52 protein-coding genes and 2 tRNA genes (2 of these 54 only partly in view) are annotated in these 55,622 nt (G+C 69.1%); 19 read left to right on the plus strand and 35 right to left on the minus strand.

Features of this window, described 5'->3' with window-relative positions:
* The 4 genes in view from PK98_RS09885 to PK98_RS09900 are tightly spaced (at most 41 nt apart) and all read right to left on the minus strand, a layout consistent with a single transcriptional unit that may run on beyond the window.
* Positions 1–85: the beginning of an ATP-binding cassette domain-containing protein gene (locus tag PK98_RS09885; protein ID WP_052208485.1), read on the minus strand. 584 nt of this gene lie to the left of the window's left edge; the window shows 85 of its 669 coding nt (coding positions 1–85); the start codon lies at positions 83–85; its stop codon lies beyond the left edge, outside the window.
* Positions 75–770 (minus strand): molybdate ABC transporter permease subunit, encoded by a 696-nt coding sequence (gene modB / locus PK98_RS09890; RefSeq protein WP_039096733.1) that lies wholly within the window; start codon positions 768–770, stop codon positions 75–77. Before modB ends, PK98_RS09885 begins: the two co-directional genes overlap by 11 nt.
* A 1-nt stretch (position 771) precedes the next feature.
* Positions 772–1,563: a molybdate ABC transporter substrate-binding protein gene (gene modA, locus PK98_RS09895; RefSeq protein ID WP_235425480.1), complete on the minus strand. Its 792-nt coding sequence runs from the start codon at positions 1,561–1,563 to the stop codon at positions 772–774.
* 41 nt (positions 1,564–1,604) lie between these two features.
* Positions 1,605–3,371, minus strand: coding sequence for a CHASE domain-containing protein (locus PK98_RS09900; RefSeq protein WP_081996182.1), 1,767 nt, complete (start codon positions 3,369–3,371; stop codon positions 1,605–1,607).
* 324 nt (positions 3,372–3,695) lie between these two features.
* On the opposite strand from PK98_RS09900, the gene PK98_RS17055 reads away from it, so the two are divergent.
* From PK98_RS17055 to PK98_RS09915, 3 genes are read left to right on the plus strand one after another with little or no spacing between them, the layout of a single operon-like run.
* A complete protein-coding gene (locus PK98_RS17055; protein WP_161792429.1) occupies positions 3,696–3,830 on the plus strand; it encodes a NepR family anti-sigma factor in 135 nt (44 codons plus the stop codon).
* Positions 3,827–4,456, plus strand: coding sequence for a sigma-70 family RNA polymerase sigma factor (locus PK98_RS09910; protein ID WP_039096737.1), 630 nt, complete (start codon positions 3,827–3,829; stop codon positions 4,454–4,456). The genes PK98_RS17055 and PK98_RS09910 overlap by 4 nt, the downstream gene beginning before the upstream one ends.
* Positions 4,457–4,476: 20 nt before the next feature.
* Positions 4,477–5,655, plus strand: coding sequence for an AI-2E family transporter (locus PK98_RS09915; RefSeq protein WP_039096739.1), 1,179 nt, complete (start codon positions 4,477–4,479; stop codon positions 5,653–5,655).
* On the opposite strand, the gene PK98_RS09920 is transcribed toward PK98_RS09915, so the two are convergent.
* Positions 5,652–6,947 (minus strand): dicarboxylate/amino acid:cation symporter, encoded by a 1,296-nt coding sequence (locus tag PK98_RS09920; RefSeq protein ID WP_039096740.1) that lies wholly within the window; start codon positions 6,945–6,947, stop codon positions 5,652–5,654. The genes PK98_RS09915 and PK98_RS09920 overlap by 4 nt on opposite strands.
* 84 nt (positions 6,948–7,031) lie before the next feature.
* Here PK98_RS09920 and glmM point away from each other — a divergent pair, with 84 nt between their 5' ends.
* From glmM to thiD, 3 genes are read left to right on the plus strand one after another with little or no spacing between them, the layout of a single operon-like run.
* The gene (gene glmM, locus PK98_RS09925; RefSeq protein ID WP_039096741.1) at positions 7,032–8,372 is read left to right on the plus strand and encodes a phosphoglucosamine mutase; all 1,341 of its coding nucleotides are present in this window, start codon (positions 7,032–7,034) and stop codon (positions 8,370–8,372) included.
* Positions 8,369–8,599 carry a DUF1272 domain-containing protein gene (locus tag PK98_RS09930; RefSeq protein WP_039096742.1) on the plus strand — a complete coding sequence of 77 codons (231 nt, stop codon included), beginning with the start codon at positions 8,369–8,371 and terminating at the stop codon, positions 8,597–8,599. The genes glmM and PK98_RS09930 overlap by 4 nt, the downstream gene beginning before the upstream one ends.
* A complete protein-coding gene (gene thiD, locus PK98_RS09935; protein WP_052208487.1) occupies positions 8,596–9,369 on the plus strand; it encodes a bifunctional hydroxymethylpyrimidine kinase/phosphomethylpyrimidine kinase in 774 nt (257 codons plus the stop codon). The genes PK98_RS09930 and thiD overlap by 4 nt, the downstream gene beginning before the upstream one ends.
* Here thiD and PK98_RS09940 read toward each other — a convergent pair.
* The 4 genes from PK98_RS09940 to dapB form a co-directional block, all read right to left on the minus strand.
* A complete protein-coding gene (locus tag PK98_RS09940; protein ID WP_152608630.1) occupies positions 9,338–10,348 on the minus strand; it encodes a cation diffusion facilitator family transporter in 1,011 nt (336 codons plus the stop codon). The genes thiD and PK98_RS09940 overlap by 32 nt on opposite strands.
* A gap of 101 nt (positions 10,349–10,449) precedes the next feature.
* Positions 10,450–10,869, minus strand: a complete 420-nt coding sequence (locus PK98_RS09945; protein ID WP_039096744.1) for a hypothetical protein — start codon at positions 10,867–10,869, stop codon at positions 10,450–10,452.
* Between the two features lie 29 nt (positions 10,870–10,898).
* Positions 10,899–11,579: an endonuclease III gene (nth, locus tag PK98_RS09950; protein ID WP_039096745.1), complete on the minus strand. Its 681-nt coding sequence runs from the start codon at positions 11,577–11,579 to the stop codon at positions 10,899–10,901.
* A complete protein-coding gene (dapB, locus tag PK98_RS09955; RefSeq protein WP_039096747.1) occupies positions 11,576–12,304 on the minus strand; it encodes a 4-hydroxy-tetrahydrodipicolinate reductase in 729 nt (242 codons plus the stop codon). Before dapB ends, nth begins: the two co-directional genes overlap by 4 nt.
* A gap of 35 nt (positions 12,305–12,339) precedes the next feature.
* Between dapB and PK98_RS09960 the strand changes: the two genes are divergently transcribed.
* The gene (locus PK98_RS09960; RefSeq protein ID WP_039097512.1) at positions 12,340–13,041 is read left to right on the plus strand and encodes an NAD-dependent deacylase; all 702 of its coding nucleotides are present in this window, start codon (positions 12,340–12,342) and stop codon (positions 13,039–13,041) included.
* On the opposite strand, the gene PK98_RS09965 is transcribed toward PK98_RS09960, so the two are convergent.
* The 6 genes from PK98_RS09965 to PK98_RS09990 all read right to left on the minus strand — a co-directional run bounded on the left by PK98_RS09965 (position 13,030) and on the right by PK98_RS09990 (position 18,593).
* Positions 13,030–13,779: a HesA/MoeB/ThiF family protein gene (locus tag PK98_RS09965; RefSeq protein WP_039096748.1), complete on the minus strand. Its 750-nt coding sequence runs from the start codon at positions 13,777–13,779 to the stop codon at positions 13,030–13,032. The two genes, PK98_RS09960 and PK98_RS09965, sit on opposite strands and share 12 nt — an antisense overlap.
* A gap of 23 nt (positions 13,780–13,802) precedes the next feature.
* Entirely contained in the window at positions 13,803–15,281 is a 1,479-nt protein-coding gene (gene dnaA, locus PK98_RS09970) for a chromosomal replication initiator protein DnaA (protein ID WP_052208489.1), read from the minus strand.
* A gap of 443 nt (positions 15,282–15,724) precedes the next feature.
* Complete coding sequence (gene rpsT / locus PK98_RS09975; RefSeq protein ID WP_039096749.1) at positions 15,725–15,985, minus strand: 30S ribosomal protein S20; 261 nt, start codon at positions 15,983–15,985, stop codon at positions 15,725–15,727.
* A 143-nt stretch (positions 15,986–16,128) separates the two neighbouring features.
* Positions 16,129–17,073 carry an LOG family protein gene (locus PK98_RS09980; RefSeq protein WP_081996183.1) on the minus strand — a complete coding sequence of 315 codons (945 nt, stop codon included), beginning with the start codon at positions 17,071–17,073 and terminating at the stop codon, positions 16,129–16,131.
* An 81-nt stretch (positions 17,074–17,154) separates the two neighbouring features.
* A tRNA-Gln gene (locus PK98_RS09985) sits at positions 17,155–17,228 on the minus strand.
* A 54-nt stretch (positions 17,229–17,282) separates the two neighbouring features.
* The gene (locus PK98_RS09990) at positions 17,283–18,593 is read right to left on the minus strand and encodes a glycoside hydrolase family 28 protein (RefSeq protein ID WP_052208492.1); all 1,311 of its coding nucleotides are present in this window, start codon (positions 18,591–18,593) and stop codon (positions 17,283–17,285) included.
* A gap of 167 nt (positions 18,594–18,760) precedes the next feature.
* Here PK98_RS09990 and PK98_RS09995 point away from each other — a divergent pair, with 167 nt between their 5' ends.
* Positions 18,761–19,474, plus strand: coding sequence for a FadR/GntR family transcriptional regulator (locus tag PK98_RS09995; RefSeq protein ID WP_039096754.1), 714 nt, complete (start codon positions 18,761–18,763; stop codon positions 19,472–19,474).
* A gap of 151 nt (positions 19,475–19,625) precedes the next feature.
* Positions 19,626–20,462 (plus strand): 5-dehydro-4-deoxy-D-glucuronate isomerase, encoded by an 837-nt coding sequence (gene kduI, locus PK98_RS10000; RefSeq protein WP_039096756.1) that lies wholly within the window; start codon positions 19,626–19,628, stop codon positions 20,460–20,462.
* A 41-nt stretch (positions 20,463–20,503) separates the two neighbouring features.
* On the opposite strand, the gene PK98_RS10005 is transcribed toward kduI, so the two are convergent.
* The 4 genes from PK98_RS10005 to PK98_RS10020 form a co-directional block, all read right to left on the minus strand.
* Entirely contained in the window at positions 20,504–22,699 is a 2,196-nt protein-coding gene (locus PK98_RS10005; RefSeq protein ID WP_039096757.1) for a glycoside hydrolase family 88 protein, read from the minus strand.
* 53 nt (positions 22,700–22,752) lie between these two features.
* A complete protein-coding gene (locus PK98_RS10010; protein ID WP_081996184.1) occupies positions 22,753–25,560 on the minus strand; it encodes a TonB-dependent receptor in 2,808 nt (935 codons plus the stop codon).
* 180 nt (positions 25,561–25,740) lie between these two features.
* Positions 25,741–27,108 (minus strand): oligogalacturonate lyase family protein, encoded by a 1,368-nt coding sequence (locus PK98_RS10015; RefSeq protein ID WP_052208494.1) that lies wholly within the window; start codon positions 27,106–27,108, stop codon positions 25,741–25,743.
* Positions 27,109–27,120: 12 nt separating this feature from the next.
* Positions 27,121–29,400, minus strand: coding sequence for a hypothetical protein (locus PK98_RS10020; RefSeq protein WP_235425481.1), 2,280 nt, complete (start codon positions 29,398–29,400; stop codon positions 27,121–27,123).
* Positions 29,401–29,593: 193 nt separating this feature from the next.
* Between PK98_RS10020 and pelA the strand changes: the two genes are divergently transcribed.
* Positions 29,594–30,883 carry a pectate lyase gene (pelA, locus tag PK98_RS10025; protein WP_200885026.1) on the plus strand — a complete coding sequence of 430 codons (1,290 nt, stop codon included), beginning with the start codon at positions 29,594–29,596 and terminating at the stop codon, positions 30,881–30,883.
* A gap of 3 nt (positions 30,884–30,886) precedes the next feature.
* Here pelA and PK98_RS10030 read toward each other — a convergent pair whose 3' ends face one another.
* From PK98_RS10030 to PK98_RS10055, 6 genes are all read right to left on the minus strand, one after another.
* Positions 30,887–32,332 (minus strand): UvrD-helicase domain-containing protein, encoded by a 1,446-nt coding sequence (locus PK98_RS10030; protein ID WP_039096768.1) that lies wholly within the window; start codon positions 32,330–32,332, stop codon positions 30,887–30,889.
* Between the two features lie 6 nt (positions 32,333–32,338).
* A tRNA-Lys gene (locus PK98_RS10035) sits at positions 32,339–32,414 on the minus strand.
* 21 nt (positions 32,415–32,435) lie between these two features.
* On the minus strand, positions 32,436–32,927 hold the full coding sequence (gene folK / locus PK98_RS10040) for a 2-amino-4-hydroxy-6-hydroxymethyldihydropteridine diphosphokinase (RefSeq protein ID WP_039097520.1): 492 nt from the start codon (positions 32,925–32,927) through the stop codon (positions 32,436–32,438).
* Positions 32,924–33,775 carry an N-carbamoylputrescine amidase gene (aguB, locus tag PK98_RS10045; RefSeq protein ID WP_039096770.1) on the minus strand — a complete coding sequence of 284 codons (852 nt, stop codon included), beginning with the start codon at positions 33,773–33,775 and terminating at the stop codon, positions 32,924–32,926. Before aguB ends, folK begins: the two co-directional genes overlap by 4 nt.
* Positions 33,776–33,812: 37 nt before the next feature.
* Positions 33,813–34,289, minus strand: coding sequence for a DUF4440 domain-containing protein (locus tag PK98_RS10050; protein WP_235425482.1), 477 nt, complete (start codon positions 34,287–34,289; stop codon positions 33,813–33,815).
* Positions 34,289–35,116, minus strand: coding sequence for a class I SAM-dependent methyltransferase (locus PK98_RS10055; RefSeq protein WP_039096771.1), 828 nt, complete (start codon positions 35,114–35,116; stop codon positions 34,289–34,291). Before PK98_RS10055 ends, PK98_RS10050 begins: the two co-directional genes overlap by 1 nt.
* A 105-nt stretch (positions 35,117–35,221) precedes the next feature.
* Between PK98_RS10055 and msrA the strand changes: the two genes are divergently transcribed.
* The 4 genes from msrA to PK98_RS10075 all read left to right on the plus strand — a co-directional run bounded on the left by msrA (position 35,222) and on the right by PK98_RS10075 (position 38,738).
* Entirely contained in the window at positions 35,222–35,758 is a 537-nt protein-coding gene (gene msrA / locus PK98_RS10060; RefSeq protein ID WP_039096773.1) for a peptide-methionine (S)-S-oxide reductase MsrA, read from the plus strand.
* 410 nt (positions 35,759–36,168) lie between these two features.
* Positions 36,169–36,528 carry an arsenate reductase gene (locus PK98_RS10065; protein WP_039096775.1) on the plus strand — a complete coding sequence of 120 codons (360 nt, stop codon included), beginning with the start codon at positions 36,169–36,171 and terminating at the stop codon, positions 36,526–36,528.
* 62 nt (positions 36,529–36,590) lie between these two features.
* A complete protein-coding gene (locus tag PK98_RS10070; RefSeq protein ID WP_235425483.1) occupies positions 36,591–37,571 on the plus strand; it encodes a glycerophosphodiester phosphodiesterase family protein in 981 nt (326 codons plus the stop codon).
* 84 nt (positions 37,572–37,655) lie between these two features.
* Complete coding sequence (locus PK98_RS10075; protein WP_039096783.1) at positions 37,656–38,738, plus strand: NAD(P)H-dependent flavin oxidoreductase; 1,083 nt, start codon at positions 37,656–37,658, stop codon at positions 38,736–38,738.
* 63 nt (positions 38,739–38,801) lie between these two features.
* Here PK98_RS10075 and nadA read toward each other — a convergent pair whose 3' ends face one another.
* The 5 genes from nadA to PK98_RS10100 form a co-directional block, all read right to left on the minus strand.
* Positions 38,802–39,803, minus strand: coding sequence for a quinolinate synthase NadA (gene nadA, locus PK98_RS10080; RefSeq protein WP_200885027.1), 1,002 nt, complete (start codon positions 39,801–39,803; stop codon positions 38,802–38,804).
* Positions 39,804–39,854: 51 nt separating this feature from the next.
* Complete coding sequence (locus PK98_RS10085) at positions 39,855–40,646, minus strand: hypothetical protein (RefSeq protein ID WP_052208495.1); 792 nt, start codon at positions 40,644–40,646, stop codon at positions 39,855–39,857.
* Positions 40,647–40,759: 113 nt separating this feature from the next.
* Positions 40,760–41,485 (minus strand): DUF4230 domain-containing protein, encoded by a 726-nt coding sequence (locus PK98_RS10090; protein WP_052208496.1) that lies wholly within the window; start codon positions 41,483–41,485, stop codon positions 40,760–40,762.
* The gene (locus PK98_RS10095) at positions 41,467–42,339 is read right to left on the minus strand and encodes an MBL fold metallo-hydrolase (RefSeq protein ID WP_039096785.1); all 873 of its coding nucleotides are present in this window, start codon (positions 42,337–42,339) and stop codon (positions 41,467–41,469) included. Before PK98_RS10095 ends, PK98_RS10090 begins: the two co-directional genes overlap by 19 nt.
* Positions 42,339–42,533, minus strand: coding sequence for a YdcH family protein (locus PK98_RS10100; protein ID WP_039097525.1), 195 nt, complete (start codon positions 42,531–42,533; stop codon positions 42,339–42,341). Before PK98_RS10100 ends, PK98_RS10095 begins: the two co-directional genes overlap by 1 nt.
* 191 nt (positions 42,534–42,724) lie before the next feature.
* On the opposite strand from PK98_RS10100, the gene PK98_RS16390 reads away from it, so the two are divergent.
* The 5 genes from PK98_RS16390 (at position 42,725) to tilS (ending at position 48,362) form a co-directional block, all read left to right on the plus strand.
* Positions 42,725–42,880, plus strand: a complete 156-nt coding sequence (locus tag PK98_RS16390) for a YdcH family protein (protein ID WP_081996186.1) — start codon at positions 42,725–42,727, stop codon at positions 42,878–42,880.
* Between the two features lie 212 nt (positions 42,881–43,092).
* Complete coding sequence (ptsP, locus tag PK98_RS10105) at positions 43,093–45,366, plus strand: phosphoenolpyruvate--protein phosphotransferase (protein WP_039096787.1); 2,274 nt, start codon at positions 43,093–43,095, stop codon at positions 45,364–45,366.
* A gap of 130 nt (positions 45,367–45,496) precedes the next feature.
* Positions 45,497–46,396: a helix-turn-helix domain-containing protein gene (locus PK98_RS10110; RefSeq protein WP_235425484.1), complete on the plus strand. Its 900-nt coding sequence runs from the start codon at positions 45,497–45,499 to the stop codon at positions 46,394–46,396.
* A gap of 81 nt (positions 46,397–46,477) precedes the next feature.
* Complete coding sequence (locus PK98_RS10115; RefSeq protein ID WP_039096788.1) at positions 46,478–47,425, plus strand: tetratricopeptide repeat protein; 948 nt, start codon at positions 46,478–46,480, stop codon at positions 47,423–47,425.
* The gene (gene tilS / locus PK98_RS10120; protein WP_039096790.1) at positions 47,388–48,362 is read left to right on the plus strand and encodes a tRNA lysidine(34) synthetase TilS; all 975 of its coding nucleotides are present in this window, start codon (positions 47,388–47,390) and stop codon (positions 48,360–48,362) included. Before PK98_RS10115 ends, tilS begins: the two co-directional genes overlap by 38 nt.
* An 11-nt stretch (positions 48,363–48,373) precedes the next feature.
* Here tilS and PK98_RS10125 read toward each other — a convergent pair whose 3' ends face one another.
* The 5 genes in view from PK98_RS10125 to zwf are tightly spaced (at most 25 nt apart) and all read right to left on the minus strand, a layout consistent with a single transcriptional unit that may run on beyond the window.
* On the minus strand, positions 48,374–51,166 hold the full coding sequence (locus PK98_RS10125) for a phosphoenolpyruvate carboxylase (RefSeq protein ID WP_039096792.1): 2,793 nt from the start codon (positions 51,164–51,166) through the stop codon (positions 48,374–48,376).
* Between the two features lie 25 nt (positions 51,167–51,191).
* Entirely contained in the window at positions 51,192–51,803 is a 612-nt protein-coding gene (gene eda / locus PK98_RS10130) for a bifunctional 4-hydroxy-2-oxoglutarate aldolase/2-dehydro-3-deoxy-phosphogluconate aldolase (RefSeq protein ID WP_039096794.1), read from the minus strand.
* Positions 51,800–52,792, minus strand: a complete 993-nt coding sequence (gene glk, locus PK98_RS10135; protein ID WP_039096796.1) for a glucokinase — start codon at positions 52,790–52,792, stop codon at positions 51,800–51,802. Before glk ends, eda begins: the two co-directional genes overlap by 4 nt.
* A 4-nt stretch (positions 52,793–52,796) precedes the next feature.
* Complete coding sequence (edd, locus tag PK98_RS10140; protein ID WP_039096798.1) at positions 52,797–54,611, minus strand: phosphogluconate dehydratase; 1,815 nt, start codon at positions 54,609–54,611, stop codon at positions 52,797–52,799.
* Positions 54,604–55,622, minus strand: the 3' portion of a protein-coding gene (gene zwf / locus PK98_RS10145) for a glucose-6-phosphate dehydrogenase (protein WP_039097527.1). The gene runs 415 nt beyond the window's last position; only the last 1,019 of its 1,434 coding nucleotides appear in the window; the start codon falls outside the window, past its right edge; its stop codon occupies positions 54,604–54,606. Before zwf ends, edd begins: the two co-directional genes overlap by 8 nt.

A 55,622-nucleotide genomic window follows, 5' to 3' on the forward strand; every position in this document is an offset into this window, starting at 1 on the left:
TGGCGCAGAGGGCAGCATCGGACTGCAGCCGGATGCCGGCCCCGAGCGCACCCAACGGGTGGCGGAGCGTGACTTCAAAATGCATGGGCCTGCCCGTTGCCGCCGCGTCGTACCAGCCATTCGGACGCGACCAGCGCCCCCACCGACAGGATGATGGAGATGGTCGCCAGCCGCGCCACGGCGCCATCGCCGCCGGGCAGTTGCAGCCCGGAATAGATCGCCAGCGGCAGGGTGCGAGTCTCGCCCGCGATGTTGCTGGCAAAGGTGATGGTGGCGCCAAACTCCCCCAGGCTGCGCGCGAACCCCAGCATCGTGCCTGCCGCAATCCCCGGCGCGCTGAGCGGCAGGGTAATCGTGAGCAGCGCCCGCAACCGGGAGGCGCCTAGCGTGCGCGCTGCCTCCACCAGCCGGCGATCCACCCCCTCGATCGACAGGCGCATGGCCCGCACCATCAGCGGCAGCGCCATGATCGCGGCGGCCAGCGCCGCGCCAGTCCAGCGGAACACCAGCGTGATACCGAAGGCGGCCTCCAGCCAGTTGCCGATCGGGCCGGCGCGACCGAACAGCAGCAGCAGCAGCCAGCCGGTCACCACCGGGGGCAGGACCAGCGGCAGATGGACCAGCGCGTCCAGCAGCACCCGGCCGGGGAAGCGCCGGCGGGCGAGCAGCCAGGCGAGCAGCCAGGCGACCGGCAGCGTCAGCACCACCGCGGTCAGGCTGACGCGCAGCGACAGTCCGATCACCGTCCATTCGGCAGCCGTGAGCCCCAACCTACCCGCCCGCCGGGCCCAAGCCGCGCGCCGCCAGGATGCGCTGCCCCTCCGCGGAGGCCAGGAAGTCGAGAAAGGCGGCGGCATCAGGGTTCGTGGCGGTGTTCGGCACCGCCGCGGGATAGCGGATCGGCGGATGGTCGGCGGGCGCGAAGCGGTGGATCACCCTGACAGCCGGAGAGGTGCGCGCATCGCTGGCATAGATGATGCCCAGCGGCACCTCGCCCCGTTCGACCAGCGCCAGCGCGGCCCGGACGTTCTCCGCCGGAACGATGCGCGGGGCGACCCGGGCCCACCATCCCGTCGCCTGCAATGCCGCCCTGGCATAGCGGCCGGCCGGCACCGCGTCCGGATCGGCCAGTGCCAGCCGGCCATCACGCAGCGCGACAATCGCGGTGGCGGCGCTGCCAGGCCGGGCCACCAGCACCAGTTCGCCGGTGGCGATTATGCGCCGGCTGCCGGCACGCAGCAGGCCGCGCGTTGCCAGGTAATCCATCCATTGCTCGTCCGCGGAGATGAACAGGTCGGCCGGGGCGCCTGCCTCCACCTGCCGCGCCAGCGCGCCCGAGCCGGCGAAGGACAGGCGAGGTGACGGGTGCCCGGCGGCGGCCCATGCTTGGCCCGCGTCGGTCAGCGCCTCCTGCAGACTGGCGGCGGCCAAGACCACCGGACCTTCGGCACCGTCCCGTTCTGCCGATAGCGAGCACGCTGTCAGCAGCAGGCAGAAGGTGGCCAGCACCAGGGTCGCGAGCGCATGTGCGGCGCCCGTCAGGCGCGAGGTCGGGTGGATCACGGACAAGGCTCTATCTGCCGGGATCTGGCAGGTCCAGCCGCTCAGCTGTCCCGGCGTGCCTGGGGCCGCATGGCCGCCGCACGGGCGCGCATCTCGAACTCTTTCGGCTGCCGGACCGGGATGGTCAGCATGCAGCGCACGCCCTCCGGATCGAAGGTCAGCTTGACCGGGTTCTTCAGCTCGGCGGCGACGATGCGCTCGATCAGGTCGGAGCCAAAGCCGCGCTTGCGCTGCTGCGCCACAGGCGGGCCGCCGCTTTCCTGCCAGTCGATGCGGATCAGCGAATCGGAGATCAGCCGCCAGTGCAGCGTCACCTTGCCGCCGGCCCGGCTGAGCGCGCCATACTTGGCGGCGTTGGTCGCCAGTTCGTGCGTGGCAAGACCCAGCGACAGCGCCTCGTTCGGTGCCAGTGCGACATCCGGGCCCGCCAGGTCGATCTCGTGATCGCTGGCATCGGCATAGGGCAGCAGCTCCGCCTCCATCACCGCGCGCACCGGGGTGGTGCCCCATTCGGATTGCGTCAGCAGGTCATGCGTGGCGGACAGCGCCCGGATCCGGCCATCCAGCCCGTCGGCGAATTCGTCGAGCTGCGTCGCGCGGCGACGGGTCAGCGCGATGATCGACAGGACGTTGGCCAGGGTGTTCTTGACCCGGTGGTTCAGCTCGCGCGTCAGCGACATGCGGATGGAGGACTGCTCCTCGAACCATTGCAGGCGCTTCTCGTCCTGCAGCGCCTGCTTCGTCAGCAGCCGCACCAGCTGCACCAGCATGGTGGCGATCACCAGGCCGAAGATGATGATGGCCATGGACAGCCCAGACAGGCCACGCTCCTTCGCGGTGCTGACCTGCAGCACCCACGAATTGTTGGCGATCGACATCAGCTCGGTCACCTGGTCCCCGCCATCATCATCCGGGCCGCTTTCGGCCATCAGGCGGTCGGGGGTAGCCGTCCCGTCATACAGCCGCACGCTGGTGACGCTGCCATCCTCCAGCTCCATCGCGCTTTCCAGGAAGTCGTCGGCATTGAACGGGCTGTAGATGAAACCGCGCAGGCGGCGACCGCCAACCGTTCCTTCGAACACCGGCATGTAGATCAGGAAGCCGGGCGCGATGGAGCCGGACTGTTCCTGCCGCAGCACAACCTTGTCGCTGGCGGTCGGGCGGGCCGTTCGCTCCGCCTCCAGCATGGCAGCGCGCCGGATCGGATCGGAATACATGTCGAAGCCCAGTGCCCGGCGATTGCGTTCGGTATCGGGCTGCAGGAAGGTCACCGGAATGGCGAACACCTGATCATGGGCCAGTCGGGGCGTGATGTCGGTGACGCCCGGCGCCTGCGATGCCAGCACCTCCCGGAAGGCCGGCAGCTCGGCACGCTGCACCACCTGGGCCCAGCCGATCCCTTCCGCGCCGCGATAATCCGCATCCAGGCGCAACTCGCTGACGAAGCGGCGGAACCGCTGGGCCGAGGCGGCATCTTCCATGCTGGCCATCAGGGCCGCGCCGGCGCGAAGATAGGCGCTGCTGGCATTGGCCCGGCGTTCAAGGGCCGCGGCAATGGAGCCGGCCCTGACGCGCAGCTGCGCGGCCTCGCGGCCCTGCTCGCCCTTCTGGACCGAGACAACCGCGACGATGGTGATGGCGCCGATCAGCAGGAAGATGGCAAGCGGCACGGCCCGGGGGAAGCGGATCAGCCAGCGTCGCGCGGCCTGCCGGCGCGCGTCGGACGACAGGAGCGGCCCTCGCGCCCCGTTACCGGGGCCGAGCCGCTGCTGCAGGTACGCGATGGTGCTGTTCCACAAACCGATCATCGCACCGCGTTGGCAATCCTTGCAAGCCGCCTGTTCATGCGCAGGAGGCACGTCATGTTCGGGACGTCGCGCGGCACGGCACGCGGCCGTCCATCACCCCCGGCGCATATGGGAACCGGATCGATGCCATTCCGTTCCACACCGTCAGCGGAAAGTTTGTTCCGCCGATTGCGCTTGCGCATGTCCGTCAGGTGGCGGAGGTGACAGGCACATGGGGCATTGGGGTTGATCCTTTGGTGGGGCGGGTGAATATCAAGCATGGTTGGCGCTGAGAAGAAAGACTCGCTGATGGCGGGCCGTACCGCGACGCACGCGGTGACACGCATGGGCTCTAACGATGGCGGGAGCGGTCCGGAATGGGCCACCGGCCTGAAGCGCCTGTATGATCAGGTGGTGGACGAACCGATCCCCGACAGCTTCATGGACCTGCTCTCCAAGCTCGATGACACGAGCCGATGAGCGCGCAGGAACGACCGGCTGCGCCGCAACGCAGCGCCGAGGACAAGAGCGCCTTCAAGCGCGAGCTGACGGGCGTGGTGCCGCATCTGCGCGCCTTTGCCCGCGGCCTGTGCGGACGGCCCGACATGGCCGACGATCTGGTGCAGGAAACATTGCTGAAGGCCTGGGCGGCGCAGGACCGGTTCGAGCCCGGCACCTCGATGCGCGCCTGGACCTTCGTCATCCTGCGCAACGCCTATCTGACCGACATGCGCCGCAACCGGTTTCGCGGCGAGTATGACGAGACTGCGGCAGAGCGCATCCTGACCGCGCCGGCCGGGCAGGAGGAGCCGATCCACCTGTCCGACATGCACCGTGCGCTGCTGACCCTGCCGCCGGAGCGGCGCGAGGCGCTGCTGCTGGTAGGCGCCGGGGGCTTCTCCTACGAGGAAGCCGCGTCGATCTGCGGTTGTGCGGTAGGCACCATCAAGAGCCGGGTTGGCCGCGCGCGTGCCGCGCTGACCGCCATGATCGAGGACGGGGCAATTCCCGACCGGTCGGTGAACGATCCCACCGCCCATCGCGCGATCCTGGAAGAACTGGACGAAGTCGCCGCCGGTCGCGGCCACGCCGTTCCCACCAAGTAGCCGCAGGCACGGAGGGTGGCATGATCGGCACCGATCCGCTGCTGCCCGAGCCGCCGGACACGACGCGCGTGACCGGTGAGGACGGCACCGGCACCCGGATGACCTTTGCCGCGCAGGAATTGCGGCTGATCTCCGCGCTGGTGGTGCTGCTGGCGACCGGGCTGTTCCTGGCACTGCCTTTCGTCCTTTCGATCGGCTCGGTGGTGTTCCTGCCGCTGGTCACCGCCATCATGCTGACCATCGTGCTGTCGCCGGTGGCGGACCGGCTGGCGCTGTTCGGCCTGCCCAATCCGCTGGCGAGCTTTGCCGCACTGCTGCTGTTCTTCGCCGTGGTCGCCACGGCGCTGACCGCGGTACTGCGCCCGGCTGTTTCCCTGTTCGAGACCGCGCCTGCAATGGTGGAGCGGGTGGGTGAGCATTTTCGCCATTTCCAGGGCAATCTGGCGTGGGTCTCCCAGCTGAACGACCGGATAGCGCGGATCATCGGCGAGGCCGAGGGCCAGCAGGTGGTGCTGGCCGGCCCCTCCATGCTGGAAGAACTCGCCTTCGCGACGCCATCCGTGCTGCTGGAGGTGCTGCTGACCTTCCTGATGGCGTTCTTCATGATCGAGGCGCGCGTGCGCCTGCGCCGTCGTCTGCTGCTGGACCGGCAGCATTTCGGCGCCAGCCTGAAGGCAGCGCGGGTGATGCGCGATGTGCAGGACCGGGTCGCGGCCTACATCCTGACCGTCTCGATCATCAATCTGGGCGTGGGCGTGGTGGTGGCGCTGGGTGCCTGGATCCTGGGGCTGGGCGCGCCGGTGATGTGGGGCGGGCTGGCGACGCTGCTGAACTTCATCCCCTATATCGGCCCGCTGGCGATGACCGCGCTGCTGGCGTTGTTCGGCCTGGGCACGGCGGAGGTGCCCCTGATGGGGATGATCCCGGCCGCCGCCTATCTGGGGCTGCATGCGGTTGAAGCGAATGTGGTTACGCCGGCGATCCTGGGCGCGCGCTTCACCATGAACCCGGTGATGATCCTGCTGGCGCTCAGCTACTTCACCTGGATCTGGGGTGTGCCCGGTTCGCTGCTGTCCGTCCCCATCCTGCTGGCGCTGACCGCCCTGTTCGACCATCTGGGCCGCCCCAACATCGTCGGCTTCCTGTTCGGGGAGCCGCTGTTCTCCACCGAGGTGCTGCCGGCGGACGAAGGCGTCTAGCGGTCCCGGTCCGTCCGGTCGACAAAGGCGGTGACGGCCACGTCCATGGTGACGTTGCCCACCGTGCGGATCAGGTCGGGCACCATCTCTACCGCCACCAGCAGCGCCAGCGGCTCCACCGGCACGCCCATCGCGATCGCGATCGGGCCGATCGCGGTGACGAAGCTGACCGCACCGGGCAGGCTGACCGAACCGATGGTGGTGAGCAGGGCCACGGCAAAGCCGACGCACAGCATCAGCGGCGTCAGTTCCACCCCCGCCAGCTGCGCCACATAGATCGCCACCGCCAGGTTCATCGCCGGCCCGGTGGCGCGGAACAGGGCAACCGCCAGCGGCAGAACGAAGTCGCCGCTGGTTTCGCGCAGGCCCAGGTCGCGGCACGATCCCAGCATGGCGGGGAGGCTGGCGAGCGAGCTCTGCGTCGACAGCGCCACCGTCTGCGCCGGGATCATCGCGCGGGCGAAACGGCCCAGCGGGATGCGCCCGCCCGCCACCGCCAGCAGGTACCCGGCCAGCATGACGATCAGGCCCATGGAGGATACCACCACGATGTAGTGCGCCACCGCCGCCAGCGCGCCGCCGCCGCTGCGCAGGCCCACGCCGATCGCCAGCGCCAGCACGCCGACCGGCGCCAGCCACAGCACCCAGCCGATGATCACCAGCATGGCATCGCCCAGCCCCGCGAACAGGTCGATCAGCGGAGTTCGCCGGGCGGCCGGCAGACGCGTGATGGCAAAGGCCAGCGCCACGAAGAACACGATCAGCGGCAGCATGGCGGTATCCGCCGCCGCCGCGACGACGTTGGGGGTGACGAGCGAGGTAAAGAAGTCGCCGATGCTCGGCACTTCCTGCGGCTGGGTCACGCCCCCCGCCAGCAGCGCGCCGCCGGCCGAGGCCGGGATCGGAAACGCCTGCAGCAGCATCGGCGTCAGCAACGCCGCCATCAGCGTGCCGCCCGCCAGCACGCCCCAGAACGCCAGCAGCGTGCGCCGCGCGATCGGGCCGACCCGGGCCGTGGCGACCATGCCGGTGATGCCGGTCACCAGCAGGCCGGCGACCAGCGGGATGATGGTCATCTGCAAGGCGCTGAGCCACAGGCTGCCGATCGGGCCCGCAAAGGCCTGCAACGGCCCGGCTGCCGCACTGTCCGCCAGCACCCAGCCGAGCGCCCAGCCGCCGATCAGCGCGGCAAAGGTCCATCCTGCCGGGAGGCGCAGGGTGGGCCCGGCCACGGAACTGGCGGCGTCGGGGTGGGTCGCGGGCGGGGTCTCGCGGGCATCTTCGGCGGGCATTCCCACATCCTGTAGGCGTGACAATGGCGCGCGCAAGCGCCATGGCGGTGGATGGCAGACAACCCCTTTTTGGCATGGCAGGGCATGGAACGCGCATATTTCGGCACAGACGGTATCCGTGGGCGGGCGAACGGGCAATTACTGAACGCCGCCACCGCGATGAAGGTGGGGCAGGCCGCCGGCCGCCACTTCCTGCGCGGCAGCCACCGACACCGGGTGGTGATCGGCAAGGATACCCGCCTGTCCGGCTACATGATGGAGACCGCGCTGGCCGCGGGCTTCACCAGCGTAGGCATGGACGTGATCATGACCGGCCCGCTGCCGACCCCGGCCGTGGCGCTGCTGGCGCGGGAAATGCGCGCCGATCTGGGCGTGATGATCTCCGCCAGCCACAACCCGTTTGCGGATAACGGCATCAAGCTGTTCGGGCCGGACGGCTTCAAGCTGTCCGATGCGGACGAAGCCGCGATCGAGGCCGCCATGGGCCAGGAACAGCCGCTGGCGACGGGCGACGCGATCGGCCGTGCCCGCCGGATCGAGGATGCGCGCGGCCGCTACATCCACGCGATCAAGCAGTCGCTGCCATCCGACGTTCGGCTGGACGGGCTGAAGATCGTGGTCGATTGCGCACATGGCGCGGCCTACACCGTCGCACCCGAGGCGTTCTGGGAACTGGGTGCGGACGTGGTGGCAATGGGCGTCGCGCCCAACGGCCTCAACATCAATGACGGCGTCGGCTCCACCAGCCTGGACGCGATCCGCCAGCGGGTGATCGCCGAGCGGGCCGATATCGGCATCGCGCTGGACGGCGATGCCGACCGGCTGATCGTGATCGACGAGCGCGGCGTGGCGGTGGATGGTGACCAGATCATGGCGCTGATCGGCCTGCGCCTGCAGCAGGCCGGCAGCCTGCGCGGCGGCGGCGTCGTGGCCACGGTGATGAGCAACCTGGGTCTGGAACGGCTGCTGGCGCAGCACGATCTGGAGCTGATCCGCACCAAGGTGGGCGACCGCCACGTGCTGGAGGCGATGCGCAGCGGTGGCTACAATGTCGGTGGGGAGCAGTCCGGCCACATGATCCTGACCGACCATGCCACCACGGGCGATGGCTGCATTGCCGCGCTGCAGGTGCTGGGTGCGCTGGTCCAGACCGGGCAGAAGGCCAGCCGTCTGCTGCATCTGTTCGATCCCGTGCCGCAGCTGTTGAAGAACGTGACCTATGCCGCGGGCAACCCGCTGGCGGACCCGGCGGTGCAGGCCGCGATCCGCGCGGGCGAGGAGCAGCTGGCCGGACAGGGCCGCGTGCTGATCCGGAAGTCGGGTACGGAGCCCAAGATCCGCGTCATGGCCGAAGGCGACGACGGCCGCGCGGTGGAGCAGGTGGTGGACGCGATCTGTGCCGCGGTGAAGGCCGCCGCCGCATGAGCCTGGAGATGCGTCCCGACTGCGAACGCTGCGGCGCGGACCTGCCGCCGCAGTCGCCCGGCGCCTTCATCTGTTCGCTGGAATGCACCTTCTGCGCGGAGTGCGCCGATGCACTGGACGAGCGCTGCCCCAATTGCGCGGGCGAGCTGGTTGACCGGCCGACCCGCGCCAAGCGCTGGCTGGATGCGCATCCGCCCTCCGCGCAGCGCCGCCACGATCCGGCATGATGCCCCCGCGCATTCTCACCATCGCCGGGTCCGACAGTTCGGGCGGCGCAGGCATCCAGGCTGATCTCAAGACGATCACGCTGCTGGGCGGCTATGTGATGAGCGCGATCACCGCACTGACGGCGCAGAACACGGTCGGTGTGCAGGGCGTGGAGGTGGTGCCTGCCCCCTTCGTGGCGGCGCAGATCGCCAGCTGCCTGGACGATATCGGCGCGGATGCCGTGAAGATCGGCATGCTGGGCAGCCCCGCCATCGCCCATGCGGTGGCCGACCGGCTAGAAGGCAGCGGCCTACCCGTGGTGTTCGACCCGGTCATGGTGGCGACCACCGGCGCGGCACTGGCCGACCCGGCCACGGTCGAGGCGTTCGAGCGGCTGATGCTGCTGGCCACCGTGACCACGCCCAACGTGCCCGAACTCGCGGCCCTGGGCGGGGCGGCCGGGATGGCACGGCGCGGGATCGTCTATCTGGCAAAGGGCGGTGATGCGCCGGGTGCGATCGTGGAGGACCGTCTGGTCCGCCCGGGGCAGCCCGACCGCGTCTGGCAGGACACGCGGATCGAGACCCGCCATACGCATGGCACAGGCTGCACGCTGGCCAGTGCCATCGCCACGCTGCTGGGACGCGGCCTGCCGCTGGAGGAGGCGATCGCCCAGGCGCGCATCTTCGTGCGCGACGGGCTGCTGGCTGCACCCGGGCTGGGTCGCGGCAACGGTCCGCTAGGGCTGTTCGCCGGCGCTAGACCTGCGGCAATCTTGCCTTTGGATTGACCACCCGGTCGGCCGCGTGGCCAACCTGCAGACCATCGAAATCATGGTCGTGGTCCTCCGACATGCCGAAGGGATCGGCATGGATCACGAGGTCGGTACCGGGGAACGCCGTCAGGATGCGCCGCTCGGCCCCTTCCACGATCTCGTGCGCCTCGGCCAGCGACTGCGCAGGCTCCAGCTCCATGTGCATTTGCACGTGGAGCGTCGGACCCGCTCGGCGGGAGCGGAACTGATGGACGCCCAGCACCTGCGGGTCGTCCAGCGCCAGCTGCAGCAGCGCCTGGCGCTCGTCCTCCTCCACCTCCCGATCGAGCAGCTCGTTCGCCGCGGCACGCAGCACCTCGACCGCGCCCTTCACCAGCCACAGCGCAACCAGCAGGGCGGCCACGGCATCCCAACGCGCATCGCCCGACCAGTGCGCCAGCGCCAGGCCGGCGATGGCCGCCGCGTTGGACACAAGATCGGCCAGGTAGTGAGCCCGGTCGCCCTTGATCGCGACGGACTTGGTCCGGGCGATGACCTGGGCCTGTGCGCGGACCAGGGCCAGCGTCAGCATCATGGAAACGGCCATCACCCCGATGCCCAGCCCCTCCGCGGTGATGCCGCGCGGGTCCATCAGCTGGTCCACCGCCTGCTGCCCGATCAGCGCGGCGGAGGCGAAGACAAGGCCGGCCTGCAGCAGGCTGGCGAAGGCTTCCGCCTTGCCGTGGCCGTACCGGTGTTCGGCATCGGCGGGCAGCACCGCCACCCGCACCGCCCAGAAGGTGACCAGCGCCGCCACGAAGTCCAGCGCCGAGTCGGCGGCGGAGGCGAGCAGCGCGATCGAGCCGCTGACCCACCAGGCACCCGCCTTCAGCAGCATCAGGCTGGCCCCGACGCCAACCGACAGCCAGGTGATGCGCGCAGTCAGCCGCGCCGATTCGGCGGGCGTCAAAGGCAGGCGTTCGCCGCCGGTCAGGTCTGTCGTGCTGGTGTTCATCGGGCTTGTCGCAGACCGGTGGCCATAGCGCCAAACACGTCCGCGGCCAAGCCGGACCCGGCCATACCAGGCCCGCCCGCCGGTCAGCCGGCCAGCGCCGATCAGTCCGGGGCGTTGTCCGGGCGCCCTTCGACCAGTTCCACCGGCACGAAGTCGCCCAGCTGGCACCGGACACCGGGGACAAGGCCCGTCCCCCCGGCCCGGAGCACCTGGATCGTGTCGGTGCGGCACAGCTGGCCGATGCTGGTCTCGTAGGAAAAGCGCTCCTCGAAGGCCAGGCCGGGGCATGGCGCACGCAGGGTGGTGCGCCAGGTCTCGCCACCCAGCGCGAGGAAGTCGATCACCTGCGATCCCTCCACCCGGGTGTTCTGGATCCGGCTGGTCGGCAGGCAACGCTGCGCCGGGCCGACCACGCGGGCGGCCGGTACCTGATCGGCATCGGCGATCGTGCCCGGTGCGCGATCCTTCGCCGCAGTGCAGGCCGACAGCAGGACCGGCAGGACAAGAGCGAACGCACGCATGGGCGATCCTTCCAGCAAAGGGCGCGTGCTCAGGCCGTCGGCGCCACTTTCCTGTCAACGGGTCGCCGTGCCGGCCGTTCCAGCACCTTGGGGCGGAACGCGCACAGGTCGACGACCGGGCAGCGCCAGCATTCGGGCGTCCGCGCCTTGCAGGTGTAGCGGCCATGCAGGATCAGCCAGTGATGCGCGTTGCGGCGGAACGGCTGCGGCACCCGCCGGTGCAGCTTGGCCTCCACTGCCTCCGGGGTCTTGCCCCGTGCAAGACCGGTGCGGTTGCCGACGCGGAACACATGGGTGTCGACGGCGAAGGTCTCCGCCCCGAAAGCACAGTTCAGCACCACATTGGCAGTCTTGCGGCCGACGCCCGCCAGCGCGGTCAGTGCGTCCAGCGTCTGCGGCACCTCTCCACCGTGTCGTTCCACCAGTTGCTGCGACAGGATCATCACGTTGGCGGCCTTGGCATTGAACAGGCCGATCGTGCGGATATGCGCCTTCAGCCCGTCCTCGCCCAGCGCCAGCATGTCCTCGGGCGTGTGCACCTCCTCGAACAGGGCGCGGGTCGCCTTGTTCACCCCCGCATCGGTCGCCTGCGCGCTCAGCACCACGGCAACCAGCAACTGGAAGGTGTTGCCGTATGCCAGCTCGGTCTGCGGATCCGGGTCGCCCTCCGCCAGGCGGCGGAAGAACTCGAAGATCTGCTCCCGCGTCAAAGGCCCAGCACCTGCCCCATCGTGTAGCGGCCGGGGGCGCGGCCGATCAGCCAGGCAGCGGCACGGATCGCGCCATGGGCGAAGATCATGCGATCCTCCGCCATGTGGCTCAGCACGATCCGCTCCTGCTCGCCGGCCAGGATCACGCTGTGCTCGCCCGCGACGGTTCCGCCGCGCAAGCTGGCGAAGCCGATCGCGCCGGGCGCACGCACGCCGGTATGCCCGTCGCGTCCCCGCTCGCTATGTTCGGTCAAGGCAATGCCGCGCCCCGCGGCTGCCGCCTCCCCCAGCAGCAGCGCGGTACCGCTGGGGGCATCGACCTTCATGCGATGGTGCATCTCCAGCACTTCCAGGTCCCACTCCTGCCCCAGCCGCGCGGCAGCCTCCTCCACCAGATGCGCCAGCAGCGTGATACCGAACGAGGTGTTGCCGGTCTGCAGGACGGGGATCGCGCCCGCCGCGCTGTCGATCATCGCGTGATGCACGGCATCCAGCCCGGTCGTCCCGATCAGGATCGGCACGCCGGCCCCGACAGCGGCATGAATGGTCCCCTCCAGCGCGGCGGGGGCGGAGAAGTCGACCAGCGCATCGCTGGCATCGGCCAGCCGCGCAGGATCATCGCCCCGGTCGGCACCGCCCGCCAGCTCGAACCCGGCCGCCGCGATTGCGCGCCGCAGCGCCTCGCCCATGCGTCCCTCGCTGCCGATGATGCCGATCCGCGCCATTGCCCTGTCTCCCTTCGGCGTGCTTCATGGGCGGCATGACGTCTTCACGCAATATCGTGATCCTGACCGGTGCGGGGATCAGCGCCGAGTCCGGCCTAGCCACCTTTCGCGCGGAGGACGGCCTGTGGGAGGAGCACCGGGTGGAGGATGTCGCCACGCCCGAAGCCTTCGCCCGCGATCCGGTGCTGGTGCAGCGGTTCTACGACATGCGCCGCAGCGCCGTGCTGGCGGCACAGCCAAATGCCGCGCACCGGGCGCTGGCACGGCTGGATCGGGAATGGCCGGGCGACCTGCTGATCGTCACGCAGAACATCGACGACCTGCACGAACGCGCCGGCGCGACCCGCGTGCTGCACATGCATGGCGAGGCGCTGAGCGCGTGGTGCATGGCCTGCGATGCGCGGCATCCCTGGCGCGAACCGCTGGGCGACAATCCGCCCTGCCCCGCCTGCGGTATGGCAGCCCTGCGGCCGGACATCGTCTGGTTCGGGGAGATGCCCTACCAGATGGAGCGGATCCTTGCGGCGGTGACCCGGGCGGACCTGTTCGTGTCCATCGGCACGTCGGGTGCGGTCTATCCCGCGGCCGGCTTCGTGCAGGCCGCGACGGAGGCCAGGGCCGGGACACTGGAGCTCAACCTCGACCGGTCGCTGGGATCGCGCCTGTTCGATGAAACGCGCCTCGGCCCCGCCAGCGCGCTGGTGCCGGCCTGGGTGGAAGAGCTGCTAGCCGACTGATCCGCAAGCCGCGCAGGCCGGGTCGGCGGCGATGGTGATGTGACGCATGCCGGGGGCGAGGCCGTCCAGCAGATGCAGCCGGCCCCACTGCGGATCGCCCATCGTGCCCGTCAGGATGCGCACCGCCTGCATCGCGGCGAAGGTGCCGACCCAGCCGGCCATGGCGCCCAGCATGCCGTCGGCGGCGCAGGTATCGCAATCCTCCGCATCGAAGGCATCACCCACGAAGCAGCGGTAGCACGGTGCGCCAGCGAATGCCGCCACCTGCCCCTGGAACCGCCCCACGGCGGCCGACAGCAGCGGTACGCCGGCGGCCACGCAGGCATCGGACACGGCCAGGCGCGTCGCGAAATTGTCGCACCCGTCCAGCACCAGGTCGGCGCCGGCCACCAGGCCTGCGGCATTGCCGGTGCTGATCCGCTCGTCGCTGAGCTGGATGTCGAGCGCGGCATCGAAATTGGTGGTCCACCGCTTGGCACCGACGACCTTCAGATGGCCGATGTCACGTTCGGTGTAGATCGTCTGACGCTGCAGGTTGCTGGCGTCGACGCGGTCGTCATCCACCAGCAGCAGATGGCCGATGCCTGCGCCCGCCAGATATTGCAGCGCCGGGCTGCCGATCCCGCCGAGCCCCACCAGCACGACCCGCGCATCCGCCAGCCGCTGCTGCCCCACTCCGCCGAGTTCGGGCAAGACGATATGACGCGCGAAGCGCTCCAGGCGGTCAGGGGCAAGCATGCGGCTGCCTTAGCCGAACGCGCTCAATCTTCCAGCTGGCGCAGCAGGCTGCGCACATCGCCGTCCATCTCCGAATCGCGCTGCCGCAGATCCTCGATCAGGCGCACGGCGTGAATCACGGTGGAATGGTCGCGCCCGCCGAACTTGCGGCCGATCTCAGGGTAGGAGCGCGGCGTCAGCACCTTGGCCAGGTACATCGCCACCTGCCGCGGCCGCACCACCGCCCGCGCACGCCGCTTGCTGGCCATCTCGCTGCGATCGATCCGGTAGAACGAGCACACCGTGCGCTGGATCTCGTCGATGGTGATCCGCTTGCGGTTGGCGGACAGGATGTCGGTCAGCTGGTCCTCGGCCAGCAGCAGCGACACTTCCTGGCCGGTCAGCTGGGCATAGGCGATCAGCTTGTGCAGTCCGCCCACCAGCTCGCGCACATTGCGGCTGATCGTGCGGGCGAGAAACTCGATCACGTCCTCCGGGACGGACAATGGCGCGAAGCGGGCCAGCTTGGAATGCAGGATCTGCCGGCGCAGCTCGATGTCGGCGGGCTGGATGTCGGCGACCAGGCCCATGGACAGGCGGCTCAGCAGGCGCGGCTCGACACCGTCGAGCGCCTGCGGCGCGCGGTCGGCGGCGAACACCAGGCGCTTGCCTTCGGCCAGCAGCGCATCGATCGTGTAGAGCAGTTCCTCCTGCGCGCTGGCCTTGCCGATGATGAACTGCAGATCGTCCACCAGCAGCAGGTCGAAACCGCGCAGCCGGCCCTTGAAGGCGATCATCTCGCCGCTCTTCAGCGCCTGCACGAAGTCGACCATGAACCGCTCGGCTGAGCAGTAGAAGATCCGGCCGCGCGGATGCGTCTGGGTGAACGCATGGCCGATCGCGTGCAGCAGGTGCGTCTTGCCCTGCCCGGTCGCGGCCTTGAGGTAGAGGGGGGAGAACTGCGGCTGCTCGGCCGCGGCCATCCGCTCCGCCGCATTGCGGGCCAGGATGTTGGCGGTGCCGGTGACGAAGGCGGCGAAGGTCAGCGTGGGATCGAGGCCGACGGGCGCCGACAGCGGCTCCGCGCCTGTATCCGCGGGACGCGGACCGTCATTGGCGGCGCGGTGGCCCAGGCCGTCCTCGCCGGTGCGCAGGTCCAGGTCGACCGGCTTGCGGCGGCCGGGATGCACGGCGATGCGCACGGTCCGCACCTCTGCCCGGGCGATCTTCCATGCCAGCGCCAACCGGTCCTGCAGGCGGTCCTGCACCCAGTTGGCGGAAAACTCGGTCGGCAGGTACAGGTCCAGCGTGCCGGTGGCCTTGCACAGCGGGCCCAGCTCGATCGGGCGGATCCACTGGGTGAACAGCTGATGGCCCAGGTCCTTGCGCAGGCCGGACACGATGTCGGCCCAGTCGGCGGCCAGCGCCACCGCCTCGGCGTCCTGCACCGCATCCCGCTCGGCCGCTGTCAGATCGGCCCCGTCCCTTGCGAAACGGCCCGTCTGCGGTCCCATCCTGATCATTGCTGCTACCGTTCCTTGTGTCACGCACATCCCCGATCATGGCCCGGTCCCGCCCCGGGCAAAGCTCCGCCCCTCCCGCGAACCGCATGTGCAGCGACGGGGGACCGGAACAGTGATTCCCATGATCAGACCACAGCACCGCCGCGGCCTTGTGGCCCCGTTATGAAGCGGGCGCCGGAACGGGCAAGAGCGCCCGGTCAAATAAATGCAAAAATTGCCCATTGACCACCTGCTAACCCGCAGGCCTGCGTTCAATGTCTTGTTTTTCCACGGTTTTAAGTGTGACACTTACGCGAATCGCGGATTTGTGCGGAGTCGCGGGAGACCACCGATCGGCCCGGTCACGCGCAAGAAAAAAGGCCGGTGGTTGCCCACCGACCTCGTTCCATTTCCGTTCCGTGACAGCGCCGATCGCGGTGACCGCGCAGCGCCGAATCACTGGCTCAGAGCGCAGCGACGCGCTTGCTGAGGCGGCTCATCTTGCGTGCCGCGGTGTTCTTGTGGACCACGCCACGCGCCACGCCACGTGCCAGTTCTGGCTGTGCTTCGTGCAGGGCGGTCTGGGCAGCGGCCCGGTCGCCGGTCGCCAGCGCCGTCTCGACCTTCTTCACGAAGCTGCGGATGCGGCTGACGCGTGCACCGTTGATTTCGGCACGGTTCTCGTTGCGACGGATGCGCTTGCGGGCTTGCGGCGTATTGGCCATGTTCGTCCTTGTGTTCCTGCCGGCGCGCGGGCGCGGGCCGGATAAGCATGGGTGTCGGTTACAGAATCGCTGCAAGCCAAGGCCCGCAGGAAAGCGGCGCGCTTAGCCGCGCACCGGGCAGAGGTCAAGATTGAGGCTCGAGATCAGCGGTCCAGGCGATAGAAGTCGGAGATCTTGGCCCAGCCCTCTTCCGCCGTCTCGCACCAGGTGATCAGGTCGAGATCGCGGCGGGATATCACGCCCTCGCGCGCCAGTGCGTCGAAATCGATCACGCTGGTCCAGAACTCCCGCCCGAACAGCAGCACGGGGATCGGCTTCATCTTGCCCGTCTGGATCAGGGTCAGCAGTTCGAAGAACTCGTCAAAGGTGCCGAACCCGCCGGGGAACACAGCCACCGCCTTGGCACGGAGCAGGAAGTGCATCTTGCGCAGCGCGAAGTAGTGGAACTGGAAGGCCAGATAAGGCGTGACATAGGGGTTGGGCGCCTGCTCGTGCGGCAGCACGATGTTCAGGCCGATCGATTCGCCGCCCGCGTCGGATGCGCCCTTGTTCGCCGCCTCCATGATCGACGGCCCGCCGCCCGAGCAGACGACGAACTGCCGCCGGCCGTCCTCGATGATCGACAGCTCCGTCACCCGCCGCGCCAGGCGATAGGCTTCGGTGTAGAACTTGGCCTTGGCGGCCAGCCGTTCCACTACCTCGCGCTCGTCCACGGGCAGGTCCTTGGCGCCGGCCAAGGCGATCTCGGTCGCTTCCGGCGGCGGGATGCGGGCGGAGCCGTACATCACCAGCGTCGACCCGACGCGCGCCTCGTCCAGCAGCATCTCGGTCTTCATCAGCTCCAGCTGGAAGCGGACCGGGCGCAGTTCGTCGCGCAGCAGGAAGTCGGTGTCGCGGAACGCGAGGCGATAGGCGGGGTGGGCTGTCTGCGGGGTATGCTGCGGCTGCTGGTCGGCGAAATCCGCCTCCTGCTCCGCACGGTAGAACTTGCGGTCGCCCAGCGCGGCTTCATCCACCGCGCGCGTCGCAGGATTCTCGCCTGCATCCGGGCCGATTCCCGCACCTGTATCCGATTGGTCGCGTGCCATGCCGATCCTCGTGCGACCTCGCCAGCCGGCCTGTTCTTGGCCGGTGGGTCAGTGGGAACAGCGCTGGATGCGGTCAGGTAATGGATGCCCCGCGAGGATTCGAACCTCGATTAACGGAGTCAGAGTCCGTTGTCTTACCTTTAGACGACGGGGCAATGGAGGCGCCCCAATAACGGGGCGGGCGCGCAGGTCAAGCCGGGAATCGCAGCTTATCCCACGCGGCGTGGCGATCCGTTCAGCACCACATTGTCGAAAGTGACCGCTCCGTCGCTGTCGCCCACGGCAATCTCCGGCGTGTCGTTGCCCAGCTGGACCTCGATGTCCCGGAACACGATCCCGGACAGATCGGTCTGCGCCAGGTCGGGGCGGATCGCGCCGAACGCACCGAAGCGGCCGGTGATGCCCGACAGGACGACGTTGCGGACCGCCGATTGCGGCGGCGCCTGGCCCTGCAGGTCGGTGTACTGGCTCCACGGCACCAGCGAGATGATCTCGCCCTCCGCGTTGTCCAGCACGATGCCGCGCAGGTGGATGTTCTCGTACAGTTGCGGCGTATCCGGGCGCAGCTTCAGCCGCAGCAGCACCATGTCGCCGGTCACCCGGCAGTCCTCCACCACCACGTCGCGCACGATGGTCGCCTCGCTGCCGCAGGCCAGCGCATGGTGGCCGCGGCGGAAGGTGCAGCCGCGCACCCGCACGCGCTCGACCGGCGGGCTATCCTTGTCGGCCAGGGCATTCACCCCCTTGGAGCCCTTGCAGGCGATGCAGTCGTCGGTGACGGAGAAGTGGCAGCCTTCGACCGTCACATCCTGGCAGCTGTCGATATCGACGCCATCGCTGCTGGGGGCCTGCTTGTAGTCGTCCGGCACTTCGAAACTGGCGTTGCGCACGGTCACGCCGCGGCACTTGTATAGATGCAGGTTCCAGAACTGCGAATCGCGGAAGGTGACGCCTTCCACCAGCACATCCGTGCTTTCCTGGATCAGCGCCAGCCGCGCCCGGGGCACGCCCAGGTTTGGGAACTCCCACGGCACGGGCGCCGCGTTGCGCACTTCCCAGAACCGGTCCCAGATCGGCCGGCCGGCCCCGTCCAGCACGCCGGGGCCGGTGATCCGCAGGCCGTTACATCCGGCCGCGTTGATCAGCGCAGGCGTGAAGCTTTCCTCGAAATGGCCTTCGATGCGGGTCCGTCGCGCCGGGAAATGCACCATGTCGGTGGAACAGCGCAGCACCGCGCCCTCCTCCAGATGGAGATGCACCCCGGGACGCAGATCCAGCGCCCCGCTGACGAAGATGCCGGCGGGCACCACGGCGGTCCCGCCGCCCGACGAAGCCAGCCGATCGATCACCTGCTGGATGGCGGCGGTGTTGACCGTGCTGCCATCGGCGACCGCGCCACCGGCGGTGATCGGCAGCCGGGCGTTGCCGCCGCTTTCGGCGGCACGCGCCAGCCCCGGCCAGAGCGGCAACGATGCGATCGCCTGGGCAACGCGGCGGCGGTTCATCGGCAGGTCGGGCATCGGTCACATCCTCGCAGGGCATCGCTGGGCGCCGGCCAGGCAGCGCCCGTGCGCGTTCTATGGAGCACCCACTGGTATGACAAGCGCAAGAGGCATTGTTCGGACGGCGTGCGATGCGGTAGGGAACGTACCCGGCGCGGGGCGCGCCGCTGCACAAGGATCCCTCCATGGCCAAGGCCGCTTCGCTTGCCGACACGCTCTACGACAAGCTGAAGACCGAGATCATCGACGGTACCATCCCGCCCGGATCGCGGCTGCCTTCGCAGAAGGACATCGCCACCACGCAGGAGGTCAGCCGTACGGTGGTGCGGGAAGCCGTCGCCCGGCTGGAGGCGCAGGGTTTTGCGGAGTCGCGGCAGGGATCGGGCGTCTATGTGGCGCCGGGTGCCCGCTACCGCGCCTTTCAGGTCACCCGCGAGGAGCTGGGCGAACTGAGCGATATCCTGAAGTTACTGGAAATGCGCCTGGCGATCGAGGCGGAGATGGCCGGCCTCGCCGCCGCCCGCAGGGACCAGCCGGACATCGACGCGATGCGCGCTGCGCTCCGCCAGATGGCGGAGGTCAGCCATGATCCCGCCGCCTCCGCCCTGGCTGACGCGCAGTTCCACCTGGCGATCGCGCGGGCGACCAAGAACGACTACTTCGCGCGCTTCATCGACTTCCTGGGCGTGCGCCTGGTTCCGCCGCGCAACCTGTACCTGCGTGACCAGCCGGGCGAGGCGCATGACGAATATGTGGCCAAGGTGCGCGCCGAGCATGATGCGATCCTGGCCGCGATCGTGCGCATGGACATCACCGGCGCGCGCGAGGCGGCCCGCCATCACATGACCGAAAGCCTGTCGCGCCATTCGGAACTGAGCGGCGACCTGCCTGTCGGGTGATCGTCCCGTTTGACAGCGCCATGAAGATGTATGATAACTTTTACCGTCGGGGGAGAGGCACCTGATATTCCGCTCCGTAACTGCCGCTTCAGGCTGGCAGCGGGCCGGACATGAGCGCAGCGCCGGGGCCTTCCGGCAGGAGACAGCATCCTTGTTCGAGAAGACTTTCTACGCCACCCATCCCGAGATGATGGACGGGGCGAGCCAGCAGGACCTGCGCGACCGTTACCTGGTGTCCGGCCTGTTCCGTGACCGCGAGATCGTGCTGACCTACTCCCATGGGGAGCGCTTCATCATCGGTGGCGCGGTGCCCGGCACGGGCGTGCTGGACCTGCCGCGCCACAGCGAACCGCCCAGCGCTGCCGGCCATCCGCTGCTGGAGCGGCGGGAGCTGAGCGTGGTCAATATCGGCCGGGGCACGGGCGAGGTGATCGTGGATGGCACGGCGGTGACGCTGGACCGCTACGATGCGCTGTACGTGCCGATGGGGACGCAGGACGTCCGCTTCTCCGGCGAGGGCGCGCGCTTCTACCTGCTGAGCGTGCCGGCCCATGCCGCCTTCCCGCTGCGCCGCGTGACGCTGGACGATGCCGCCACCATGCACCGCGGCAGCCTGGAAACGGCCAATGCGCGCACCATCCACCAGCTGATCCTGCCGCACACCGTGCAGAGTGCCTCCCTGTGCCTTGGCCTCACCCGGCTGGAGCCGGGCAGCGTTTGGAACACCATGCCGCCGCACATCCATGAGCGCCGGTCGGAGATCTATCTCTATTTCGACCTGGAGGATGACGGGCGCGTGTTCCACTTCATGGGCCAGCCGGAAGACCTCCGCCACATCGTGATGGGGGACGAGGACGTGGTGATCAGCCCGCCCTGGTCCGTCCACATGGGCTCCGGCACGCGCAATTACAGCTTCGTATGGGCCATGGCCGGAGAGAACCTCGATTACGAGGACATGGACGTGCTGGACGTCTGCCAGCTGCGCTGAGACGGCCGGCGGCGCCCCGCAAGGCGCCGCCGGACGGGGGATCAGAAGGCGAAGCTCTCGCGCGCCACCATTGCTTCCCATGCGGCCTGGTCCGGCACGTCGCCGCCGCGGTTCCAGGCGGACCCCATGTAGTAGGTGAACGGCTTGCCCGGCTCGACCCGGACCAGCACGAGGTAGTTTTCCGCGTCCTGCGTGAAGCCGACCACCATTGCCGGATCCACGGCGATGGCGATGCCCAGCGCGCCATGCTCGGCATCCTCCGTTTCCCAGAAGGTCATCCGGCCGGTCGCCTTGTCGGTGCGCAGCACGCCCGTGCCATTGGCCTTGCCGATGCCGATCCCGACGACCAGCGTCTCATTGTCGCTGGAGCTGATTGTGGAGCGCATCCGGGTAAAGTGCGAGCCTAGCGGCAGCGTGAACTCGCGCGTTTCCGCCACGTTGCGGATCACGTCGACCGGCCATGGCTGGTAGGTCGCGGTGAACCGCGCCACGTCGCCGCCGGTCTCCACGATGTCGTAGGTCGCGAAGTTGCGGCTGGTCCACAGCTTGTTGTCGTGCCAGATCCCCAGCCCGCCGGTCCCGCGCGAACGGCCGACATCGTAGAAGTCGAGCCCTTCCCCACGGTCGATGTGGTAATTGGGAAACTTCAGCTGCCGGTCCATAAAGGGGTAGCGGACCCGCTTGGCCCACGCATCGATGCCGGAGCCGGACGGCGCCTCCTTCACCTGCAGCGCCGGACCGTAGATGCGGTGCGCGACCAGGTCGTTCTCCCACAACAGGTCATCCAGACGGTCGGGTGCGAAGCGGGCCACGGCGCGCGGGCGCTGCTCTGCCTCCGGAGGCGGAGCGAGCGGCTCCACCGCTTGCGGACGGCCGGTCGCCACAGGGTCGTAGGCGAGCGCCTGCGTCGCCTGCATCTCGGCCTGACGCCGGGCGACTTCCGCATCGCCGACCACCGTGCGCGGTGCGGGCGGTGTCGGCATGGTCGCGGCGATCCATTCGGCGCTGTCGCGCGCCGGCTCCGGCCGGGGCAGCGGCTGCTGCCCGCCACCGGCCATGTCGGCCATCTCCAGCGCAGCCAGGATGTACGCGCCGTTGGCGTACGGCCCGGTATGTTCGGGCGCGGTATGGACCGGCTGGTCGCCGGTGCGTTGCGCCGAGCCCAGCTGCCCGTTCGGCAGGATGTTGCGGTTCAGCGCGGCGAACCCCCGCTGCACATGCGGCGTGACCGCCTTGCGGTCCAGCACGCCATGATTGACGCCCCACGCCAGCGCATAGGTGAACAGCGCGGAGCCGGAGGTTTCCGCCTCCGGATAGGCGTCCGGCGCCAGCAGGCTGGCCGGCCACAAGCCATCCGGTCGCTGCAGCTCGACCACCCGGCCGGCCAGCTGGCGGAACAGGTCGAGATAGTAGTCGCGCCCGGCAAAATCTGCCGGCATCGCCTCGATGAAGCGGGCCAGCCCGCCCAGCACCCAGCCATTGCCGCGTGACCAGTAGATCGGCTGGCCGTTCGCTTCCGTACGACCGATGAATCGCTCGTCACGCAGGAACAGCCGGTCCTCCGGCACCCACAGGCGCGCGGCGGTGCGGCGCCATTCCTTGTCGGCGGCAAGCAGGTACTTCGGATTGCCGGTGATCGCCGACATGCGCGCCAGCACCGGCGGCGCCATGTACAGCGCGTCGCACCACCACCAGATTAGCGGGCCCGCGCCCTCGGCATTGTCCGCCCGGGCAAGGTGCGGCACCTGCCAGTCGAGCCGCTGCTGCAGTGGCAGCAACGTGCCTTCGATCCGACGGCGGGAATACAGTTCCTCGTACAAGTCACCCACGGCGATATCGTCGGCGTTCAGCATGGTCGGGCCGGACTTCGCGCCGCGCACCGCATAATTGTAGTGGTCCGCCACCATGGTCAGGAAGCGGAGCGTTTCCGGCCGGTCGGACACGCGGGCCAGCCGTGCGGCGCCGGTGTAGTAGATTGCCGCCACCCAGTTCGGCGCCATGCTGTCGAGCGCGCCGCCGGTCGACAGCGGGATGGGCTGGCGCGCCATATCGGCGATCTGCGCCGCATTGACATACTCGGCCGCGGCCAGCGCCTCCGCCCGCGTGGGCAGGCGGGCGCCGGTGGTGTCCAGCGCAGGACGGGGCAGCGGCTCCAGCCAGGCAGCCTCCACCCCGGGTAGCAGCGCCGCCTGCGCGCCTTGCGCCATGGCCCCGGCCAGCAGGATCGCACCCAGCATCCGGAACCTGCGTTGACGGCTCGCCCGCATCACCATGCCCTCCCTTGTTGTCGTCAGAACGATGCCCGCGCGCCGATCAGGAACTCACGCCCGAAATGCCGGTAGTTGGACACCCTGTTGGTCGCATCGACGTAGCGGTCGCTGTACTCGTCCGTCAAATTGATCGCCTCGACCGACAGGCGCACGCCGTCCGTCACCTCGTAGGAGATGGAGGCGTCGATGTTCAGCGTGGCGTTCACGCCCTCCTCGCTGTTGCCGTTGCCGCCCGGGAAGCTGACGAGGTAATCGTCGCGATAGGCGGCGGAGGCACGGGCGCTGAACCTGTCATCCTCGTAATACAGCGTGGCGTTGTAGATGAGGTTGGACTGGCCCGTCAGCCGGTTGCGGCCCGAAGCGCCATAATTCACGTCGGAATCGATGAAGGTCACGTTGCCGATGAAGCCGGTGTTGTTCAGCACGCCCGGCAGGAAGGTGAACGGCTGCTGGTACTGCAGTTCGATCCCCTTCAGTGTGCCGCCCTCGCCATTGACGCGGCGGATCACCTCGAAGTCCTCGTCCGGCGAGGCGGGGGTGCCGGCCAGCAGGCTGTCGGGCAGACCCAGGCTGCGCCACGGCACCATCTCGGGATCGGCCGTGTTGATGAAGCTGTCGACCTTCTTGTAGAACACCGCCGCCGCCAGCAGAGCCTCCGGTGCGAAATACCATTCGACAGAAGCGTCGTAATTCGTTGCTTGGAACGGGGCCAGCAGCGGATTGCCGTAGGTAACGCGGCGCGTCGGGATGGACAGGGTGCCACCTGGCGTCAGGTCTCCCAGCGACGGGCGCGAGATCACCTTGGCCGCACCGAGCCGGACCACCAGGTCCTCTGCCGGTTCGACCGCCAGGTTGAAGGATGGCAGCCAGTTGCTGTAGCCGTTGTCCACATCCACATATTCCGGCTCCGCCACGCCGCCATCCGCACCCAGGAAGCCGGACGAGGTCGTCTGGGTGTGGGCGTAGCGCAGGCCCACATTGCCGCGCACCGTCAGCCCACCGACCAGCGTGTCGAAATCGACCTGGGCGAAGGCGCCCGTATCCTCTTCCTGCACCTCCCGCGTGCCGTTGAAGGCCGGGATCAGCGGGTCGTTGTAACGGGTCAGCACATCGTTGATCGCGAAGATGTCGGGCACGATGTAGTTCAGATCGGTCCCCGCCGGGATGTCGAGGCCGCCGGCAATAGTCTCGATCTTGCCGAGGTTCGTGACGTCGGTGGCCCGGTCGGCGCCGGTCAGGGCGGAGACCGCCTGCTGGAAGCCGAACGTGTCGAAGCCGTAGGTCCGGTACTCGGCGCCCGCCTTGATCGTCAGATCGTCGGTCAGGTCATATTCCAGCCGGCCGGCGGCGGTCTTCAGCCGGTAATCCGCACCGCCGGTGCTGCGTCGCCACTCGGTCAGTGTGAAGTTGCGGCCATCGGTCACGTCGAAGCCATAGGAGATCTGCGGCAGGCGGTCGTTGCCGCGGAAATCGTAGGTGAAGCCGTCCACGTTCAACGCGTCGAACATGTAGGACACCGACAGCGGGGTACGCAGCTTGGAGTGGGATGAACCCAGCTTCAGGAAACCGCGGAAACGGTCGGTGAAGGCATGGCGCGCGTTCAGCGACACCTGCAGGAAACGGCTCTCGTCGCGGCTGAAGCCATTCTCGCTGCGGACGTCGACATTGTCGAACACGCCATAGGACAGCGTGTTCTTCTCCCGGTCGATCTCGTACTCGCGCAGCACCGTCTCGCGCACGCCGCCGGCCGCGCGGCTGAAGCTGATCGCTTCAATGTTGGGGCTCTCCGCCTCCTGGTTGAAGCGGGAATACAGCCCGTCGAGGATGATCTCGGTATCCTCCGTCGGCTTCCATTGCAGCGATCCGGTCAGGCCCAGCCGGTCTTCCGAGAACGAGCCGATCGTGTAGCGCGGGATACGCGGATAGAAGGCGGACAGCACTTCGGACCGCTGCTCGGCCGTGGTGCAGGTCACGCAACCGGCGAAGTTGTTGCCCGCACCATAGGCCTGCGCCGGATTGCCGCTCTGCCAGCGGGTGGTGTTGAAGCTCTCGCTGGTCGGGCGCCGCTCGCTATAGGCGACGGAGACCAGCGCACCAAAGGTCTCGTCATCATTGGCCCAGCTGAGCAGGCCGGCAAGCCGCGGGAGGGTCTTTTCGGACAGATCGTTATAGGACGCCTGCCCCGCCACCGCGCCATGGATGCCGGCACCGAAGTCCAGCGCGCGGCCGGTCTGCAGGTCGACCGTCGCACCGAGCGATCCTTCCTCGATCTCCGCCGACTGCGTCTTGCGCACGGTAATGGAGTTGAACAGTTCGGACGCGAAGATCGAGAAGTCGAAGCCGCGGCTGCGATTGCCGCCCGCGGCCGCCTGTGCCTCCAGCCCGTTGATCCGCACGCGGGTGAAATCGGCACCTAGCCCACGCACGCTGATCGTGCGGCCCTGCCCGCCGTCACGCTCGATCGTCACGCCCGGCAGGCGCTGGATCGATTCCGCCAGGTTCAGGTCGGGGAAATCGGCCATGTCCTCGGCCAGGATGGTATCGACCGCACCGGCCTCGTTGCGCTTGATGTTCAGCGCGCGATCCAGGCTGCCACGGAAGCCGGTCACGACGATCTCGCCATCGGTGGTCGCGGCATCGGCATCATCCGCACCCTGCACCTCGCCCGAGAACGGGTCGGTGACCGTGTCCGCAGTCGCAGCCGGCTCGGCACTGGTACCGCCGGGCAGTGGCGCGACCTGCGCCAGCGCCGGCATGGCACCGATCATCATCGCGAACGCAGAGGTACGCAGGCCCAGACGGGCCCGTGTGGTGAGAACTTCAGGCATCAAATCGCTACTCCGAACGCCAGCCTGCCGGGCTGGTCTTGCCGGAGATGTATGATAACTTGACACCGGTGGCAAGGCAGTTCGCCACAAAAAATGCCGGTTACGCAGATCGTTAGCAGGCGACTGACCCGCAACAGGGACGAATGGTGCCCGCTTGTATGACAGAGCAGCTGCCGACCGTCAGGCTGCGCGAGCCAGATCCACCACATAGACGTGGTTGCTGCCGTGCATGTTCGAACAGAAGATGATGGAGCGACCATCCGGCGTGAAGGTCAGGTTCGGCTCCAGCCGGTAATCATGCGCGCGCATGTCCACCAGCCGGGTGGGGCGCATCACCTGTGCGGTGACCAATTCCGCCTTGTCGCTTTCCGTATCCGCATCCGGCACCGTCTCGGGCCGCAGCAGCGCCAGCCATTTGCCGTCTTCCGCATGCGCCACCATGTCGGCGTCGCCGCCATCGCTGGCGAACAGCGTGCCGTCGGGTGACTGGTTGAAGTGCACGCCCCAATCATTGCGCTCGACCCGGCGCCAGATGCGTTGCCCGGTTTCCAGGTTGACGGAGGCGACCCAAAACACCTGGCCACGCGGGGTCTGCAGGTCGTAGAATACCTCCTTCCCGTCAGGCCCGAACCATTCATGGCCGAAAATCTCGAAATTCATCGTCCGCTCGTGCGTGCGGCGCAGGTCGGTGCCGTCGGTCTTCATCGTCCACATCCGGTCGACCCGGTGCCACGGCCCTTCATGGCAGAAGATGATCCGCCGCGGATCGGTCGGTGAAAACTGCGTGTGGCCGATCCATTCGGTGGTGCTGTGCAGCACCCGCCGCTCGCCGGTGCGGATGTCCAGCGTGAAGATCTCCATCGGATAGCGTGCGGCCCACCGCTCCAGCATGCGCACGCCTTTCGCCCGTGCGAAGTTGAGCGGCTTGCCGTCCGGGCCGACCGCTGCATATTCCGCCTGGTCGAAGCGCCGGTTGCGCGGATCGGCGACGCCGGGCTGCAACGGCTGCGAGCCATAGGCGACGAAGCCCAGCATCAGCGTGTCATCTGCATTGGCGGCATTGATCTGGCCATTGTCGATCCGCCCGATCCGGCGGGCCTCGCCGCCATCGGCGGAGATGGCATAGATCGTGCGCGGACGATCCATCGGCTGCGCCTCGCCCGGCTCGCTGACGCTGTAATAGACGTCGCGATTGGTGCGGGCGGTGAACATCAGGTCGGCATGCGGGTCCGCCACCAACACGCGCAGCGCGCCTGTCGCCGGGGAGACCACCGAGATCCCCTCAGGCGTGCTCATCACCATCAGGTCGCCTTCGGGCGTGAAGCTGTTCTTGTAGAAGTACAGCTTGCCGCCGCCCCCGTCGGGGCTCAGCCGGCGGATGCGGTAGCCGGTCGCCGGGTCGATCCAGTCACGCGGCGCCAGGCCGCCGGCTACGGGCGGCGGCGCCTCGGCCTGGGCCATCGCCGCGCCCGCGCGCAGGGCGCCTGCCGCCACCGTGCCGGCCGCAAGGCCCTTCAGCAGGCCGCGCCGTGTCTGGCCGTCAATCATGCGTCTTCTCCATCATGGTGCGGGGGCGATGCCTTCGGCCCGCACGGTCCAGCCGTCTGCGGGGAAGCCGGGGGCATGCCCCTCGGCGCCGTCCCACCCGGCGGCCATCAATCCCACCGCCCACAGCAGCGCGCCGTTGGACGGGAAGTAGGTTTCCGCGGCGCGGCGATAGCCGGCACCGTCCGAATTGGTGGCCATTGCCACTCCGCCGGCCCCGCCGGACACCGGCACCAGATCCTCCGCATGTGCATCCAGATGCACCCGCGGCGTCATGCCGGTCACGCCCCACTGGTTGTTCTTTCGCTCCGCAAACAGCCAGTCGACCGCCTCCTCCGGCCGGCCCAGCCGCGCGGCCGCCATGGCCAGCATCGGAAAGTCCCAGCCCCAGGTCTGCCGCAGATCCCAGTGCGCGCTGATGGCGGACAGGGTGCGACGCATGGCGTCCTGGTCGACCTGCTCCCCGGGAATGAAGCCATAGGCCATCATGAAGGACGGGTGGTCACGGTTTTTGCACTGCGCGGCATCGGCCGCGCCGCTGCACGCGGCCGATGCCGCGATCTGCCAGAAGTCGGGCTCACTCTCCGCCGGCAGGTACAGCCCGTCCTTCATCGGCAGCGGCGCCAGCCGGCGCAGTGCCTCGGTCCATTCAGGCTTGGGCGGCAGGCCCTGCCGTGTCCGCCAGTCCTGCGCCACCGTCAGCGCCCAGCGGAAATAGGCCAGTTCGAACGTCGGATTGACCGTGGTCAGCGGATCGTAGTTCTCCTGCGCCGGGATCAGCGGCGGGCCGAGATTGCGTCGTCCGTCCTTCTCCAGCGGCCAGGACGCCAGCAGGTCCGCGCTCGCCTCCACAACTTCGCCATACTGCCCCAGTACCCCGGCCTCCTCGCCGGGTCCGGTCCGCGCGCGGCGCACCAGCTCGGCCAGCAGGATCGGGTGCGGCTGCTGCCACATCAGGAACGGGGACACCAGGCTGGGGCTGTTGCGCCCTTCCGGGCCGACCATCTTGGGCCACCAGGCGCCGGCTACCCCGTGCCGCGCGGCTTCCTCCCGGGCGCGCGGCAGATGCGCGACATACCAGGGCAGGCTGCGCTCCAGCATGTCGGCATGGCCCCACATGGCCTGCCACGCGGCGTGCCATGGATGCATCTCCAGGTGGAACTTGCCGAACCAGCTGTTGGAGAACAGCCCCTCCTCCTGCGGCGGCAGGGTGCCGGCACCATTGATGGCGGACAGGTACTGCGACAGCACCACCCGCCGCTCCAGCTCCGCCGCACGCGGATCGGTGCTGCCGGTGAAGTCCACCGCACCGCCACCGGTCCAGAAGCTGCGCCAGTGCCCGGCCACCGCGTCGGTGCCGTGCGCGAAGGACGGCAAGGGTGCGGCCTCGGCCGTCTGGTCGAACGCCACCTGCAGGCGCAGCACCGTGCCCGTGCCGGTCGCCAGCACGCCGGCATCCCCGTCCATCGCCAGCGCCCCGTCACTTTCCACGGCGGACCAGTAGCGGGTGGCATCGAGGTCGCGCCGAAGATGCACGCGCTGCGGGGTCACGCTGACCAGTTCCGTCGTGCCGCCACCGTCCCAGCGCGCCGGGTCGGGATTGATCTGCGGGTCCACCCCCGGGTAGTGCACCGACAACGCCAGCCGGCCAGCCTCGACCAGCGGCGAGGTCACCTCCACCGCGATCACGTCCCGGCTCGGCAGCACGCGGGTCACCACCGTGACCGGCTGCCCGGCATAGGCGAAGCGGCTGGTCAGCGTGCCGGTCCACAGGTCCAGCTGCTGGTGCGTCCCGCTCACCTGGGCGAAGTCCGGTGCGGCGCCGTCCACCACCATGGCGATGCGCCCCAGCGCGATCCGGTGCGGATTGGCCCGCAGCCAGTTCAGCGCGGGATTGGTTTCCGCATCGGCCCAGCTGCGCATCCAGGCATAGGGCTGCTCGCCCCGCCCCGGCACGGGCACCTGCACCAGCCCGGCCTTCTCCTCGGCCGCGCCTTCGGGGAAGCTGTGCCAGCCCCATTGCGCCATGGTCAGCAGCGGCACCAGTTCCGAGTAGCGCTCGGGAAAGGTCTGCAGGCCGGTGATGTCGGCGGTGAAGCCCAGCTCGCCATTGCCCAGCATGACCGGCGCATGCGGGTCGATTTCGGTCAGCACCACGTCGTGCCGCTGCACCAGCGCCTGCCGGTCGATCGGCTGTGCGATGGCCGGCACGGCCAGCAGCAGCACGGCAGGCCACGCCACCAGCCTGGCCATGCGGTGCCACATCGTGCGCGGGCTCGCTTCTGTTTCCGGCATCCTGGTCCCTTGTTCCTGCACGGTCGCTTGCCGCATCCTGAATACGGCAGACACTATTGCATCAAGTTATATGACATGTAAGACCCTGATTGACACCGGTGGTCTTTGTTTCGGGTCCGCACCGCCGGGATCCGATCGGACAAGTAGCGGGACAACCGCTCGCACGCCGGACGGCCATGTGGAGAAGACCGCCTTGAAGACACGCACCCTGCTCGCCCTGTGCCTGGCCGCTTCCGCCCTGACGGGGGGCGCGGCGCATGGCAAGGTCATCGCCATCAACACGCCGGCGCTGTCGCTGACGCTGGACCGGATCGGCACCCTGCCCGACGATCAGCAGCCCGTATGGCGCGATTACGTCCTGCGCTCGCAGTTGCAGATGCAGGTCGACCGGCAATCGCTGGTGAATGAACTGGAGCCCGGGCAGGAACCGCCCCCGCCGCCGCAGGCGGTCGGCCCATCTGCCTACAACATGCCGATCGATCGCCCGGCCGAATGGTACGGCACTGCGGAAGCGCGGCAGGTCGCCGACACCATCGTCAGCTTCCAGACGCCGGCCGGCGGATGGAGCAAGAACCAGAACCGCGCCGGCCCGCCGCGCCTGCCGGGCCAGCGCTATGCCAATGATGCGGAGACCATGACGCAGGACCCGGGCAATTTCGACGCCCCGCATGACCGGTTCTGGACCTTTGTCGGCTCGCTGGACAACGAGGCCACGACCACGGAGATGCGCTTCCTGCAGCAGGTCGCCGCCGCGCTGCCCGGGGACGAGGGCGACAAATACCGCGAAAGCTTCGTGCGGGGCGTGCAGTATCTGCTGGCCGCGCAGTACCCGAACGGGGGCTGGCCGCAGAACTGGCCGCTGGAAGGCGGCTTCCACGACGGCATCACCTTCAACGACAATGCCGTGGCCAGGGCGGCAACCTTGCTGGGCGAGGTGGCCACGCAGCCACAATACGCCTTCGTGCCGCAATATCTGCGTGCCCGGTCGGCAACGGCCACCGCCAAGGGGATCGAGGTGATCCTGGCGGCGCAGGTGCGGCGCGACGGCGCCTTGCTGGGCTGGCCGCAGCAGGTCGACCCGCTGACGCTGGAGCCGATCTCCGCCCGCAATTACGAACCCCGCTCCATTGCCAGCGGCGAGACTACGGACATTCTGGAATTCCTGATGAGCCGGCCCGATCCAAGCCCGGAAATGCGTGCCGCGATCGAAGGGGGCGTCGCCTGGCTGCGATCGGCGGCGGTGCGCGATTATGCGTGGGAGCGTGTCGGCAATGAAGGACGGAAGCTGTTCCCCCGCGCAGGTGCCGGGCCGCTCTGGTCGCGCAATTACGACGTCAACAACGGGCAGCCTATCTTCGGTGACAAGGACCGCACCATCCACGACGATGTGAACAACATCTCCGAAGGGCGCCGCAATGGCTACAGCTGGTGGGTCACGCAGCCGCAGCGCGCGCTCGACGCTTACGAGAACTGGGGCAAGTAGCCGTCAGGCCAGCGCATCGTGCAGCGGCGGCGCCAGGTACAGGCGCCGCCGTGCACGGGTGCAGGCGACATAGAGCAGGTTGATCTGCTGGTCGGTATCGACCGTCTTCTTCGCATCACCCCGCCGGCGCGCGGCAAGGTCCGCCGGCGGGTCGAAGTCGTCCAGCACGACAACATTGTCCCACTCGCGCCCCTTGGCCTTGTGGGCGGTGGAAACGACGATCTGGGCATCCGCCTCGGCATCACGGTGCAGGCCGTTCAGCCGCTCCAGCAGGGTCGCCAGCCTAGGGCCATGCTGGTCGACGATGTCGCGCACCCGGCGCATCTCGCCATCGCCATGATCGGCGGCATATTCCAAGTTCCGCCAGCTGGAGAAGCGGGCGATCGATTCGTCCGCAACCCTGTGCCGCTGCCCCTGCGCCAGCGCGTGGGCGGAGGTCAGCTGCCGGTGCAAGTCGCGGATGCCGCCCACCAGGTGGAACGGCCGGTCGATCCCGGCCAGGCTCTGGAACAGGCGGGCATTGGTGCGCGCCAGGATCGCGGTGCCCGGCTGCATCGCCACCCGCCCGCCATAGCGGGTGATGGTGGTGGTGATCGCCGGGTTGCCGGTCAGCCGGTGCCGCGGCGGCTTCGAACTGTGCCGCAGAATGGCGTTGGCCACCTGCGCGATCGCCTGCCCGAAGCGCCAGCTCTGCGTCAGCGTCAGTTCCTCCGCATCGAAGGCGTCCATCGCGTCGACCGCACCGCGGAAGCGGTAGATCGACTGGTACGGATCGCCGACCACGATCGTGGGCAGGCCGGCCTTGCGCGCGATGGAGATCAGCACCGGGTTCAGATCCTGCGCCTCGTCCAGCAGCAGGTAGTCGAACCCCGCGATGCGCTGCTTCATCTCGAACTGCTTCAGGTACGTGTCGTGCGTGATCGGCAGGTCATGGTCCGCGAACTTCAGCAGCTTCAGCGTGATCGCCCCCGCAATCTCGCGCACGGCCCGGTTCTGGGTCTTGTCCGCCAGATCGCAATGGCGATGGCTGATGCGGGTGCCCTCGTCGATCAGGAACCGGTCGATCGTACCCAGGATCAGGCTGCGCAGCCTGGCCTGCGGCACGCCCGGCACCGGCCGGATCAGCGCCTCGAACGGGTCCAGGTGCCTGTCGAGATAGCGGTTCACCAGCTCCGGCTTGCCCCGGCTGAACCCGAGCTGGCGGAATGCGAAGGAGTGGGCGGTGCGCGCCTCGATATTGCGCGGGAACCTGGCTGCCGCCTCTCGCGCGATAGCGCTGTTGAAGGCCAGGTACAGGCCCCGGCCCGGCCAGCGCGCGGCATATTGCACCAGGGTCGATGTCTTGCCGCAGCCGGCGCCGGCCAGCACCTTGATCGTGCCGGTAGGCGGCCGGTCAAGAATGGCCTGCTGTTCGTCGGTCGGCGTCATCGTGGCCTTGCGCCCCAGCATCCGGAATGGTGAGCCCTGCTGGGTTCGAACCAGCGACCTACTGATTAAAAGTCAGTTGCTCTACCGACTGAGCTAAGGGCCCGCTCCGCTTGGGCGGCTGCGGTCACCTAGGCAGGGGGCGGGGGCGGGTCAAGCGGGCGTGCAGGTGGCGCAGGGTCAGACCGCTGGCCGGATCGCGCCAGCCGGCCGCGATCGCCAGCGCCGGTGCCAGCACAAAGGCACGCGTCCGGAACAGCGGGTGCGGGATCGTGAGGCCGGGCGTGCTCCAGGTCCCGCCACTCCACAGCACGATGTCCAGGTCCAGCACGCGGGCGCCCCACTCCCGGCCCCGGCGCACCCGGCCGAAATCCTGCTCCATCGCCTGCAGCACCATCAGCAGCGCCGGCGGAATGCGTTCTGTTTCCAGCACCAGCGCCGCATTGGCATAGTGCCGCTGCGACGGACCGACCGGCGCGCTGTCGATCACGGCGGAGCGGGCGATCACCGTGCCCAGCGCCGCAACTTCCTCCATCGCCGCAGCCAGCACGGCACGCGGGCTGCCCAGCTGCGCATGGCGCTGGTTGGAACCGAGCGCGAGAAGATAGGTGTGGGTCAGAGGTCCTCCGCGATCCGGCCGTACAGCTGCGGCCTCCGGTCGCGGAAGAAGCCCATGCCGGCCCGGTGCTTCGCCGCCCGGGCAAGGTCCAGCTCCGCCACCAGCACGCCGGTCTCCTCCCGCTCGTAGGAGGCGACCAGATCGCCCCACTCGTCGGTGATGAAGGAATGGCCGTAGAAGGTCTGCCCGGCTTCGCAGCCGATGCGGTTGGCGGCGATCACCGGCATGCAGTTGCTGACCGCGTGGCCGACCATCGCCCGGCGCCACATGCGGCTGGTGTCGAAGCTGGCATCATAGGGCTCGCTGCCGATCGCGGTGGGGTAGAACAGCAGTTCCGCGCCCATCAGCGCCATGCAGCGGGCGGTCTCCGGGTACCACTGGTCCCAGCAGATGCCGACGCCGATGCGGGTGCCGAAGACATCCCACACCCTGAAGCCGGTATTGCCGGGACGGAAGTAGTACTTCTCCTCGTAGCCCGGCCCGTCGGGGATGTGGCTCTTGCGGTAGGTGCCCATGATCTGCCCCTCCGCATCGATCATGGCCATGGTGTTGTAATAGTGATGCCCGTCTCGCTCGAAGAAGCTGGTCGGGATCGCCACCTTCAGCTTCGCGGCCAGCTGCTGCATCGCCTGCACGCTGGGATGTTCCGCCGTCGGGCGCGCCATGGCGAAGAAGCGCTCGTCCTCCTCCCGGCAGAAATAGCCGCCGGCGAACAGTTCGGGCGGCAGCACCACCTGCGCGCCGGCCGCCGCGGCCTGCTCCACCAGGGCGGAGACGGCGGCGATATTGTCCTCTTCGGCTTCCAGGTCGAGCTGCAGCTGCAGGGCGGCGACGGTGATGCTGGTCATGGGCGCGCAGGTAGTCGCGGCGGCAGGTCCGGGCAAGTCAGCCGCTGTGATCGGCGATGATCCGCCAGCCTTCGGCGTAGCGTTCCCATACCAGGCTGGTCACCCCGCTGACCGGCTGTGCACCCGGCACCGCCACCGTGTAGCGGGCGATGTAGAGCGCATGGGACGGGCCGAGCGGGCGGAAGTCCAGCCGTTCGAACGACAGCGTGCCGCGCTTCGCCGCATCGTCGAAGTCGTAGGCCTGCCGGTACATCGCCTCCATCGCCGGCACGCCGCGCAGCAGCCCCTTGTCGGTCACGAAGCTGGTCTGGCGCGAGGGCGAGTAGACGGACAGGAACAGCGCCATGTCGCCGCTGTTCCAGCCTGCCGCCGTACGGTCCATCTCCGTCTCGATCGCATCCAGCACGGTCGCGTCGGCCAGCTGTGCCGGGGCGGTGTTGGTGGTGTTGCCGACCACGCAGCCGGTCAGCAGCAGCGCGGCGGCAAGGGCTGGCAGCACGGCGCGCATCGCCATCAGGCCCGCTTGCGGAACAGCATGGTCATGCGGTCGCTTTCGCCGATCGCATCCAGCTCGGCCCGCCGTGCCGCATCCTCGCCCGCGCCGCGGTAGCCGGGCGGCAGCGTCCACACGCCGCCATCCCAGTTGGCGGGGTCGTTCGGGTTGGCATTGACCTCGCTCTGGCCGACCAGGTCGAAGCCGTAGGTGTCCATCAGCGCGATCACGTCCTTCTCCCGCAGGTAGCCCATGGACCCTTGCGTATATTCGGCGGGTGCATCGGCCTTGGCCCGGTGCTGCTCGATACCGATCATGCCGTCGGGCTTCAGCAGCCGGCGGGCGGTGCTCAGCAGCTGGTGCGTCCAGTCGTTGCGGCGGATGTTGTGCAGTTCGCGGAAGATCAGCACCCGGTCCACCGTGCCGTCCAGCTCGGCCGGGATGGTGTCGAGGTTGGCGCCGACGACGCGGGCGCCGGCCGCTTGGCCCATCCAGCCGGCGGCGTCCTGCGGCAGCTTCGTGGCGGTGTCGCGCATCGTCGCCATGTAGCCGGTCGCGTCGGCGGGGACGCGGGGATTGAGGCCGATATAGGTACCCTGCGGCCCCAGATACGGGATCAGCACGCGGGAGAACCAGCCGGTGGCGGGCATGAAGTCGACCACGCTCATGCCCGGCGCGACCTGGAAGAAGGCCAGCGTCTCGGCCGGGTGGCGCCACGTGTCGCGCGCGGTATCGTCGGCCCGGCGGGGATCGGCCAGCACCTGTTCCATCGCCGGTGCAACTTGCGCGGCGGCGGGCAGCGCCGGCAGCATCAGGCCGGCAAGTGCGGCAAGCATCAGGTTCTTCATGTAGCGGCTCCCCAAAGGCGTTGCCGGCGAAACTACGCGTCGCCGGGCGGATGACAAGCGGCTTGGCACCCCCCATCTGCCCGGGAGATGCAAGGAGACGAGACAATGAGCGAGACAGCGATCGTGGCGGGCGGCTGCTTCTGGTGCACGGAGGCGGTGTTCCGCGACGTGATCGGGGTCAGCGAAGTGGAAAGCGGCTATATCGGCGGCACCGTGCCCGACCCCACCTACAAGGCGGTATGCAGCGGCACGACTGGCCATGCGGAGGCGATCCGGGTGACCTACGACCCGGACGTGCTGTCCTATGCGCAGCTGCTGGACATGTTCATGGAAACGCATGATCCGTCGCAGCTGAACCGGCAGGGCGGCGATGTCGGCACCCAGTATCGCAGCGCGATCTTCCCGCTGGACGATGCCCAGCGCGCCGAGGCGGAGGCCGCGATCGGGCGCTGGAATGCCGGGCACGGCACCATGGCGGTGACCACGCTGGAAGGCCCGGCGGAATGGTACCCGGCGGAGGATTACCACCAGGAGTACTGGGACGGCGAAGGCCAGCGCAATCCGTATTGCCAGGCGGTGATCCCCCCCAAGCTGGCCAAGCTGCGCAAGAGCTTCGCCAACCGGGTCAAGGCGGACGCCTGACCCGGCCCTGCGGCCGGGTGGGGGGTTACGGCGGTGACGCTGTAGCCCGCCACCTTGGCCGGCATGGCCGTCACCCTGCCGGCACCGGACGTGACCTTGCCCACGGTGGGTGTCACCTTGCGGGCCGACCCTGTCGCGCCCGGACAGCGCCGATGTCGCCATGGCGGCGAATGCCGTCGCCATCAGCGCCCGATCCGTCACCGTGCGCGACGGTCCCGTGACCATGGGCCGGCCGCCTGTCGCGGCGGTCAGGGTGCGTGTCGCGGCGGACAGGGCGTGGCATCCGGGCATCGGATGGTGATAGGCCGGGCGGCATGCTGTAGGAAAATGGTTCAATGCCCGCCCCCTTCGTATCGTCCCCGAGATTGCCAGTGTCACGCGGGGGCCATATCGGCCGGGCAGGAGGGCGAATGATGGTTCTGTACGGCATTCCCAATTGCGACACGGTCAAGCGCGCCCGGGCCTGGCTGGACGGGCGCGGAATCGCCTACACCTTTCACGACTACAAGCGCGAAGGCGCCTCGCCGGCGCTGCTGACGGACCTGGCATCGCATGTCGGCTGGGATGCGCTGCTGAACCGGCGCGGCACCACCTTCCGCAAGCTGGACGAGGCTGCGCGTGCCGATCTGTCCGACGGCAAGGTGCTGGGCCTGATGACGGAGCAGCCTTCGCTGATCCGCCGGCCGGTGGTGATGCATGGCGGCAAGGTGCTGGTCGGCTTCGATCCCGCCGAATGGGAGCGGGCCTTTTCTGACACCGGTGACAGATGAGGATATTGGCAATGGTCCTGGCTGCAAGTCCCCTTCTGCCCGGCGCCGCGCAGGCACAAGGCATGGCAGCAACACCGCTGGTCATCGCCCATCGCGGCGCCAGCGGCGAACGGCCGGAGCACACGCTGGCCGCCTATGACCGCGCGATCGATGCCGGCGCCGACTTCATCGAACCCGACCTGGTGGTCACGCGCGACGGCGTGCTGGTCGCCCGGCACGAGAACGAGATCGGCGGCACGACCGACGTGGCCGAGCGGGCGGAGTTCGCGGATCGCCGCACCACCAAGGTGATCGACGGCGCGGCGCTGACCGGCTGGTTCGTCGAGGATTTCACCCTCGCGGAGCTGCGCACCCTGCGCGCGCGCGAGCGGATCCCGCAGCTGCGCCCGGCCAATGTGCGGTTCGACGGGCTGTACCAGGTGCCCACCTTGGCCGAGATCATCGCCCTCGTCCGCGCGCGCGAGGCGGAGACCGGGCGCACGATCGGCCTGGTGCCGGAGATCAAGCATCCGACCTTCCTGCTGACGCAGGGGCATGACATCGCGGCGCTGGCTGCGGCGGAGCTGGCCGCCGCCGGCTATGTCGATGCCGAAGACGCCGCGCTGATCCAGTGTTTCGAGGTCGGCCCGATCGCGCGGCTGGACGGATTGACCGGTCTGCGACTGGTGCAGCTGGTCAGCGCCGAGGGCGCACCCGCCGACCGGCCCGACCTGCCCTATGCCGCGATGCTGACGGCGGGCGGACTGACCGAGATGGCGCGCCATGCCGACGTGCTGGGCGGCGAGCTGTCGCTGCTGCTGCAACCCGACGGCACCCCTGCCCCGCTGGTAGCCGCCGCCCATGCGGCGGGCCTGGCGGTACATGGCTGGACCCTGCGGCGGGAGAACCAGTTCCTGCCGCCCGCCTTGCGCCGGGGCGACGATCCGGCGGCGCCGGGTGATCTTGCCGCGCGGTGGGCGATGCTGGCGAAGGCGGGCGTGGATGCGGTGTTCACCGACAATCCGGCGGACGCGGTGCAGGCGCGGGCGGCAGGAGGCGGGTAGCGGCCTGGTCTGCCCGCGGAACAGCCTTTTACGTGAGGGGCCGACCAGCCCATAAGGTGCCGTCGTCACCAGGGGGTCGAAGCCATGTCCATCGTTGATCGCTTCCGGCTCACGGTGCCGTTGATCCAGGCGCCCATGGCCGGCGTGTCGACTCCAGCGCTGGCGGCGGCGGTCTCGGATGCGGGGGCCCTGGGGTCGATCGGGGTCGGGGCCACGGATGCGGCCGGTGCGCGCGCCATGATCGAGGAGGTGCGCAGACGGACAAGCCGACCGTTCAATGTGAACCTGTTCGTCCATGCAACGCCCACGGCGGATGCCGCCCGCGAAGCCGCCTGGCTGGAACAGCTCGCGCCCGTATTCGCCAGCTTCGGCGCGGAGCCGCCGGCGGTGCTGCGGACCATCTACCGCAGCTTTGCCGACGATCCCGCCATGTTGCAGATGCTGCTTGATCTGGCGCCGCCGGTCGTCAGCTTCCACTTCGGCCTGCCTTCGGGCGATGTCCTGTCGGCGCTGCGTTCGCGCGGGATCTACCTGATGGCCACCGCCACCAGCCTGGAAGAAGCCGCCGCCATCAAGCAGGCGGGGATCGACGCGATCGTGGCGCAGGGGATCGAGGCCGGCGGACATCGCGGGGTGTTCGATCCCCATGCGCCGGACGATGCCCTGACCACGCAGGTGCTGACCCGATTGCTGGTACGGGACACCGGCATGCCGGTCATCGCTGCCGGCGGCATGATGGACGGGGCCGGCATCGCGGCCGCGCTGGACCTGGGCGCAGTTGCGGCCCAGCTCGGGACGGCGTTCGTGCCCTGCCCGGAATCAGCCGCGGACGGATCCTATCGGGCCGCACTCACCGGGCCGGGTGGTCGCCACACGGTGCTGACCGCGGCCATTTCGGGGCGACCGGCACGTGCCCTCGCCAACCGGTTCACGGCGCTGGACCGGAAGATCCGGGACCATCGGCCGCCCGACTACCCCATCGCCTATGACGCAGGAAAGGCGCTGCATGCTGCGGCCAGGGCACAGGGCGAGCATGGGTACGGGGCACAATGGGCCGGTCAGGGTGCGCCGCTGGCGCGGCCGATGCCGGCTGCGGAGCTGGTGCGGACGCTGCGGGAAGAACTCGAACAGTGCCGGCGGGCGCCCGGGTCTGTGGCTGACGCCTGACCGAGGGCAGGCAGCTCGCCACGACGGGGTTCGGAACGCAGCGGCCGGCGCCGCGCCGGCCGGTTACGGCAGCGGCACGCCCATGCGGCCCAGATCACCCAGGCCGATCGTGCCGCTGGCCATGTCGAGCATGCGGTCGAGGCTGCGCTTCGCCTTGATCCGCAGGCCTTCCTCGATCTCCACCCGCGGCGTCAGGTCGCGCAGGCAGAGGTAGAGCTTCTCCAGATTGTTGAGCGCCATGTAGGGGCAGATGTTGCAGTTGCAGTTGCCGTCCGCCCCCGGCGCGCCGATGAAGGTCTTGTGCGGCAGCGCCTTCTGCATCTGGTGGATGATGTGCGGCTCCGTCGCCACGATCAGCGTGTCGCCGGCGAAGGTCTTGGCATATTGCAGGATCGCACTGGTCGAACCCACGATGTCGGCATGGTCGACGATGTGCGGCGGACATTCCGGGTGTGCCGCGACGGGCGCGTCCGGGTGCTGCTCCTTCAGCTTCAGCAGCTCCCGCTCGCTGAAGGCCTCGTGCACGATGCACACACCCGGCCACAGCAGCATCTCGCGGTCGAACTTGCGGTTGAGGTATCCGCCCAGGTGCCGGTCGGGCCCGAAGATCACCGGCTGGTCACGCGGGATCTGCGACAGGATCGTCTCCGCACTGGAAGAGGTGACGATGATGTCGGACAGCGCCTTCACCTCTGTCGAGCAGTTGATGTAGGTCAGCGCGATGTGGTCCGGATGCTGCGCGCGGAAGGCGGCGAACTTTTCCGGCGGACAGGAATCCTCCAGGCTGCAGCCGGCTTCCATGTCGGGCAGTACCACGATCTTGTCGGGGGATAGGATCTTGGCGGTTTCCGCCATGAACTTGACCCCGCAGAATGCGATCACCTCGGCATCGGTGTCCGCCGCCTTGCGGCTCAGCTCCAGCGAATCGCCGACGAAATCGGCCAGGTCCTGCAGCTCCGGCTTCTGGTAGTAATGCGCCAGGATCACGGCGTTGCGCTCCTTGCGCAGGCGGTCGATCTCGGCGCGCAAATCGGTGCCGGTGGGCATGGGGGTCAGGAGGCTCATGCCCGGCAGATAGGGTGCGCGGGCACGGGCGGCAATGCGGCTTGGCCGTGCTCAGGGCGCGACGGGGAACGGCGGCGGCGGATAGTCGTCCGCGGCCATCGCCGCGCCGGGCGTGCCGGCGGTCACCTGCGCGTGCAGGCCGGCGGCCCATGCGCTGCGGCCGATCGTCACGACACCCAGCTGCATCAGCATCAGCGCCACCAGGCCGACCAGCCATGCGGGATGCACCCGCCCCCGCCTGATCCGGTCGCGCGCCGCGCCGATCAGGGGAAAGGCGATCATCGCCACGAAGATCGCCCAGACCATCGAATACATGAACAGGGGTGCGGGCAGCAGGCGACCGAAGGCAGGCCCCATGATCGCGGCCATGGCGCACAGGATCAGCCGGGGATGCCACAGCCGGTCGCGCCGCCGCACGAAGCCGGCGATCAGCAGGCCGGCGAACACCAGCACGCTCAGCGGGTTGAGCACCAGGAACTGCGCCGGCGTGAAGAAGAACGGCACGAAGCCACGCTGCACCGAGAAGATCGTCGTCGTCGTGCCGACCACCACCATCACCAGCGCCCAGCCCACCGCCAGCCAGCCGAGCGGCCGGTGCAGCGTCACGCGCCCGCTCGCCGCCAGCCAGGCCTGCGTCACGAACAGCACCACCCAGCCCATGAACAGCACCGCATGGGCATGGATGTATAGCGGTGCGCGGAAGCTGGACATGCCCATCGCCGCGAAGAACGAGAAGGCGGTGACGTTGATCGCGGCCATGGCGATGGCCATGCCCAGGAAGAAGGATGTATCTGTCGCCCAGGCAGGGCGCCGGTGCACGGGATCGGATGACAGGGTAGCCATGGTCGCATCCTTGCCAGAGAGTGACAGTGTGCGACCGGTGCGCGTCCATCCCCCCACAGGCAGCGCGCTTCCGGCAGGTATGCTACAGCATTGTTCGCAGTCTCACCAGTGGCTCAGTTGGCGGGCGCGGGGGCTGCCGGAGCCGGGGCTGGTGCCGGGGCTTCGCCGTCGAACCGGACGTTCACCGTGACATTGCCGAAGCCGGCGACCTGCAGCGGGATGGCCAGGTTCTGGCGGATGGCATCCTTGGCGGCACCGCGGGCCAGGGTCAGCAGCACCGGATTGGCCGCCTGCTCCACCGCCTGCCGTTCGGCGAGGGCGGTGTTCTTGCGGGTGAGTTCATCCTGCGCGGTGCGGGTGATCCACAGCCCTTCGCGCAGATATTGCGCGCGGCCCTCGTCAAGGTTGGGCCGGCCGATGGTCAGCGCGGGCAGCTGCACGTCCAGCGTGTCGCTGGCGTCGTTCCAGCTCATGCGCTTGCGGTCCATGGCGGACAGGTCCAGCGTGTAGTCGACCCGTGCCGGGATCACCGCCACTTGCCGGCTGCGCAGCGCGCCGAACAGGCGGCTGTCCTCGCTCGCCACCACGGGCGAGAGTTGGGCGGAGAACACGGTCAGCCGGTTCTGCTTCTCAAACGCGACCAGGCTGGTGGCCAGGGGATCGCCATTGTCCTGCGGCCCGAAGGCGCGCCAGCCCAGCCACACTGCCAGCGCCAGCACCATGATGAACAGCAGCCACGGCAGGGCCTGCACTCGCGCCAGCGAGTGCTGCCGCTGAACAGGCGGGTGAAGGTCCGCGCCTGAGCGCGTGGCGGTATCCGTTAGGGGGCGATGATCCATGATGGTCCTGAACGGCCCACCAGCCCGCGCCGTTCCAGATCGACGAGATGCGCCCACACCGATTGCTGCGCGGCCCCGATCAGGGCGGGCGCGAGGCCGCGATACATCTGTTCCACCAGCGCCGGCAGCTCGGCCGTATCCTCCGCCAGCAGCCGCAGGATCTGCGCCTCCCGCTGCCGGCGATGGCCGATCATGCCGCGCACCAGCTGGCGCGGCCGGGTCACCGCCGGGCCGTGGGCGGGATAGTAGATGCGATCCTCCCGATCGTGCAGACGTTCCAGGCTGGCGAGGTAATCGGCCATGTCACCGTCGGGCGGGGCGACGACGCTGGTGGCCCAGCCCATCACATGGTCGCCGGTGAACAGGATGCCCGTGCCCTCCAGCGCGAAGCACAAATGGTTTGAGGCATGGCCGGGCGTGGCGATCGCCGTCAGCGTCCAGCCTGGGCCGGCCAGCGCCTCCCCGTCCGCCAGCACGCGATCGGGCGTGTAGTCGAGGTCGAACGGCGCATCCGTCACCGCGTCCCCGCCGCTGGTACGCAGGGGCGCGCAGCCGATCACCGGCGCACCCGTTGCAGCGGCGAGCGGCGCGGCGGCCGGCGAATGGTCGCGGTGCGTGTGGGTGCAGAGGATCGCCACCACCGGGGCCGGGCCGATGGCGCGCAGCAGCGCATCAAGATGGGCCGCATCGTCGGGTCCCGGATCGATCACCGCCAGTCCGCGCCCGTCACCCACCAGGAAGGTCTGCGTGCCGGTATAGGTCCAGGCGGAACCGTTGGGGGCCAGCACGCGGCGCACCAGCGGCTCCACCTGCTCGACCAGGCCGACGGGCCAGGGCTTCGGGAGCAGCGCCATCAGGCGATGATGTCGGGGATCAGGTAATCGTCGATGATCGCGATCTGGTCGCGCAGCTTCAGCTTCTTGCGCTTAAGCCGGGCGATCTGCAGCTGATCGCCGCCGGTGCTGCTCAGCGCGTCGATCGCCGCATCCAGGTCGCGATGCTCGATCTTCAGCGCCACCAGCCTGCGCTGCAATTCCTCCTCGTTCACCGCAGTCCCTTCATCGCGCCCGCGCGGCATGGTCCGTCCCGACCCACGGCCATTCTGCCGCACAGCCGGTTTGCCGCCCTACGATTATTGTGTTTTGATGACAATCGCGCGGCTGGGATGTTGCAGTCCTGAGTCGCGCCGCCATCGGGGCCCCCTGCCCATGGCGTTCAACAGCGAAAGGAGAACCCTTGATGGAATCTTCGCACGTCATCGCACTACAGGCCAAGCATGACGGGTTGGAGCAGCAGCTCCATGCCGAGATGAACCGCCCCGAACCCGACAGCGCGATGATCCAGACGCTGAAGCGGCAGAAGCTGAAGATCAAGGAAGCCATCGCGCATTCATGATCGTACCCCCGCCGAACTGAAAGGCACGCTGCCTTCCGCGACGGCGCAGGCGCCCGGTCGACCGAACCGGCCCGGCACCATCGCGGAGGGCCACTCCCCGCCGGGCTGCCCGGCCCGAACTTAGCCAGCAAAGTAGTGGCGTAAACTTTCCTGGCTCTGCCGGGGCCCCGCAACATTCCCAAAGCGTGCGGGATCGTTTAGGCCGATCCACGATGACAGCTACAGCCGCCGCCCGCACGATCCTGACCCGGCTGCACGAGCTGATGGCGTCGCGCCTGCACGCCCAGGGCAAGCTGAACCAGGTGGTCGACATCATCGGCGACTCGCTGGATAGCGAAGTCTGCTCGATCTACCTGCTGCGCGAAGGCATGCTGGAGCTGTTCGCCACCCGCGGCCTGAACCAGAGCGCGGTGCATGTGACCCGGCTGGGCATCGGCGAGGGGCTGACGGGCACCATCGCCCAGAACACGCAGACGCTGAACCTGGCGGAGGCCGCCACCCACCCCGAATTCCAGTATGTGCCGGAAACGGGCGAGGAGAAGTTCCACTCCTTCGCCGGCGTGCCGATCGTGCGGCGCGAACGGGCGATCGGCGTGCTGACGGTGCAGCATGTGGAGCCGCGCCGCTATGTCGAGGTGGAGATCGAGGCGCTGCAGACCGTCGCCATGGTGCTGGCGGAACTGATCACCAATGCCGGTCTGGTGGACGAGGAAAGCCTGGGCGGGCGATCGGCGGCGCAGGTCGGCCAGGAAGTGCTGACCGGGCTGCAGCTGGTAAAGGGGCTGGGCTGCGGCCAGGCGGTATTCCATCAGCCGCGCATCGTGATCGAACAGACGGTGGCCGACGACACGGAGGCCGAACGGCACCGCGTCTACCAGGCGTTCGACAAGATGCGCGAGCAGATCGACCAGATGGCCACCCATGCCGAGTTCGGCGTGGGAGAGGAGCACTGGCATGTCCTCGAAACCTACAAGATGTTCGCCTATGACGAAGGCTGGAGCCGACGCATCAACGAGGCGATCGACAACGGCCTGACGGCGGAGGCCGCGATCGAGCGGGTGCAGCAGCGCACCCGGCAGCGCATGCGCGAGATCCGCGATCCCCTGCTGGCCGAACGGATGCACGATCTGGAGGATCTGGCGAACCGGCTGCTGCGCATCGTGTCCGGCCAGCTGGGCACCGCGGCGCGCACGGGCCTGCGGCAGGACACGATCCTGATCGCCAAGAACCTGGGCCCGGCGGAGCTGCTGGAATATGACAAGCGTCGCCTGAAGGGCGTGGTGCTGGAGGAAGGATCGCTGACCGCCCACGTGGTGATCGTGGCGCGCGCCATGGGCGTGCCGGTGATCGGCCGTGTGCGCAATGCCCGCGCGCTGATGCGCGATGGCGACCAGCTGCTGCTGGATGGCGACAGCGCGCAGGTGATCATCCGCCCCGGACCCGCCGCGCTGGAAGGGTTCGAGGCGCGCCTCGCCCGCAGCCGGGAAAAGCAGGCCGCCTATGCCGCCCAGCGGGACGTCGAACCGATCAGCCGGGATGGCCAGCGGATCGAGGTGATGATGAATGCCGGCCTAGTGGACGACACCCCCATGCTGGGCCTGACGGGCGCCGACGGCATCGGCCTGTTCCGCACCGAGTTCCAGTTCATGGTGGCCGACACCCTGCCCTCGCGCGAGCGGCAGACGCGGCTGTATCGCGACGTGCTGGAAGGCGCAGGACACCGCCCGGTGATCTTCCGCACGGTGGATATCGGCGGCGACAAGGTGCTGCCCTATCTGCGCGACGCGGAACGCGGCGCGGCGGAGGAGAACCCGGCGATGGGCTGGCGCGCGCTGCGCCTGGCGCTGGAACGCAACGGGCTGCTGAAGGTGCAGGCCCGCGCCCTGCTGGAAGCCGCCGCCGGGCGATCCTTGCAGGTCATGTTCCCGATGGTTTCGGAACCGTGGGAGTTCGACGCGGCAAAGGCGGTGTTCGAACAGCAGATCGCGCATTTCAGGCGCCATCGCCACCGCCTGCCAGACGAGATCCTGTATGGCGTGATGCTGGAAGTGCCCTCGCTGGCCGAAACGCTGGACACGCTGCTGCCACGCCTCAGCTTCGTGTCGATCGGCACCAACGACCTGACGCAGTTCCTGTTCGCCGCCGACCGGGCCGATCCGCGCCTTGCCGAACGGTATGACTGGCTGAGCCCCGCCATCCTGCGTTTCCTGCAGCGTGTCGTGGGCACCGTGCGCGGCAGCCCGGTGCGGCTGGGCGTATGCGGCGAGATGGGCGGCCGCCGGCTGGAGGCGCTGGCCCTGCTGGCACTCGGCATCAGGCGCCTGTCGATAACGCCGGCCGCGGTTGGCCCGATCAAGGAGCTGGTCCGCCGGATCGATCTGGCCGAAGCGGGCGAGGCCATGCAGGGCTGGCTGGCCGCACCGCCCGCCGACCTGCGCGGCGTGATGGCCCGGTGGGCCGAGGAACGCGGCATCGAGGTCGATTGACGACAGGCATTAACACGGGCAGCGCCGCCTTGCGGCTTGACTTGCACCGGCTGTTTTCGTCACTTGCCGGCGCAGGCAGCAACCGGACGGACCATAACCGTCCGCATCCAGGATCGGGAATGATGTGGCGATGAACGAACAGCCGGAAGGCACCGCAACCGGCGGCGTCGGGCCCGAGCTGCGCGCGGGACGCGAGGCGCGCGGGCTGTCGCTGGAACAGGTGGCCACCGAAACCCGCATCCCGCAGCGGCATCTGGTCACGATCGAAAGCGGCGCCTTCAACACCCTGCCGGGCAGGACCTATGCCACCGGCTTCGCGCGCTCCTATGCCAAGCTGCTGGGCCTGGACCCGGACATCATCGCGGATCGCGTGCGAGCCGAGATGATCGAGGCGCGCGAACAGGACGGCGCACCGTCCTTCGAACCCGGCGATCCGGCGCGCGTGCCCAGCCGCGGGCTGGCCTGGCTGGCGCTGGCGGCGGTGGTGCTGCTGCTGCTGGGCGGGTTCTTCTTCATGCGCACCCTGTTCGCCCCGGCGGCCGAGCTGCCCAGCCTGGTGGAACAGCAGCAGCGGGAAGACGCCGCCCGCCAGGCTGCGCTGGCCCGGCAGCAGGCAACCGCGCCCGGTGGCCAGCCGGCCGCCGCCGCGCCGGCCGGCCCGGTCGTGTTCACCGCCCTGGAAGCGGGCGTGTGGGTCAAGTTCTACGATGCCGGGGGGCGCCAGCTGATGCAGAAGCAGATGGCGCTGAACGAACAATACCAGGTACCGGCCGATGCGCAGGGGCCGCTGCTGTGGACCGGGCGGCCGGATGCGCTGCGCATCACCATCGGCGGGCGCGAAGTGCCCCGGCTGGCGGAGACGCAGGGCATCATGCGCGATGTGCCGATCACGGCGCAGGCGCTGCTCGCGCGCGGACAGCCTGCGGCAACGGCCACGCCCGGCGCCGCCGTGGCGCCGGCAGCAGGCGCCAGCCCGCCGGCCGGCTTCGTACCGTCCGCGGTCTCGTCGCGGCCAGCGGCAGCACAGTAAGGCGGCGACCGTTCAGCCGCCATTCGGCGGGGACGGCTATCAGCCGGGACACGATTGCAAGGGAAGGAATACATCTTGGCGATGAACAGCCGCACACGGGCAGCGATCGTGCTGGCCCTGCTCGGCACGGCGCTGGTGCCTGCGGGCGCACAGGCGCAGGACGGCACCGACGCACGCCTGCGGCGGCTCGAAAGCGAGCTGCGCGCGGTGCAGCGCGCCGTGTTCCCCGGTGGCGACGGACGCTACTTCACGCCGGAGGTCGATACGTCCACGCCGGCGCCGGGTGCCACGCCCGCCCCGGCCGGACCGGCGCCGACCGCCGTGACCGACATCCTGGTCCGGCTGGACGCGATGGAAACGCAGATGGCCCGCGTCACCGCCCGCAGCGAGGAAACCGCCTACCAGTTGCAGCAGCTGGAACAGCGGCTGCAGGCGATGGAGGCTGCCCCCGCCGCCACCGTGCCCGCCCCCGCCATCGGCGTGATCCCGGCGCCCGGTGCAACCCCGCCCGCCAGCACCCCGACGCCGCCGCCCAGCGCCGCCGCCGCGCCGGCCTCGTCCGGCCAGACGCGGGCCGCCGCGCCCAGCCCGGAACGGGTGGCGGCGGTGCAGGCCATCGCCAAGCCGCAGACCGACGATGCCGGGGATGACGAATACAGCTACGGCTTCCGCCTGTGGCAGGCCGGCTTCTACCCGGAGGCGCAGCAGCAGCTGGCACTGTTCCTGCAGCGCTACCCCAGCCATGCCCGCACCAACTGGGGCCGCAACCTGCTGGGCCGCGCCTATCTCGACAATGGCCAGCCGCGTGAGGCGGCGACGCACTTCTTCGAGAACTACCAGGCGAACAAGCAGGCCGACCGGGCACCCGACAGCCTGCTCTATCTCGCCGAATCGATGATCGCGATCAACGACACCAACCGCGCCTGCATCGCGCTGGCGGAGTTCGGCGACGGCTATCCCGCCCTCGCCACCGGACGCTTGAAGGAGCAGTATGACCGCAACCGCAGCCGGGTCCGCTGCAGCAGCTGAGGCCGGTCTGGCGGCACGCCTTGCCGCCAGTCTCGCCCGGCTGCATCCTGCTTCCGCCGGGCCAATCGGCCTGGCGGTCAGCGGCGGTGCGGACTCGCTGGCGCTGCTGCTGCTGATGCAGGCGGTGCGGCCCGGCAGCTTTGCCGTTGCCACTGTGGATCACGGATTGCGGGCCGAGGCCGCCGCCGAGTGCGCGGCGGTGGAGGAGATTTGCAGCGCCCGTGCGATCCCGTGCGCTGTCCTGCGCGTGACCCCCGCCCCCGGCAATGTGCAGGCCGCGGCGCGTGCGGCGCGCTACGCCGCGCTGGCCGGCTGGGCGGCCCGACATGCCCTCGCCGCGATTGCCACCGCACATCACGCGGACGACCAGGCAGAGACGCTGCTGATGCGGCTGAACCGGGGGAGCGGCCTGCCCGGCCTCGCCGGCGTGCGGGCAGCGGGGCTGGTGCCCGGCTCCACCCTGCCCCTGTTGCGGCCACTGCTCGGCTTCCGGCGGCGGGAGCTGGCAGAGGTGGTGGCACGGCACGACCTGCGCCCGGCAGACGATCCCAGCAATGCCGACCCGCGGTTCGACCGCGTGCGTGTCCGTCAGGCAATCGCGGCGATGGAGTGGCTCGACCCGGTCGCCGTCGCTGCCAGTGCAGGCCATCTCGGGGAAGCGGCGGCCGCGCTCGACTGGGCTGCCGCGCGGGAATGGGACGAACGCATCGAGCAGCTGGACGGAGCGCTCCGCTACCGCCCGCTGGCACCGCGCGCGATCCGCCTGGCGGTGGCCACCCGGGTCATCACCAGCCTGGGACAGACCCCGCGTGGTGGTGATGTGGCCCGCCTGCTGGATCGGCTGGAGGCAGGCGGCAGCGGCAATGTCGCCGGCGTGCTCGCCCGCAGCACCACCGACGGCTGGCTGTTCAGTACCGAGCCGCCCCGCGCCGGCTAGCGCCGCCCCGGTCAGCCATGCGCCCCGAAATGGTTGGCGATGGCGGTGCCGATCCGCAGCGAGAGGGCATAGGCCCGGTCGATCGGCTCGATGAAGTCGCGCCCGATGGAGGCGTAGCCGGCATCGTCGCCCTCCGGATAGTCGGCCGGTTCCGCCAGGTTGAAGTCGGACGGCTTGGGAAAGCTGGTGGGGAAGGCACGCCGCAGCTGCGCCAGCGCCTCGTCCACCCGCAGGGTGAACACCATCTCCAGCACGTCCTCCCGGCTGACATCGTTGGCCCGGCTGAAGGCGGGGATGGACATCACCCGCAGGAACATGTGCTGGAACAGCGCCAGCCGCAGCGCCTGCAGCGCGCCGATCGCGCGGCGCGTGGCCTCCCGCTCCGCGCCGGTGTCGGCGGCTTCTGCCACCGGGGGCAGGGCGAGCTCCAGCTGGTGCAGCTTGACCGCATCGACCCGCAGGCGGCTGGCGAGGCGGCGGAACGTGCCCACCCGGTCATCCTTCACCAGATATTCGGCCAGCGCGGCGCATGGCCCCGTCAGGTGATCTTCCAGCCCGCGATAGGGCCGGCTGGCCCAGTAGGCGGAGTTGAACAGCTCGCCATAGGCGGCCACCGTCTTGATGCTGGCGAGCGCGTTGGCGCTGCGCACCAGCCGCAGGATCTGCGCCGCGCGGGCACTGCCGGCCAGCATCTCCGTCAGATCGGGATCGCTGCCGTCCGCCGCACTGCCGATGCCGGCGATCACGTTCACCGGATAGCCCAGCTGCTGCAGGATGGCATTGTGGGGGATCGCGCGGATCTGCCGCAGCGACATCTCGCGATCGGCGTTGATGTCGCTCTGCCGCCGGCTGACCCGGCTGCCGGTGGGGTTCAGCAGGCCCAGGCCGAAGGCGGTGACCGCGCGGGCGTAGGTCCGGCTTTCCAGATGTTCGTGCTGGTGGTCGCGCACCGCGCGGTAGAAATCGAGCGACAGGTCGGTGCGGCGGTAGAACGGGTCGTCCTCCGCCGCTTCCTCGTCGCCCTCGGCCGGGCGCAACTCGGCCAGGCGGGTCAGCGTGGCCAGCGCCAGTTCGGGCGTGGCGAAGAACAGGTAGCCGTCACCGCCCTGGAAGCTGACCTCCGGCTCCAGCCGGATGCCGGCGGCGGCGAACCGCCCGCGCGCCCAGTGGCTCAGCGGCCAGCTGACCCGGTCCGCCAGCGAAACGGGATGCGCGCCGCGGCCCATGCTCTCGCCATGGGTGTCGAACACCAGCGCGGCGACATCTTCCATGCCGTTGGCGGCCATCGCCGCCGCCAGCCGCCCCTGCAGCCGCTCGATCGCGAGGCTGGCCGGCACCTGGCCCACGAACCGGCCGGCGTCGGAGAAGCCGGTCTGGATCGCCACCCGCCCACGCTGGCGAGCATAGGCGCAGTACTCCTCCTCCTGCAGCAGCGCGTCCAGCAGCCGGCCGCCATGTTCGAGCGCGGTCTCGGTCTCGAACAGGGGGGAGACATCGACCTTGTCGGCGATGCCGAACAGCTTGGCAAAATACAGCGCGGCCAGCACGGTCGCCGGCTCCTCGCATTCGGCCACGAGCATACGGATGGGCGCGTCGGCATCGATGTGGTGCAGGATCTGCACCATGGCCAGGAACTGGCGGATCGCGGTACTGCTCTCGATCGCGAGCGCGGCGAAATTGGCGCGCAACGGCTCCACCGCGGCAATGGCGCGGCGCAGGTGCACGATCGCGCCCTTGCTGGACAGGTCGAGCAGCCCGTCCGGGTCAAGCCGGCGGCGCAGGCCGTTGTGCAGCTGCTTGGCATTCACCCGGAAATGGATCCAGCCCATGCCCAGCCCGTCCGCCCGCATCGCGGCGGCCAGCACCTTCAGCTGCACCGAACGCGCGCCGCCCACCGCGGCCGCCTCGCTCTCCAGCCGGTCTATGCAGGGCTGCAGCGACAGCAGCTTGCGCGGATCGTGCGCGGTCAGGCGGTTGGCGGCCAGCGACAGGGCCGCCGGATCGGTCAGGTCGCCCGCGAAGTCGGCTGCGCGGGCTCCGGCGTAGTCTGCCGCCGGTGCCAGCTCCATCAGCAGCGGATGGCCCGCGTCGATCGCGGCCAGCTGGTCGCGGTAGCGCGCCAGGCGCGCCGCCTTTTCCGCCAGGCGGAAGCCGATGGAGGCCGACCAGGTGATGTCCGTGCGGCCATCCATGTCGTATCCGACCCAGCTGGCGAAGCGGAACGGCAACGGCTTGAAGTCCTGCCAACGGTCCGGCCAGCAGGCCTGCGCATGGGTCAGCAGGCGGGCGGTGATCGTGTCGCGCGCATCCTGCCCGTGGGCCATGGCGGCCATCACCTGGTCGTGCTCGATTCCCAGCGTCACCGGCTTCCGCGTGGAGGGGGCGACGCAGCTGTCGTCCCCGATCGCGCCATCTTGGCTGGCGGCGGCGGCCACGGCCTGCGCCTGGGCCGGGGTCAGCAGGAAGGTGGGATGCGCGGTGAACACGGCGTGCAGCTGCGGCTGCTCCCATTGCGCGCAGAAGGCTGCGAAGTCGTCCTGCTCCAGACTGTCGGCCAGTGCCTTGTCGTTGGTGGCCGGTGACACTGGCGCGACCAGCTGGCGCAGCCGTTCCGCCCGGCGGAGCAGCGCGGCGCATTCCAGTTCGCCGACCAGCGCGTCGCAATCATCCAGCGACAACCCGTCGCCTTCCAGCAACCGTGACAGGTCCAGCGACAGCTGGAACACCGGATTGAACAGGGGCGTTTCCGCCGTGCGCCCGTGCAGTTCCTGCAATCGTGCGGTCAGCGCGCCAACTGTCTTCATCCGATGTTCCTTTCGTCAGTCACCCTCAGCGGGGCAGGGCCGCGGCGTCCTTCGCCAGCTGCTCGATCTGTTCGGGGGTGCCGCCGCGCGGGGCGACCCAGCTGCCGCCGACGCACAGCACCGGATCCAGCGCCAGCCATTCGGGCGCGTTGTCCAGCGTGATGCCGCCGGTGGGGCAGAACCGCACCTGGCCGAACGGAGCCGCCAGCGCCTTCAGCGCGGGGATGCCGCCGGCCGCCATGGCGGGGAAGAACTTGAACTCGCTGAGCCCCAGATCCAGCCCGCGCATGATGTCGCCGGCATTGGCGATGCCGGGCAGGAACGGCACGCCGCTGCGGATCGCCGCCTTGCCCAGCGGCTTGGTCAGACCGGGGCTGACGATGAATTCCGCGCCCGCGCCGATCGCCTCGTCCAGCTGCTTCTCGTTGGTCACGGTGCCCGCGCCGACGATCGCGCCCGGCACCTTCTTCATGGCGCGGATCGCATCCAGCGCGGCCGGGGTGCGCAACGTCACCTCCAGTACGGTCAACCCGCCGGCCACCAGCGCCCGGGCCAGCGGCTCGGCCTCGGCCACATCGTCGATCACCAGCACCGGGATCACCGGGGCGGTGCGCATCACCTGTTCGATCGGGGTCATGCCTGTTGCTGCTCCTGCTGTGGGTACTGGGACTGGAATGCGGCCACGGCGCCGAACAGGCCGGGCTGCGGATGGACAATCAGCCTGACCGGGATGCCGGCCATCATCTGTTCGTAACGTCCCTTGAAACGGAACCGTTCGGCAAAGCCGCTGGTCGGCAGCAGCTGGCGCAGCCGCAAGCCCAGGCCGCCGGCGATCACCACCGCGCTGCTGCCATGGGCCAGCGCGAAATCGCCCGCCACGCTGCCCAGCGACAGGCAGAACCGGTCCAGCGCCGCCACCGCCAGGCTGTCGCTGCGCTCCAGCGCGCGGGTCCAGATGGTGCGGTCGTCCAGATCCTGCGGATCGCGCCGCTCCAGCGTGGCGAGCGTCTGGTAGATCTCGCAGATGCCCGGCCCGGCCACGACGCGCTCCACCGACACACGCCGGTGGCGGGCCCGCAGCCGTTGCAGGATCAGGTCGTCGATATGGTCCATCGGCGCAAAGTCGATATGGCCGCCCTCGGTCGACTGCACATGGTAACCGCCGCCTGGCAGCCGCAGGAAATGCGCCACCCCCAGCCCGGTGCCCGGACCAATCACGCTGACCGTGCCGCTCGTGGGCAGATCCGCCTCCGGCCCGCAGACCGTGACGAACTGGTCCGCATCGGCCCGCGCCACCGCATGGGCAACCGCACCGAAATCGTTGATCACGGTGACCCGGTCGATGCCCAGCTGTTCGTCCAGCGCGCCCGTATGCAGCACCCAGCTGTTGTTGGTCATGCGCACGGTGCCGCCATTGACCGGGCCGGCGATGGCGATGGCAGCGGCGCGCGGCGCCTGCCGGCCGATCCGCCGCTCGAACTCCTCCCACGCGGTCTGCAGGCTGGCGAAGTCGCTGGTGCCCAGCGTCACCGGTTCGTCCAGCACGATGCGGCCATCCGCCTGCAGCCGGGCCAGCGCGAAGCGCGCATTGGTGCCGCCGATATCGACTGCGACAAGCTCCGTCATCTGCCTACAGCCCGGCCATCGCCAGCATGGCGGTACCGCCCTTCTCCGCCTCGTCCGCCCCGTGGCGGAACATGGCGAACAGCTCGCGCCCGGTGCCGCTCTCGGACGGGGGCGTGGGCGCATCCTCGCGCAGCGACAGGTCGGCCGTGGTGCCGAGCGTGCCATCCTCCGCCGACAGCCGCACGATGTCGCCGTCGCGCAGGCGCGCCAGCGGGCCACCACCCAGCGCCTCCGGGCTGACATGGATCGCCGCGGGTACCTTGCCGCTGGCGCCGCTCATCCGCCCGTCGGTGACCAGCGCCACGTTGAAGCCCCGATCCTGCAGCACCCCCAGCACCGGGGTCAGCTTGTGCAGTTCGGGCATGCCGTTGGCGCGCGGGCCCTGGAAACGGACCACGACCACCACGTCGCGCTCCAGCTCCCCGGCAGCGAAGGCATCCGCCACGGCCTTCTGGGTGTGGAACACGCGACACGGCGCCTCCACCGTCCAGCGGGACGGATCGACCGCGCTGGTCTTGAAGCAGCCGCGGCCCAGATTGCCCTGCACCAGCACCATGCCGCCTTCCGGCTGGAACGGCGCGCTGTGCGGGCGCAGGACCTCCTCGTCGCCGGACGGGCCGGGATCGCGCCAGGCCAGCGTCTCGTCGTCGAGCCATGGCTCCTGGGCGAAGGCGCCCAGATCGTCGCCGAATGTCGTCATGATGTCGCGGTGGAGCAGGCCCGCATCGAGCAACTCCCGCACCACGAAGCCCAGCCCGCCGGCGTTCTGGAACTGGTTCACGTCCTTTGCGCCATTGGGATAGGCGCGCACCAGCAGGGGCACGGCCCGGCTCAGCTCGGCCATGTCGTCCCAGTCGATCAGGACGCCGGCAGCGCGGGCGAAGGCGGGAATGTGCAGCGCGTGATTGGTCGAACCCCCGGTGGCCAGCAGGCCGACCACGGCATTCACCACCGAACGTTCGTCCACGCATTCGGCCAGCGGGCGATAATCGCCGCCATCGCGGCCGATCTCGGCCAGCCGCTGGGTGGAGGCGCGCACCAGCGCCTGGCGCAGCGGCGTGCCCGGATTGATGTAGGCCGCGCCGGGCATCTGCAGGCCCATCATCTCCAGCATCATCAGGTTGGAATTGGCGGTGCCGTAGAAGGTGCACACGCCCGGCGAATGATAGCTCCTGGACTCGCTCTCCAGCAGCTCCGCGCGCGTCGCCTTGCCCTCGGCGTAAAGCTGGCGGATCCGCTGCTTTTCCTTGTTGGCGATCCCCGTCGGCATGGCCCCGGCCGAGATGAACAGCTGCGGCAGCCAGCCGAAGCGCAGGCCGCCCATCAGGAGGCCGGGCACGATCTTGTCGCACATGCCCAGATGCGCCACGCTGTCATACATCGCATGGCTGAGGCTGACGGCGGTGGACAGCGCGATCACGTCGCGGCTGAACAGCGACAGTTCCATGCCGTCCGTACCCTGCGTCACGCCGTCGCACATGGCGGGGGTCGCGCCGGCGACCTGGCAGGTGGCGCCCACCTCCCGCGCCCAGATCTTCATCTGCGGCGGATAGGCGGCGTAGGGCTGATGCGAGGAAATGGTGTCGTTGTAGGCGGTGATGATGCCGATGTTCGGCCCGCGCATGGTGGCGATGCTCGCCTTGTCCTCCCCCGCGGCGGCGAAGCCGTGGGCGAGGTTGGAACAGGGCAGCGCCACATTGCGGTCGCGGTGCCTGTCCCCCTCCTCGCGCATCAGCGCCAGATAGGCGGCACGGCTGGCCCGGGACCGTTCGATCACGCGGTCGGTCACGCGCTGGATTGCGGGATGCAGGTTACTCATGCCAGCTCACTCCATCGCGTTCGGCCAGGGCGATCGCCGCGCTCGGCCCCCAGTTTCCCGCGCTGTAGGTCTTGGGGGTCAAGCCCTCTTCATGCCAGCGGCTGCGGATGCGGTCGATCCAGGCCCATTGCGCCTCCACCTCGTCCCTCCGCACGAACAGGGTCTGGTCGCCATGGATCAGGTCCAGCAGCAGCCGTTCGTACGCCATGCGCCGTTCCAGCCCGCTCAGCGCGTCGGGCATGGAGATGTCCAGCGGGATCTCGCGCAGTGCCATGCCCTGCCCCAGGCCCGGCACCTTGGCCATCAGCGTCAGGGTGACGTCCTCTTCAGGCTGGATGCCGATGACCAGCCGGTTGGCCTTCAGCTTGGCGCCGGCGAAGATGGAGTGCGGCACGGGGCGGAACTGGATCACGATCTCCGTCACCCGCTCCGGCATGCGCTTGCCCGTGCGCAGGTAGAACGGCACGCCCTTCCAGCGCCAGTTGTCCACATGGGCCTTGATCGCGACAAAGGTCTCGGTGTCGCTGTCCTTGCCCAGTTCCTCGTCATATCCGGGCACGATCTTGCCGCTGGACGCGCCGCCGCGATACTGCCCCGTCACGCTCTCGCCCGCGGCGACCGGCCGCAGCGCGCGCAGCACCTTGACCTTCTCGTCCCGCACGGCGCCGGCATCGAAGGTCACGGGCAGCTCCATCGCCACCAGCGCCAGCAATTGCAGCATGTGGTTCTGCACCATGTCGCGCAGCGCGCCGGTCTGGTCGTAGAACTCCGCCCGGCTCTCCAGCCCCACCGTCTCGCCGACGGTGATCTGCACATGTTCGATGTGCTGGGCGTTCCACAACGGTTCGAACATGATGTTGCCGAAGCGCAACGCGATCAGGTTCTGGACGGTTTCCTTGCCCAGATAATGATCGATGCGGAACACGCGTTCTTCGGGGAAGGCGGCGGCCACGGCATCGTTGATGTCGCGGCTGCTGGCCAGATCATGGCCCAGCGGCTTTTCCAGCCCGA

Origin of the sequence: Croceibacterium mercuriale, from assembly GCF_000802385.1 — a bacterium.
Classification (GTDB): domain Bacteria; phylum Pseudomonadota; class Alphaproteobacteria; order Sphingomonadales; family Sphingomonadaceae; genus Croceibacterium; species Croceibacterium mercuriale.

Bases quoted from the DNA above. Each gene is read 5' to 3' on its own strand.
- PK98_RS09900 (WP_081996182.1), bottom strand. From the start codon at position 3,371: ATGATCGGTTTGTGGAACAGCACCATCGCGTACCTGCAGCAGCGGCTC.
- PK98_RS17055 (WP_161792429.1), top strand. From the start codon at position 3,696: ATGGGCTCTAACGATGGCGGGAGCGGTCCGGAATGGGCCACCGGCCTG.
- PK98_RS09910 (WP_039096737.1), top strand. From the start codon at position 3,827: ATGAGCGCGCAGGAACGACCGGCTGCGCCGCAACGCAGCGCCGAGGAC.
- PK98_RS09915 (WP_039096739.1), top strand. From the start codon at position 4,477: ATGATCGGCACCGATCCGCTGCTGCCCGAGCCGCCGGACACGACGCGC.
- PK98_RS09920 (WP_039096740.1), bottom strand. From the start codon at position 6,947: ATGCCCGCCGAAGATGCCCGCGAGACCCCGCCCGCGACCCACCCCGAC.
- glmM (WP_039096741.1), top strand. From the start codon at position 7,032: ATGGAACGCGCATATTTCGGCACAGACGGTATCCGTGGGCGGGCGAAC.
- PK98_RS09930 (WP_039096742.1), top strand. From the start codon at position 8,369: ATGAGCCTGGAGATGCGTCCCGACTGCGAACGCTGCGGCGCGGACCTG.
- thiD (WP_052208487.1), top strand. From the start codon at position 8,596: ATGATGCCCCCGCGCATTCTCACCATCGCCGGGTCCGACAGTTCGGGC.
- PK98_RS09940 (WP_152608630.1), bottom strand. From the start codon at position 10,348: ATGAACACCAGCACGACAGACCTGACCGGCGGCGAACGCCTGCCTTTG.
- PK98_RS09945 (WP_039096744.1), bottom strand. From the start codon at position 10,869: ATGCGTGCGTTCGCTCTTGTCCTGCCGGTCCTGCTGTCGGCCTGCACT.
- dapB (WP_039096747.1), bottom strand. From the start codon at position 12,304: ATGGCGCGGATCGGCATCATCGGCAGCGAGGGACGCATGGGCGAGGCG.
- PK98_RS09960 (WP_039097512.1), top strand. From the start codon at position 12,340: ATGACGTCTTCACGCAATATCGTGATCCTGACCGGTGCGGGGATCAGC.
- PK98_RS09965 (WP_039096748.1), bottom strand. From the start codon at position 13,779: ATGCTTGCCCCTGACCGCCTGGAGCGCTTCGCGCGTCATATCGTCTTG.
- dnaA (WP_052208489.1), bottom strand. From the start codon at position 15,281: ATGATCAGGATGGGACCGCAGACGGGCCGTTTCGCAAGGGACGGGGCC.
- rpsT (WP_039096749.1), bottom strand. From the start codon at position 15,985: ATGGCCAATACGCCGCAAGCCCGCAAGCGCATCCGTCGCAACGAGAAC.
- PK98_RS09980 (WP_081996183.1), bottom strand. From the start codon at position 17,073: ATGGCACGCGACCAATCGGATACAGGTGCGGGAATCGGCCCGGATGCA.
- PK98_RS09990 (WP_052208492.1), bottom strand. From the start codon at position 18,593: ATGCCCGACCTGCCGATGAACCGCCGCCGCGTTGCCCAGGCGATCGCA.
- PK98_RS09995 (WP_039096754.1), top strand. From the start codon at position 18,761: ATGGCCAAGGCCGCTTCGCTTGCCGACACGCTCTACGACAAGCTGAAG.
- PK98_RS10005 (WP_039096757.1), bottom strand. From the start codon at position 22,699: ATGCTGGGTGCGATCCTGCTGGCCGGGGCCATGGCGCAAGGCGCGCAG.
- PK98_RS10010 (WP_081996184.1), bottom strand. From the start codon at position 25,560: ATGCCTGAAGTTCTCACCACACGGGCCCGTCTGGGCCTGCGTACCTCT.
- PK98_RS10015 (WP_052208494.1), bottom strand. From the start codon at position 27,108: ATGATTGACGGCCAGACACGGCGCGGCCTGCTGAAGGGCCTTGCGGCC.
- PK98_RS10020 (WP_235425481.1), bottom strand. From the start codon at position 29,400: ATGCCGGAAACAGAAGCGAGCCCGCGCACGATGTGGCACCGCATGGCC.
- PK98_RS10030 (WP_039096768.1), bottom strand. From the start codon at position 32,332: ATGCTGGGGCGCAAGGCCACGATGACGCCGACCGACGAACAGCAGGCC.
- aguB (WP_039096770.1), bottom strand. From the start codon at position 33,775: ATGACCAGCATCACCGTCGCCGCCCTGCAGCTGCAGCTCGACCTGGAA.
- PK98_RS10050 (WP_235425482.1), bottom strand. From the start codon at position 34,289: ATGGCGATGCGCGCCGTGCTGCCAGCCCTTGCCGCCGCGCTGCTGCTG.
- PK98_RS10055 (WP_039096771.1), bottom strand. From the start codon at position 35,116: ATGAAGAACCTGATGCTTGCCGCACTTGCCGGCCTGATGCTGCCGGCG.
- msrA (WP_039096773.1), top strand. From the start codon at position 35,222: ATGAGCGAGACAGCGATCGTGGCGGGCGGCTGCTTCTGGTGCACGGAG.
- PK98_RS10065 (WP_039096775.1), top strand. From the start codon at position 36,169: ATGATGGTTCTGTACGGCATTCCCAATTGCGACACGGTCAAGCGCGCC.
- PK98_RS10070 (WP_235425483.1), top strand. From the start codon at position 36,591: ATGGCAGCAACACCGCTGGTCATCGCCCATCGCGGCGCCAGCGGCGAA.
- PK98_RS10075 (WP_039096783.1), top strand. From the start codon at position 37,656: ATGTCCATCGTTGATCGCTTCCGGCTCACGGTGCCGTTGATCCAGGCG.
- nadA (WP_200885027.1), bottom strand. From the start codon at position 39,803: ATGAGCCTCCTGACCCCCATGCCCACCGGCACCGATTTGCGCGCCGAG.
- PK98_RS10085 (WP_052208495.1), bottom strand. From the start codon at position 40,646: ATGGCTACCCTGTCATCCGATCCCGTGCACCGGCGCCCTGCCTGGGCG.
- PK98_RS10090 (WP_052208496.1), bottom strand. From the start codon at position 41,485: ATGGATCATCGCCCCCTAACGGATACCGCCACGCGCTCAGGCGCGGAC.
- PK98_RS10095 (WP_039096785.1), bottom strand. From the start codon at position 42,339: ATGGCGCTGCTCCCGAAGCCCTGGCCCGTCGGCCTGGTCGAGCAGGTG.
- PK98_RS16390 (WP_081996186.1), top strand. From the start codon at position 42,725: ATGGAATCTTCGCACGTCATCGCACTACAGGCCAAGCATGACGGGTTG.
- ptsP (WP_039096787.1), top strand. From the start codon at position 43,093: ATGACAGCTACAGCCGCCGCCCGCACGATCCTGACCCGGCTGCACGAG.
- PK98_RS10110 (WP_235425484.1), top strand. From the start codon at position 45,497: ATGAACGAACAGCCGGAAGGCACCGCAACCGGCGGCGTCGGGCCCGAG.
- PK98_RS10115 (WP_039096788.1), top strand. From the start codon at position 46,478: ATGAACAGCCGCACACGGGCAGCGATCGTGCTGGCCCTGCTCGGCACG.
- tilS (WP_039096790.1), top strand. From the start codon at position 47,388: ATGACCGCAACCGCAGCCGGGTCCGCTGCAGCAGCTGAGGCCGGTCTG.
- PK98_RS10125 (WP_039096792.1), bottom strand. From the start codon at position 51,166: ATGAAGACAGTTGGCGCGCTGACCGCACGATTGCAGGAACTGCACGGG.
- eda (WP_039096794.1), bottom strand. From the start codon at position 51,803: ATGACCCCGATCGAACAGGTGATGCGCACCGCCCCGGTGATCCCGGTG.
- glk (WP_039096796.1), bottom strand. From the start codon at position 52,792: ATGACGGAGCTTGTCGCAGTCGATATCGGCGGCACCAATGCGCGCTTC.
- edd (WP_039096798.1), bottom strand. From the start codon at position 54,611: ATGAGTAACCTGCATCCCGCAATCCAGCGCGTGACCGACCGCGTGATC.